Here is a 57,333-nt window from a genome sequence, read left to right on the forward strand (position 1 = left end):
GAAGCTGCGCTGGCTGGCCCGTACGGAGCCCGAGAACGCGGCGCGCACCGCCGTGCTGCTCCAGGCCCACGACTGGCTGGTGTGGCAGCTCCTGGGCCGTCCGGTGCGCCGGACCACCGACCGGGGCGGTGCGTCCGGAACCGGCTACTGGGCGGCGGCGACCGGGGGGTACCGGCCCGATCTGGTGGAGCTGGCACTCGGGCACCAGACCATGCTGCCGGAGGTGCTCGGCCCGGCCGACGCGGCCGGTGCCACGCCGGAGGGGCTGCTGATCTCCGCGGGCACCGGGGAGACGATGGCGGCGGCGTTCGGGCTCGGGATCGGGCTGGGTGACGCGGTGGTGTCGCTGGGCGCGTCCGGCTCGGTCATGGCCGTCCACCCCGAGCCGCTCTACGACCCGCACGGCATGGTCACCGCGCTGGCGGACGCCACCGGGATGCATCTGCCCGTCGTCACCACACTGAACGCGGTACGGGCCCTGCGCGGGACCGCGGAACTGCTCGGGCTGCCCGATCTGGAGAGCCTGTCCGACCTCGCGATGAAGTCGACGCCGGGTTCGCACGGGCTGGTGCTGCTCCCTTATCTGGAGGGCGAGCGGACACCGAATCTGCCGCACACCGCCGGGACCCTGTCGGGGCTGCGGCGGGAGTCGATGAAGGCGGAGCACCTGGCGCGGGCCGCGTTCGAAGGCATGCTGTGCGGGCTCGCGGACGCGCTGGACGTGATGCGCGGCCGGGGCGTGGAGGTCCGGCGGGTGTTCCTGCTGGGCCAGGCCGCGGAGCTGCCCGCCGTGCAGGCGGCGGCGCCCTCGCTGTTCGGGGCGCAGGTGGTGGTGCCGCAGCCCGCGGACTACGCGGCGATCGGTGCCGCCCGGCAGGCGGCGTGGGCGCTCGGGGTGTCCCAGGGCACCCTCGACCCGCGGACGCCGCCCGTCTGGCAGAGCGCGGCGGCGCAGGTGCTGGAGCCGGGCGACGACCTGGCGGTGGGGCAGGCGATACGCCAGCAGTTCGTGTCGGTGCGCGAGCAGACCCACCCGGGGGCGTTCCGGATTTGACTGCTCCCCTCCCTGAAAGGAGAGGGGATTCCTGGCTCAGGCTGCCTCCCGGAGCGGCGCTCCGGGAGGTCTTGTGCCCTCGACGCCAGCCGGGTCCAGACCTGCCCGGAGGAGCATCACGCGGGCGGAGTTCTTGTCCCTGGGGGAGACGGTTCCGCACTCGGTGCAGGTGTAGGTGCGTTCGGACAGACGATCCCGCCCGCCAGGTGCAGCCGCCCGTCCCTGAGGCGGAAGCCGCGCCGCGTGTAGTTCAGCGATGGGTCACTCCCGCGCCGCTTCTTGTGGCGGGGCATCCCGGCCCGCCGCTTCAGTGGCAGCCGGTTCTTGATGTCCTTGAGCGCTTTGGTGCGGGAGGCGGCGAAGTCGCGGATGGTCTGCTGCTGCGGTACCGAGGCGCCCTCGGCCAGCCACGGCGTCACCGCGCGGGCCCGCGTCAGCATCCCATCCAGCCGGGCCGGACCACACACCTCCCCCGCCGCATGAGCCTTCCTCGAGCGGACCACACACTCGTTCCACAGCCACCGGCATCGCCCCCACTCTCCCTCCAGCCCCACCCGGGCAGTAGCCGACACCCGCAACCGGTAGGTATACCGGGCACGCTCCACCGCCTCCTCGCCCACCACCCGCACCCCCCTCGCCTCGGTTCCGGTCAGCCGACTCCCGGCCAACTGACCGTACGTACGAGCCACGCACATCCGCACACCCCTTCCACCACGATCACCCCCACCAGCGAACGGGGGGACGCGTGTTCGCGCTTTCTCCCGGCTCCGCCGGGCGGCTGTCAGGGCGCTCCGCACCCCGACGGGGTCGGGTACGGCGACGCTCCGCATCGCCGGGCATGGGATGCGACTCTCCCCCCGCAAGCGGGCGGCGCCCCACCCTGGCGTGAACGCCGGGGCCTCCTCGCACGAGACCCGGTGACCGGGACGGCTGTCGGGGAGGGCGGGTGGCCCGGTGGCGCGGATTAAATCGGTTGGGGTAACGCGGGTGGAGTGTCCGACGATAGGGGCCAGGGGCAACCATTGGCTCCCGCCGACCACCCGAGAGACTCAGTGTGCTGATACGACTGCTTCGGACTCATCTCCGGCCGTACAAAAGACCCATCGTCCTTCTGGTGCTGCTGCAGTTCCTGCAGACCTGCGCCACGCTCTACCTTCCCACCCTCAACGCCGGCATCATCGACGACGGTGTCGTCAAGGGGGACACCGGTTACATCCTGTCCTACGGCGCCCTGATGATCGGCATCTCGCTGGCGCAGGTCGTGTGCAACGTGTTCGCCGTGTACTACGGCGCCCGGACCGCGGCGGCGCTGGGACGGGACGTGCGGGGGGCCGTCTTCGACCGGGTGCAGTCGTTCTCCGCGCGTGAGGTCGGCCACTTCGGCGCCCCCTCGCTCATCACCCGTACGACGAACGACGTCCAGCAGATCCAGATGCTGGCGCTGATGACGTTCACGCTGATGGTGTCGGCGCCCATCATGTGTCTGGGCGGCATCGTGATGGCACTCGGTCTGGACGTGCCGCTGTCCGGGGTGCTGGTCGCGGTGGTACCGGTGCTGGGCGTCTCGGTGACGCTGATCGTGCGGCGGCTGCGTCCGCTGTTCAGGGCCATGCAGGAGCGGCTCGACACGGTGAACCGGGTGCTGCGCGAGCAGATCACCGGGAACCGGGTGATCCGGGCGTTCGTCCGGGACGCGTACGAGCAGCGGCGGTTCGGGAAGGCCAACGCCGAGCTGACCGAGGTGTCGCTCGGCACCGGCAATCTGCTGGCACTGATGTTCCCCGTGGTGATGACGGTGGTGAACCTGTCGTCGATCGCGGTGGTGTGGTTCGGCGCGCACCGGATCGACAGCGGGGGCATGCAGATCGGTGACCTGACCGCGTTCCTCGCCTATCTGATGCAGATCGTCATGTCCGTGATGATGGCCACCTTCATGTTCATGATGGTCCCGCGGGCCGAGGTGTGCGCCGAGCGCATCCAGGAGGTACTGGACACCTCCTCCAGCGTCGTGCCGCCCGTCGCGCCCGTCACCGAGCTGCCCCGGCACGGCCATCTGGAGATCCGGGGTGGCGGCTTCCGCTTCCCGGGTGCCGAGGAGCCGGTGCTGAAGTCGGTCGACCTGGTGGCCCGTCCGGGGGAGGTCACCGCCGTCATCGGTTCGACCGGCAGCGGCAAGTCGACGCTGCTCGGGCTGGTCCCCCGGTTGTTCGACGCGACCGACGGCGAGGTCCTCGTGGACGGCGTGCCCGTCGCGGACCTCGATCCGGCACTGCTCGCGAGGACGGTCGGAATGGTGCCGCAGAAGCCGTACCTGTTCGCGGGGACGGTGGCGACGAACCTGCGGTACGGCCATCCGGACGCCACGGACGCCGAGTTGTGGAACGCGCTGGAGGTGGCGCAGGCCAGGGAGTTCGTCGAGCGGCTGGAGGGCGGGCTCGACGCGCCGATCGCGCAGGGCGGCACCAATGTGTCCGGCGGCCAGCGCCAGCGGCTCGCGATCGCGCGGACGCTGGTGCAGCGCCCCGAGATCTATCTCTTCGACGACTCCTTCTCCGCGCTCGACTACGCGACCGACGCGGCGCTGCGCGGGGCGCTGGCCGAGGAGACCGCCGGGGCGACGGTGGTGATCGTCGCCCAGCGGGTGGCGACCATCCGTGACGCCGACCGGATCGTGGTCCTGGACGAGGGCCGGGTCGCCGGCACCGGCCGGCATCACGAACTGATGGCAGACAACGAGACCTACCGGGAGATCGTGCTCTCCCAGCTGACGGAAGCGGAGGCCGCCTGATGGCCGGGCCGATGGCGCGGGCCGGGGCCGGGACGGGCCCCGACCACCAGTCGCTGAACTTCAAGGCGTCCAGCAAGCGGCTCGTCGCGCGGTTCGGGCCGGAACGCCTGACCATCTACGGGCTGCTGGCCTGTGTGGTGCTGAGCGTGGGGCTCAGTGTGATCGGGCCGAAGATCCTCGGCCGGGCGACCGACCTGGTCTTCGCGGGCATCGTCGGACGGGACATGCCGGCCGGTGCCACCAAGGAGCAGGTGCTGGAGTCGATGCGGGAGCGCGGTGAGGGCGCTGTCGCGGACATGCTCCGCAGCACCGACTTCACGCCGGGCGAGGGCATCGACTTCACGGCCGTGGGCAACGTCCTGCTGTTCGCGCTGGCGGTGTTCGTGGTCGCCGGTCTGCTGATGGCGGTGGCGACGCGGCTGGTGAACGGGGCCGTGAACCGCACCATGTACCGGATGCGCGAGGACGTGCAGACGAAGCTGTCGCGGCTGCCCCTGTCGTACTTCGACAAGCGGCAGCGCGGTGAGGTGCTGAGCCGGGCGACCAACGACATCGACAACCTCGGGCAGACGCTCCAGCAGACGATGGGCCAGCTGATCAACTCACTGCTGACCGTCATCGGCGTGCTGGCGATGATGTTCTACGTGTCCTGGATCCTGGCCCTGGTCGCGCTGGTGACCGTGCCGCTGTCGTTCGTGGTCGCCACCCGCGTGGGCAAGCGGTCGCAGCCGCACTTCGTGCAGCAGTGGCGTACGACGGGCAAACTCAACGCGCACATCGAGGAGATGTACACCGGGCACACCCTGGTGAAGGTGTTCGGGCGGCAGGAGGAGTCGGCGCGGCGGTTCGCCGAGGAGAACGAGGCGCTGTACGAGGCCGGTTTCAAGGCGCAGTTCAACAGCGGTGTCATGCAGCCGCTGATGCTCTTCGTGTCGAACCTCAACTATGTGCTGGTGGCGGTCGTCGGCGGGCTGCGGGTCGCGTCGGGTTCGCTGTCCATCGGTGACGTGCAGGCGTTCATCCAGTACTCGCGGCAGTTCTCGATGCCGCTGACGCAGGTCGCCTCGATGGCGAACCTGGTGCAGTCGGGTGTCGCGTCGGCGGAGCGGGTCTTCGAACTGCTCGACGCCGACGAGCAGTCGGCCGACGTCTCGCCGGCCGAGAAGCCGGCCGAGCTGCGCGGGCGGGTGTCGCTGGAGCGGGTGTCCTTCCGGTACGAACCGGAGAAGCCGCTGATCGAGGACCTGTCGCTCACGGTGGAGCCGGGGCACACGGTCGCGATCGTCGGCCCGACCGGTGCGGGCAAGACGACGCTGGTGAACCTGCTGATGCGGTTCTACGAGGTGTCCGGCGGGCGCATCACGCTCGACGGCGTCGACATAGCGCGCATGTCCCGGGACGAACTGCGGGACGGGATCGGCATGGTGCTCCAGGACACCTGGCTGTTCGGCGGCACCATCGCGGAGAACATCGCGTACGGCGCCTCGCGGAAGGTCACCCGGGAGGAGATCGAGGAGGCGGCGCGGGCGGCCCACGCCGACCGGTTCGTCCGCACCCTGCCGGACGGGTACGACACGGTGATCGACGACGAGGGCGACGGGGTGAGCGCCGGGGAGAAGCAGCTCATCACCATCGCGCGGGCGTTCCTGTCCGACCCGGTGATCCTGGTGCTGGACGAGGCGACGAGTTCCGTGGACACCCGTACCGAGGTGCTGATCCAGAAGGGGATGGCCGAACTGGCGCACGGGCGTACGTCGTTCGTCATCGCGCACCGGCTCTCCACGATCCGGGACGCGGACACGATCCTCGTCATGGAGAACGGCTCGATCGTCGAACAGGGCTCCCACGAGAAGCTGCTGGCGGCGGGCGGGGCCTATGCCCGCCTGTACCGGGCGCAGTTCGCGCAGGCGGCGGTGGAGGTCGACTAGGGCGTGCCGCGGGCCTGTCCCGGGCCTGTCCCGGGCCTGTCCCGGGCCTGTTCAAGGGGGTCGCCCGCGGGTTTTCGCGGGTGGCCCCCTTCCTGTTCAGTCCAGGTAGCCCCGCAGCTGGTCGGCGAAGGCGTGGTCGCGGAGTTTGCCGAGGGTCTTGGACTCGATCTGGCGTATGCGCTCGCGGGTGACGCCGAAGATGCGGCCTATCTCCTCCAGGGTGCGGGGGCGGCCGTCGGCCAGGCCGTAGCGGAGCTGGACGACCTTGCGCTCCCGCTCCCCCAGCGTCGACAGGACCGCCTCCAGGTGCTCCCTCAGCAGCAGGAACGCGGCCGACTCGACGGGGCTCGCGGCGTCGCCGTCCTCGATGAGGTCACCGAGGGCGACGTCGTCCTCCTCGCCCACCGGGGTGTGCAGGGAGATGGGCTCCTGGGCGAGCCGTAACACCTCGCCGACCCGCTCGGGGGTCAGGTCGAGATGGGCGGCGACCTCGTCCGTGGTCGGTTCGCAGCCGCGTTCCTGGAGCATGCGGCGCTGGACGCGGACGACACGGTTGATGAGTTCGACGACGTGCACGGGGACGCGGATGGTACGGGCCTGGTCGGCCAGCGCGCGGGACATGGCCTGGCGGATCCACCAGGTGGCGTAGGTGGAGAACTTGTAGCCGCGCGCGTAGTCGAACTTCTCCACGGCCCGGATCAGGCCGAGGTTGCCCTCCTGCACCAGGTCCAGCATGGTCAGCCCGCGGCCCACGTACCGTTTGGCGACGGAGACGACGAGCCGCAGGTTGGCCTCGATCAGCCGCCGCTTGGCCATCCGGCCCATGACGACGAGCCGGTCCAGGTCCAGAGCGAGCCTGCTGTCCAGGTCGCGGGCCAGCCGCAGCTTCTCCTCGGCGAACAGGCCGGCCTCGACGCGGCAGGCGAGTTCGACCTCCTCGGCAGCGGTGAGCAGGGGGATGCGGCCGATCTCCCGCAGGTACTGCCGGAACAGGTCCGAGGAGGGGCTGCCGAACTCGGCACGCACCGGCGGCGGGGCCGCCTCCACCGCGTCCACCGCGTCCACGGGGCCCACGGGGTCCGCAGGGTCCGCGGGGTCCGCAGGGTCCGCGGGGTCCGCGGAACTCACGGGATTCCCCGGATCGAGTGCCGCGGACGGGGGTCCGGGCTCCGTCCGGGAAGGGTGTGCGGCCCGGCTCTGCGTGGGCACCACCACCAGGACGTCCGCGTCGGGCCGCGCACCGGCCGTACGCGCGGCGGACTGGGCGAGGGTCTGGGTCTGGGTGTGCACCGGGGCGACCTCCAGGATGATCGCTGCCGAGGGGGCGGCAGCGGTACTTCGAGGGCGGAGCCGGTGGCCTCGCCGCTGTCCGTCCCGTACGCGATGAGCATGGCCGCGGGGTCCGGGACCCGTCGGGGACGGAGCGGCCGCGCTCCGAGGACTCAGGCACCGCACCCAGTGTGGGGTACGACACATCGTCCCCACGAGGGGCGTGCGACGACTTTCTGCTTCCGCGCGGTGACCCGGCGGTCACGGCCTGCCTACAGGGCCGCCGCGCCGTGTCCGCGCAGGGCCTGGTCGTACTGCTGGAGGACCCACAGCTCGTTCTGCACGGAGGCCAGTTCGGCCGGGTCGCCCTGGGAGGCGACACGCGTCAGCCGCCCGGTGATCTCGCGGATGCGGCGCTCGACGGCACGGCGGCGGACGGTGACCAGCTGGGCGCCCGCGTAGTTCTCGTCGACCTCCTTGACGCCCCGGTGCAGCATGATCGCCTCGACGGCGAGCTCGGTGACCATGGCGCGGACGGTGTCGTCGGGGGCGGCCTCGCGGACGCGGATCAGATAGTCCTGGGAGTCGGGGACGCCGGACTCGGCGCCGCCCGCGTCCAGGATGGCCTGGCGCACCGCCACGTACACCGGGGCGGTGAACTCGTCGAGTCCGTACGCGTCGAAGGCCGGGGAGACCAGCTCGGGGCGCTGGAGGGCGAGCTTGAGCAGTTCGCGTTCGGTGGCGAAGACGGGGTTGCGCAGGTTGAGGGCGGGGCCGCGCGAGGATGCCCGGTCGGGGGCGGAGCCGTACTGCTGCGGGCCACCGCCGCCGCCTTGGCCGTGCTGCTGCCGGTCGGGGGCGGGACCCTTGCCGCCGCGGTCGCGGGCCCAGCGGGCGAGCTGCGCCACCCGCTTGACCACGAACTGGGTGTCGAGGATGCCGAGCATGCCGGCGAGCTGGACGGCGACCTCGTGCTGGGCACCGCTGTTCTTGATGCGGGCGACGATCGGGGCGGCCTCGTCGAGGGCGGCGGCGCGGCCGGCCGGCGTGTCCAGGTCGTAGCGGCCCACGATGTGGCGGAGCGCGAACTCGAAGAGCGGGGTGCGGGGCTCGGTGAGATCGGCGACCGCGTCGTCGCCCTTGGCGAGGCGCAGGTCGCAGGGGTCCATGCCGTCGGGCGCGATGGCGATGTAGGTCTCGGCGGCGAACTTCTGGTCGTCCTCGAAGGCCCGCAGGGCGGCCTTCTGGCCGGCCGCGTCCCCGTCGAAGGTGAAGATCACGCGGGCCGAGCCGTTGTCCATCAGCAGCCGGCGCAGGATCTTGATGTGGTCGTTGCCGAAGGCGGTGCCGCAGGTCGCGATGGCGGTGGTGACGCCGGCGAGGTGGCAGGCCATGACGTCGGTGTAGCCCTCGACGACGACCGCGCGGGACGACTTCGCGATGTCCTTCTTCGCCAGGTCGATGCCGTAGAGGACGTGGGACTTCTTGTAGATCGCCGTCTCGGGGGTGTTGAGGTACTTCGGCCCGTTGTCCGACTCGTACAGCTTGCGGGCGCCGAAGCCGACGACCTCGCCGCCGATGTCGCGGATGGGCCACATCAGACGGCCGCGGAAGCGGTCGATGGGGCCGCGGCGGCCCTCCTGGGAGAGGCCGGAGAGGACCAGTTCCTTGTCGGTGAAGCCCTTGCCTCGCAGGAAGCGGGTGAGGTGGTCCCAGCCCTGAGGGCTGTAGCCGACGGAGAAGTGCTGGGCGGCGGCCTGGTCGAAGCCGCGCTCCGCGAGGAAGGCGCGGCCGGCGTCCGCCTCGGCGGAGTTCGCGAGCTGCTCCATGTACCAGTCGGCGGCGATCCCGTGGGCCTCGACCAGGCGGATGCGCTCGCCGCGCTGGTGGGCGGGGTTGTACCCGCCCTCCTCGTAGCGCAGGGTGATGCCGGCCTGGGCGGCCAGGCGCTCGACCGCCTCGGAGAAGGAGAGGTGGTCGATCTTCATCACGAACGTGAGGGTGTCGCCGCCCTCCTGGCAGCCGAAGCAGTGGAAGAACCCCTTGCTCGGACTCACCTGGAAGGAGGGCGACTTCTCGTCGTGGAACGGGCACAGGCCCTTGAGGTTGCCGCCGCCCGCGTTGCGCAGTTGGAGGTACTCGGACACCACGGCGTCGATCGGGACCGCGTCCCGTACCGCCTTCACGTCCTCGTCGTTGATCCGTCCAGCCACGCCTGAAGTCTACGGCGGCCCGCCGACAGCCGGACCCGAGGCATCCGCCCCGGAGGTGCCAGATGTCCACCCCGGAGGTACCAGGCATCCGCCCCGAGGGCCGGGCGGATACCCCGGGAGCCAGGCGTCCGCCCCTTGGGAACCAGGTGGATGCCCGGGGGTACCAGGCATCCGCCCCAAGGTTCCAGGCGTCCACCTCGGGGCCCTGGGGGCCGTGCGGATGCCCCGGGTCCGTACCGGATGCCCCGGGAGCCAGGCGTCCGCCCCTTGGGAACCAGGTGGATGCCCGGGGGTACCAGGCATCCGCCCCAAGGTTCCAGGCGTCCACCCCGGGGCCCTGGGGGCCGTGCGGATGCCGGGTGTCAGGGCGCGTGGTGGCGGCGGGCCGTCAGGGCGCGTGGTGGCCGGCGGGCCGTCAGGGGGCGAGGCTCTCCAGCGGCACGCGCGGGTCCGCCAAGGAGTCCGGGTCCACCGGGGCCCTGGAGGTGATCAGCCGCTGGATCGGGTCGGTGACGTCCCACACATTGACGTTCATCCCGGCCAGCACCCTGCCCTCCTTCGTCCAGAAGGCGATGAACTCCCGCTTGCCCGCGTCGCCCCGGACCACGACCTGGTCGTAGGAGCCGGCCGGCGCCCAGCCGGAGTACTCCATGCCCAGGTCGTACTGGTCGCTGAAGAAGTACGGGACCCGGTCGTAGACGATCTCCTGGCCGAGCATCGCGCGGGCCGCGGCCGGGCCGCCGTTGAGGGCGTTGGCCCAGTGCTCGACGCGCAGCCGGGTGCCGAAGAGGGCGTGCGGGAAGGAGGCGACGTCACCGGCGGCGTAAATGTCCGGGTCGGAGGTGCGCAGCCGCTCGTCGACCCGGATGCCGCCGCCGTCCGTGGGGTCGGCGAGGTCCAGGCCCGCCGCCTGGGCGAGGCCGGTGCGCGGGGTGGCGCCGATCGCCGCGAGGACCGCGTGCGCCGGGTGCTCCTCCCCGTCGTCGGTGCGGGCGGCGAGGACGACGCCGTCCTGCCCGGTGATCCCGGTGAGGGTGGCGCCGAAGTGGAAGCGGACGCCGTGCTCGCCGTGCAGGTCGGCGAAGAGCTGGCCGAGCTCGGGGCCGAGGACCGAGTGCAGCGGGGTCCGCCCGCGGTGCACGACGGTGACCTCCGCGCCGTACTCGCGGGCCGCCGCGGCGACCTCCAGGCCGATCCAGCCGGCGCCGGCGATCACCAGGTGTCCGTTGTCCCGGCCGAGGGAGGACAGGACGCCCCTGAGGCGTTCGGCGTGCGCGAGGCGGCGCAGGTGGTGGACGCCGACGAGGTCCGTGCCCGGGATGTCCAGGCGGCGGGGCTCGGCGCCGTTCGCCAGCAGCAGTTTGTCGTAGCGGACGGTGGTGCCGTCCTCGCCGAAGCGGACGGTCTTCGCGGCGCGGTCGACGGCGTCGACGGTCTGGCCGAGGTGCAGCTCGATGTCGTGGCGCGCGTACCAGGCGGGCTCGTACACGAAGACGCTGTCGCGTTCCGCCTTGCCGAGCAGGAAGCCCTTGGACAGCGGCGGCCGTTCGTACGGGTGGTCCCGTTCGTCGCAGATCAGCAGGACCCGGCCGGTGAATCCCTCCGTTCGCAGCGTCTCGGCCGCCTTCGCGCCCGCCAGGCCGCCTCCGACGATGACGAATGTCTGATCCGCGTCGACCACGTGATGCCTCCTCTTGTGGGTGCCGCCACTTGCGAGCGTCCCGCACACAGGGTGATGCGGGAAGAGGGGGTGGCCCGATCAGGCCACGGAGGGTCACCTTCGAGCGAGCACACGTCTCCGGTGTCCCACCCGTTCCCTCCACGTCCCTCTCTCCTTCATGCCTGCCCCGTGAGACGGGCGTGAAGCGAACGGGCCGAGACGTCGGTGAGGGACGCGATCCGGTCGACGACCACCCGCTTGCGGGCGCGGTCGTCCGGGGCCTGCGCGAACAGGGAGCGGAACTGCGGGTCCAGGCCGTCGGGGGCGCGGGCGGTGAGCGCCTCGGCCAGTTCGAGGACGATGATCCGCTGGTCGGCGCGGAGCCGCTCCTGCTCGGCGCGCTGCATGACGTACCGGTCGGCGACCGCCTTGAGGACGGCACACTCCATCCGGGTCTCCCGGGGGACGACGAGTTCGGCCCCGTAGCGGGTGAGACGGCCACTGCCGGACTTCTGCCGGGTGGCGCCCTCGGCGGCCAGGCAGAAGCGGCCGATGAGCTGGCTGGTGGCGTCCTTGAGGCGGGCCTGGGAGAGGGCCGTGCCGTCGTAGCCGTGCGGCCACCACTCCTGGTCGAGGAGGCGGTCGAGCGCCTCGGCGAGCTCCGCCGGGTCGGTGTCCGCGTCGGCGTAACGGCCGGCCGCGACGGCGAAGACCTCCTGCCGTTCGGGCTCGGCGTGCAGGACGTTGGGGTCGATGTGGCCGGCGTGCAGACCGTCCTCCACGTCGTGCACCGAGTAGGCGACGTCGTCCGCCCAGTCCATGACCTGCGCCTCGAAGCAGATACGGCCCTCGGGGGCACCCTCGCGGACCCAGTCGAAGACGGGGCGGTCGTCCTCGTAGACGCCGAACTTCGGGGAGGCCGGGTCGGTGGGGTGGGCGCCCCGGGGCCAGGGGTACTTCGTGGCGGCGTCGAGGGTGGCGCGGGTGAGGTTGAGGCCGACGCTGACGACGTCGCCGGTCTCCGGGTCGGTGAGGAACCGCTTGGGTTCGATACGGGTGAGCAGGCGCAGCGACTGGGCGTTGCCCTCGAAACCGCCGCAGTCCTCGGCGAACTCGTTCAGCGCCTGTTCGCCGTTGTGGCCGAAGGGCGGGTGGCCCAGGTCGTGCGAGAGGCAGGCGGCCTCCACCAGGTCCGGGTCGCAGCCGAGGGCGGCACCGAGCTCCCGGCCCACCTGCGCGCATTCGAGGGAATGGGTGAGGCGGGTCCGAGGGCTGGCGTCCCAGACCGCGTCGGCCTCGCCGGGGGTGACGACCTGCGTCTTGCCGGCCAGACGGCGCAGGGCCGAGGAATGCAGCACGCGCGCGCGGTCGCGCTGGAAGGCCGTACGGCCGGGACGCTTGTCCGGCTCGGCGGCCCAGCGGGCGGCCGACGCCGGGTCGTAGCCGGGAGGCGAAGCGGGGTGCTGCCGCGAATGTGTCCGCGTCGACGCAGGTGTCGATGCCTGTGCCGGGGACTGCGCCCGGGGCTGGGGCGCGGGGTCGGTGGGGGCGGAAGTACTGGTGCCTGCCATACCTCGACACTACGGGTACGGGGTGACAGCCGGGCGGGGCCCGGACGCCGGGACGCACGACGAGGGCGGACCGGGCCGGGCCCCGGGTGCCCGTTCAGACGAGGGCCGGGCTCGTGACCGTGCGTGCCGGGGCGGGGGCCGTGGGCGCCGGGGCGGGGTCCGTGCGTGCCGCCTGGCCGTAGCGGTGCAGGAGGAGGCGGGCCATGGCGGGGTGGGTGCCGAGGGGGGCCGCGGTGATCCAGGGGGAGGCTGCCGCGCACTCCGTGGCGAAGCGGCCGGGGGCGGTGAAACAGGAGGCGACGGCCACCCGGTGGCGGCCCCGGCCGGCGAGGACGCGCAGGGCCTCGGGGACGGTGGGGGCGGCCGCGGAGGCGTAGGCGGGAACGACGGGGACGCCGAGGCGCTGGGCGAGCAGCTCCGCGGTGCGGGCCGTGTCGGCCCGCGACTCGGGGTCGCGCGACCCGGCGGCGGCCAGTACGACCGCGCTCGCGCGGCGGGTCGCCCCGTCGGCCGGGGTGTGCCAGCCGGCCTCCGTGAGGCGTGCGTGCAGGGCGTCGACGAGCAGCGGGTGCGGGCCGAGCGGGGCAGCCACACGCGTGTGCAGCGGTGACGCGGCGGCCGTCTCCGGGATGTCCCGCTTCACGTGGTGGCCGCGGCCGAACAGCAGCGGCACGAGCACGGCGCGGCCGGTCCCCCGCGCGTGCAGGCCGGCGAGGGTGTCGGTCAGGAGCGGTTCGTTCAGTTCGATGTGCCCGAGGTGCACCGGCAGGCCGGGGCGGAGCGCGCGGACGCGGTCCAGGAGCGCCCGTACGGTGCTCAGCGCACGCGGATCGCGGCTGCCGTGGGCCACCACGACGAGGGCCGGGGGCGGGAGGAGCGAGGGCCGGAGGAGCGGGGGCGGGAGCGGGGGCGGGAGCGGGCGACGCCGGCCGCTCCCGCTGAACGCCCCGTGGCCGGGCGGCCGACTGCTGGTCGAGGTCGTGAGGTGCGCCGTCATGCCCCCGATCGTCGCCGGGGGAGGTTGCCTCCCCGTTGCGCGGGGGGTGACGGGTTTTTTTCCGGCGGTTCACGGCACGACCCCGCGCGGTGTGAGCCCGTCCGGGCCACGGGTTCGCCCCGCCACGTACCCATTCCCCATGCCCCTGTTGGTACCCATGCCCGTGCTGTTGATCACAGGGCGTGGCTGAACCGGAGGGCGCGCGGGGGCGTCTTCGACGTCGAGGACCGACCGGGGAGGGCGCCCGTCCCATGCTTCACCTGTTGCGCCGCGTGAGAACGGGCGGGGCCCGATGGCTCCGCCGGCCGCACCTGCCGCGTACCCGGGCCGGCCGGCGACGGCTGGTGCGGGCGGGGATGGCGGCGTGCGTCCTGGCGCTGCTGCCGGCGGCATGGCTGCGCCTGGCCGCGGACGGCCGGTTGCACACCACCGCCGACGTGCCCCGCACCGAGGTCGCCGTGGTCTTCGGCGCGGGCCTGTGGGACGGGGAGCCGTCGCCGTATCTCGCACACCGGCTGGACGCGGCGGCCGAGCTGTACCGGGCGGGCCGGATCGAGGTGGTCCTGGTCACCGGCGACAACAGCCGTGAGGAGTACGACGAGCCGGACGCGATGCGCGCCTATCTGACCCGGCACGGCGTGCCCGACACGCGGATCGTCAGCGACTACGCGGGCTTCGACACCTGGGACTCGTGCGTGCGCGCGAAGAAGATCTTCGGTGTGGACCGGGCCGTACTGATCAGCCAGGGCTTCCACATCCGGCGCGCGGTCACCCTGTGCCGGGCGGCCGGCGTCTCCTCGTACGGCGTCGGCGTCGACGACCGCCACGACCTGACCTGGTACTACGGCGGCACCCGGGAGATCCTCGCCGCGGGCAAGGCGGCCCTGGACGCGGCCTTCCGCCCGGATCCCCACTTCCTCGGCCCGAGGGAGCCGGGGGTGCGACGGGCGCTCGACGACATCCGCGCCCCGGCGGCCGCACGGTGACCGTGTCATGCGGATGCGCGGATCGCACGGAGACCGTGTCCCGGCGGCCGCACGGTGACCGTCCGACGGCGGAGGCCGGTCGCTTGGCCGGCCTGCCCGACGACGGCCCGCCGTGCCGTCCCGACCGTCACCGTCCCGCTTCGCCACCGGTGGCCTTTCGCAGCAAAGGTTGAGCGTTCTCACCGAAGGCCGGTCGGTGGGGTGTTTTCTCCACGCATGTCGGGCACGCTGCTCAGAGCGGGAATCGATGAAGGGGCTTCCGTCCGGCTCGTGTGAGCGGACGGCAGCCCCGATCGGCGCGTGACGGGATCAGTCGGGGAGCCGCTCGATGATCCAGGTGCCCAGTTCCTCGGTGATGGCCGTGTGCGCGGTGGTGGTGGACGAACAGCGGAATTCGTCCAGCTCGCTCTCGTCCGGGTCCAGCCCGTCGACGCCCGCGTACAGGTCGTTCTGCTTGTCGATGTCGCGGATCGCGACTGCGCTGACCGAGGGGACGAAGCACACGTCCTCGTGCCGCAGGTCCGCCTTGCCGCCGAGCTTCTTCACCGTGTCGGCGAGGATTTTGTAGGTGTGCAGGGTTCCGCCCGGCGCGCCGTCCAGTTCCGGGAAGTCGTTGGTCGTGATGGTCTTCTCGGCCTTGGGGAGGCGGCGGTTGAGGTAGGCGGCCGTCACGTCGTCGCCTTGGGCCTGGGTGTAGAAGGTGGTGCCCGGGTAGATCCGGTCGATCCGCAGTGCGACCTCGCCGGCCTTCACCTGCGGCAGGCCGACCCCGTCGCCGCGACCGTTGGCCACGGCGATCTTCATCGGGATCTGCGGCCACCAGCCGACCCGGCGCAGGGCGTCCAGGAACTCCTCACGCAGCGGGGAGACACTGGTCTTGCCGGTGTCCTCGTCGTAGTGCTGCCACAGCATCTGGCGCGCGGCCGGGCTGTTCATCTGCCTTGCGAAGTCGTTCGGGAAGGGGATGAAGTGGGAGAACGCCTGCACGCCGACCGGGATGGAGGCGCCGCGGTGCGGGCTGTCGTAGGAGAAGTACAGCGCGGTCTGGTGGTCCATGCGCTGCGTCTCCAGGCGGGCGAGCGCGTAGCGGGTGACGATTCCGCCCATGCTGAAGCCGCCGACGACCAGGCGGGCGTCGCCCTGCCGCTCGGCGATGGCTTGCATGATGGCGGCCTCGGCCGCCCGCGCGTTGTCCAGGATCGACGCGCTGCGCTCCTCGAAGCCGAGCAGGATCACGTCCCTGCCGCGCCGGCGCAGCTCACTGATGAACCGACAGCCGCTTTCCAGCCCGTGGTAGAGCACGTCGAGCTTGCTCCGGCCGAGGTTGAAGCCGTCGGCCATGATCACGGGTCGGACGAGACCGCCGCTGTTGCCCTCACCGGGAAACACCCAGGCGAAGCCGTTCGGAAGGGTCCACTCCTCGTGCTGCGGTACCTGAATCGTCCCGGCGGGTTCAGTGGCCAGCGGACCCGCGAGAGTGAACGAACCGACATTGGGCTCGGTTGTCTCGGACATGGCCGTGCTCCTTGCGTGAGGTGAGGTGGGTGAGACGACGCCATCATGGCGGACAATTCGGGCTCTTCACTCATCTGAGCTGCGGAGTTCACCACATCTGATGGAGCCCGGACAGGAAGTGTTTGACGTGCCCGGCATACGCCCTTGGCCTTTTCTCATCGCTTGTCCGTTCCACACCAAGGACACATCGAGAAGAACACGACACCGCTGAGGAGAACCGCTCGCGGCGATCACCTCGCCCGGACGCCCGAACCGGCCGCCCCGCCGGCTCACGGGACACCAGGCCACAAGTTTCGGGACACCCGGCGTCGCGCCCCGGCACGCCTTTACGTGAGCACCGAGACGGACACTTGCTCAGTGATGGCGCGCGACCTTCGGCGAGAAAGCCCGACCTTGGCTGCGACAGGACGACCGGCTCCGGCAGCTGCTCCAGGCCTGCGCCCGCTGCCCGCCCTGCCGCCCCGCCACCCTGTTGCCCTGCCGCCCGAACGGGTTACATAAGCAGGTTAAACGAGGGGGTAAGGTCCGCTAGGGTCGAGGTGCGGAGGGAGATCACCATGGCCACCGAGGAAGAGCTGTTCGCGTCGGTCGACGCGCTGTTGGAGGAGGAGCCGCAGCTCCCGTCCCCGGCGGAGCGCGCCCGGCTGCGCGAGGCCGCCGGCATCACCCAGGCCCGCCTCGCGTCCGCGTTGAAAACGTCGACGCAGTCCGTCAAGAACTGGGAGAACGGCCGCTCCGAGCCCAAGCCGCCGCGCCTGGAGGCGTACCAGCGGCTCCTGAACGGCTGGGCGGCGAAGTATCCCGCGCCCGGCGCACCCGGTGCCTCCACCGGTGTGCCCGCCCCGGTCGTCGCGCCGCAGCCGCAGGTGCCGGGAACGTTCACCGGCCCGGCCGCCCCCAAGGCCACTGAGTCGGAGACCTCCGCGCCGGTGGAGACGCCCGCCGTCCGGGTCGCCCCGGAGCGCCCCGCCCGGTCGGCCGCGCGCCCGGTGGTGCCGTCGCGTCGTCCGGCGGCGAATCCGGCGGCGAGGAAGACCGCGAAGCCCGCCGCCGTCGACCCTCGCTTCCCGCACGGCCCGCTCGCGGTGCTGGACGGCGACGGCTCCGCGTACGGCGTGGACGGCATCGTGCTCGACTGCCCGGCGACCACGGTGGTGGAGCTGGTGGAGTGGACACTGCGTGAGTCCGGCCTCGGGGCTCCGAAGCTGAACCGCTACGGCAAGGACTCCGACCCGCTGATCGTGCTCACCGTCTCCGCCGCCGTGAAGCTCGGGCTGCCGGAGCACCTGGAGGGCCACGAGCAGCGCCGCTCCCTGCGCCTGCCCGAGGACCACCCGGTGGTCAGGCAGGTGACGAAGGCCAAGTGGCGGCTCACGCAGCGCGGGTTCGGCCCGTGGGCGCGGATCTACCGCAAGGCGCAGGGCAACCAGCGGCAGTGCGTGCAGCTGGCGCTCCTGTCCTGGGACGCCCTCGACGAGCGGTCCTGGCCCGGCGTCACGGAGATGGATCCGGCCGACGTCGCCCGCGTCCTCGGGGTGTACGCCCAGCGGGTCATCACCCCGCGCGGGTCGACGGCCGTGTCCGGCCTGGAGCTGATGACGGCGCTGCGCCCGCCGACAAAGGCCGTGCAGGATGCGGGGACCGGGAACTGGGTGCCCGGCCCCAATCCCGGTTCGCTGGGCACGGAGCCGATGGATCCGGCACCGCCGGAGGCGACCCCCGAGCACCCCGTGGTCGTGAACTCCGGGTGGACCGGCGGGTTCCTGGACGAGGAGGCGTACCAGTGGGTGCGGTCGGTGGACACGCTCACCGATGAGGAGTGCACGCTGCCGTACGCGGTCGGCCTGGACCTGAACACCGCGTTCCTCGCCGCCGCCGCTCGCCTGGTCGTCGGCCTGTCCGCCCCGGACCACTTCCACGCCCCGACGTTCAACCCGAAGATCCCCGGCTCCTGGCTGGTCGACCTGAGCCACATCGAGCCGGACCCGCGCCTGCCGTCGCCCTTCACGCCGACCGGCGAGCGTCCGGCCGGTCCGGCCTGGTACCAGACGCACACCGTCGCCTACGCCCAGGAACTCGGCCATGACGTCCACCCGATCGAGGCATACCTGCGCCGGGAGACCGGCGCGTACCTGGACCCGTGGCACGACCGGCTCAGGACCGCGTACGTCGACACCCTCGCCGACCTCGGCGTCACCAAGGACCTGGACGACCGCGCGTTCCTCACGGCGATGGAGCGGCACAAGGACGTCGACCCGGCACTGACGGCCGTCCTCGCCGCCGTCAAGGCCACGGTCAAGGGCGGCGTCGGCAAGCTCCGCGAGCGCCCGCAGGGCCGCCACTACAAGGAGGGCGAGCGGTGGCCGGCCCTCCAGCGGCCGACCTGGCGCCCGGACATCCGGGCCGCCGTCATCTCCAAGGCGCGGGTCAACATGCACCGCAAGCTGCGCAACATGGCGGCGATGACGGGCCTGTACCCGCTCGCCGTGCTGTCCGACTGCGTCGTCTACCCCTCGCCGGGCGAGAGCCCGCTCGACTTCCTGCCCTACGCGGCGTCCGGCAAGCCGCAGCCGGGCGGCTTCCGCCTCGGTCCCTCGCCGGGCCTGGCGAAGCTGGAGGGCGTCCAGTCGATGCTGTGGGCGGTCGGCCTGATGGAACAGGGTCTCAACCCCGCCCGCCACATCAAGGGCGGCGACGCCGTCCTCGACGAAGGGGAGTGACCGGTGGGGGAGATCGAGGACGCCATCGAGCGGGCCGACCGGGAGAGCTTCACCCGCCAGCCGCCGAAGACGCTCAAGAGCCAGATCCGTTACCTGCTCAAGCAGTTGGGCAGCGCGAAGGCCGTCGCCCAGGAGATCGGTGTCACCGCCGACTCCGTGAACCGCTACCGGCGCGGTGCCCGCAAGCACGCCCGCGCCGACGTCGCCGAGAAGATCGACGACGCGGTGCGGGCCCGCTGGCAGCCGCAGGTGCGCAAACGCCGGCAGAAGCGGGCCGCCGCCACGGGCGGGATCACGGTGGAGACCCGCGCCCGCTTCGGATACACCGCGCCGGTCGGTACGACCGACGACGGACGCTTCCGGCGCCTCACCGTGCACCTCCCCCCGGCGTACGCACAGCGCCTGTTCGACGCCCGCGCCACGGGGGCCGGCGACCAGGAGATGCGCGGGATCATCGCCGAAGGGTTCAAGGACGTCTACTTCCAGGACGGCGGCGGCCGCGCCCCGGGCCTGTCGGACGTGGCCCTCAACGACATCGACTACCTGGACCTGGACTACTGAGGAGACGGCGAGGGCACGACCGCCGGCTCCCTGGCTGTGCCGAAGCAGGCTAGCTGTCACATAGGCAGGCTTGTTGTCACCCCCGCTGCCCGAGGCTGCCCAGTCCTTTCAGCGGCAGCCGATTTGCAGATCTGGACCAGTAGAGCGATCCCATGGCCTTCAGTAGTGGCTCTCGGCCGCAAGGTCTACGGCTTGGGTGCGCTCTCGATCAGCCATTTAATCGCCAGGAGCAGGCGCACAATGAAGGCGGCGAGACGCGGTGCCGGATGGGGTGCAGGGGTACCCGGACTTCTGAGGATGCATGACCGGCCGGTCCGGGAGACCTCCGGGGCTGCGGAGGGCCGGCACAGGCGGGCCCGGGGCGTGCGGCGTGGCGGCTGGCGAAAGGGGTGTCCGGAATGAGCACGGAGATGGTTTTCGGGGCTGTTCACGGTCGAGCAGAGCGGGTGGGGGACGTCTCCTCCGCTCCGGGCGGGCTGCTGGACGTGCTGGGTGTCGCGGCCGTCGTCCTCGACGCGGACGGGCGGATCGTGCTGTGGAGCCCGCAGGCCAAGGACCTGTTCGGCTACACCGCCCAGGAGGCGCTGGGCCAGTACGCGGCCCAGCTGCTGCTTGAGGAGGAGCACTGGGAGCAGGCGGTCGAACTGTTCGACCGGGTCATGGCGAGCGGCGAGAGCTGGGCCGGCGGTTTCCCCACCCGGTGCAAGGACGGCCACACACAGATGGTGGAGTTCCGCAATATGCGGCTGGAGGACGGCCGGGGGAACTTCTATGCCCTGGGTATCGCCACCGACCAGGCCATCCTGCGGGAGGTGGAGCGGGGGCTGGCGCTGTCGGTGCGCCTGATCGAGCAGGCTCCGATCGGGCTGGCCGTTTTGGACACCGACCTGCGGTTTGTGACCGTCAATCCGGAGTTGGAGCGGATCAACGGTGTGCCTGCCGCCAACCACATCGGCCGGCGCCCTTACGAGGTTCTGCCGCATCTGGACATTGACGTCGATTCCACGACCCGCCAGGTGCTGGAGACCGGAGTCCCGCTGCTGGACCGGCCCGTCGTCGGCCGCACCGCGGCCGACCCCGACCACGAGCATGCCTGGTCGGTCTCCCGCTACCGGCTGGAGGACTCCGGCGGCCGGGTGCTGGGGGTGGCCACCTCGGTCGTGGACGTCACCGAGCAGCGCCGGGCGGAAAGCGAGACGGCCCGGGCCCGGCGGCGCCTCACACTCATCGCCGACGCCTCCCTGCGCATCGGCACCACACTCGACCTCGAGCAGACCGCCCGCGAGCTGGCTGAGGTGTGCGTGCCCGACCTCGCCGACGTGGCCACGGTGGACGTGCTCGACAGCGTCCTGCAGGGCCACGAGACGGAGACCCATGAAGGGCCCGCGCTGTTCCGCTCCCTCGCTGTGGCTTCCGTCGGCCCCTCCGAGGCCGCCCGCGCCGCCGACCCGCCCGGTGAACTCGCCGTCTACGACACCGACCGCCTGGCCGCCCAGTGCGTGAACCGCCGCCGCCCGGTCCGGGTGCCCCGCGTGGACAGCCACGACCTGCCGCGCATCGCCCGCTGCCCCCAGGCGGTCGAGCTGCTGGCCCGCGCCGGGCTCCACTCCTACCTGGCCGTGCCGCTGACCGCCCGCGGAGAGATCCTCGGGGCCCTTGGCCTCAAGCGCACCCGCAACCCCGAACCGTTCAACCACGACGACGAAGTCCTGGCCGGCGAGCTGGCCGCCCGCGCCGCCCTGTCCATCGACAACGCCCGCTGGTACCGCAGCCAGCGGCACGCGGCCCTCGCCCTCCAGCGCCACCTGCTGCCCCAGCACCCGCCGCACCCGGTGGGCCTGGAGGTCGCCAGCCGGTACCAGCCCGCCGCAGCCGCCGTCGAGGTCGGCGGCGACTGGTTCGACGCCATCCCCCTGGCCGGCGACAAGACCGCCCTCGTGGTCGGCGACGTCATGGGCAGCGGCATCAACGCCGCCGCCACCATGGGCCAGCTGCGCACCGCCACCCGCGCCTTCGCCGACCTCGACCTCGCCCCCGCAGAGGTCCTCACCCGCCTCGACCACACCACCACCCGCCTGGAGGAGACCATCGCCACCTGCGCCTACGCCGTCTACGACCCGCATCGCGCGCAGTGCCGCATCTCCCTCGCCGGCCACCTGCCCCCCGCCCTGGTCAGCCCCGGCCGCGCCCCCCAACTGCTCGACCTGCCCGCCGGCGCGCCCCTCGGGGTCGGCGGCATCCCGTTCCAGACCGCCACCTTCGACCTGGTCCCCGGCGACCAGCTGATCCTTTACACCGATGGCCTGGTCGAGACTCGCGACCAGGCCATCGACCAGCGCCTGAACACCCTCCTCGGCCTGCTCGATGACCCGGAACGGCCCCTGGAGGAGACCTGCGACCGGCTCCTGCACTCCCTGCGCCACCCCGACGACCACGACGACGTCGCCCTGCTCATCGCCCGGGCCCTGCCCACCCCCCACAGCCAAGCCTCCCGGCCCTGACACGCCGCTGTTTTCGGCCGCCGCAGGCACCCACGCGTGATTCCATGGCCCCATGGAATCGCCCTCCTCATCCAGGGACTCCCGCTCTTCGGTACTGGTGCCAGAGACAGAAAGGCTGCCGAATGAGCATTTGTGACAAGTCGAATGCCTCATCGGTGACAACCAGGCTGCCTCGACCGGTCCTGTCCGCCAGCTCATCCAGCTTCGCCGGTGACAACCCCTGAGCTTCGGCTCACTGGCCACCGGCCGCGATGTCCGCGGCCTGCCTCACCGCGCTCCCCCGCCCCCGGGGAGGTGGCCGTACCGGGGGTGTAACCAGGGCCGGTGCGGTGTGTAACACGTGCGGCGCACGCTGGGCGGTATGCAGAGCACCGTGACGCCCACGCACTGCCCGTACTGCGCCCTGCAGTGCGGGATGAATCTGACGCCCGCGCCGGGCGGGACCGTCCGGGTGAGCGAGCGCCCGGACTTCCCGGTGAACCGGGGCGCGCTGTGCGGCAAGGGGCGTACGGCACCGGCGGTGCTCGACCCCGCCGTGCGGCTGACCTCGCCGCTGGTGCGGTCCCCGGAGACGGGTGCGCTGGTGTCCGCCGGCTGGGACGAGGCGCTGGACCGGATCGCCGAGGGGCTGGGCCGTACCCGCACCGGGTACGGGGCGGACGCGGTCGGGGTGTTCGGCGGCGGCGGGCTGACGAACGAGAAGGCGTACGCGCTGGGCAAGTTCGCGCGGGTGGTGCTGGGCACCTCCCAGATCGACTACAACGGCCGCTTCTGCATGTCGTCCGCCGCGGCCGCGGGCGTCAGGGCGTTCGGGCTGGACCGGGGGCTGCCGTTCCCCCTGGAGGACGTCCCGAGGACCGGCTGCGTGGTCCTCGTCGGCTCGAACCCGGCGGAGACCATGCCGCCGGCGCTGCGCTACTTCGCCGAGCTGAGGGAGAACGGCGGCACGCTGATCGTCGTCGACCCGCGCCGTACGAAGACCGCCGAGCAGGCCGACCTGCATCTGGCACCCCGCCCCGGCACCGACCTCGCGCTGGCGCTGGGCCTGCTGCACCTGGTCGTCGCCGAGGGCCGGACCGACGAGGCGTACATCCGGGAACGCACCGCCGGCTGGGAGGAGACCCGGGCCGCGGCGATGGCGCACTGGCCGGAGTACGTGGAGCGGCTCACCGGCGTGCCCGTGCCCCTGCTGCGGGAGACCGTACGGCTGTTCTGCGAGCCGGAGGCGGCCATGGTGCTCACCGCCCGCGGACCCGAGCAGCAGGCCAAGGGCACGGACACCGTGAGCGCCTGGATCAACCTGTGCCTGGCGACCGGCCGCGCGGGCCGCCCGCTGTCCGGGTACGGCTGCCTGACCGGGCAGGGCAACGGACAGGGCGGGCGTGAACACGGCCAGAAGGCCGACCAGTTGCCCGGCTACCGCAAGCTGACCGACTCGGCGGCCCGCCGGCACGTGGCGGGGGTCTGGGGCGTGGACCCCGACTCCCTGCCGGGCCCGGGGCGCAGCGCGTACGAGCTGCTGGACGCGCTGGGCACGGACATCCGCTCGCTGCTGCTGATGGGCTCCAACCCGGTGGTGTCGGCCCCCCGCGCGGCGCACGTCGAGGAGCGCATCCGGTCGCTGGACTTCCTGGCGGTGTGCGACGTCGTGCTGTCGGAGACGGCCGCGCTCGCCGACGTCGTCCTGCCGGTGACGCAGTGGGCGGAGGAGACGGGCACGACGACCAGCCTGGAGGGCAGGGTGCTGCTGCGGCGGCGCGCGCTGCCCGCGCCGGACGGCGTGCGCAGCGACCTCGAGGTGCTGCACGGGCTGGCCGCCCGGCTCGGCGGCGGGCCGAGTCCGGAGAAGAGGTTCCCGACCGATCCCGAGGAGGTCTTCGAGGAGCTGCGCCGCGCGAGCGCGGGCGGGCCGGCGGACTACTCCGGGATCAGCTATCGGCGGCTCGCGGAGGAGAACGGCGTGTTCTGGCCGTGCCCGGCGCCCGAGCCCGAGCCCGGCCCCGGACCCATGCCGGTGGCAGCGGCACCAGCACCAGAGGCAGAGGCAGAGGCAGAGGCAGACGGTGCCGTACATCCCGGTACCCCCCGGCTGTTCCTCGACCGGTTCGCCACCGAGGACGGGCGGGCCCGGTTCGTGCCCGTCGCGCACCGCGCGAACGCCGAGGAGCCCGACGACGAGTACCCCGTCCTGCTGACCACCGGCCGGGTCATGGCGCAGTACCAGTCCGGCGCGCAGACCCGGCGCGTCGACGAACTGAACGCGGCCGCGCCCGGCCCGTTCGTGGAACTGCATCCGCGGCTGGCGGAGCGGCTCGGGGCGGCCGAGGGCGATCCGCTGGCCGTGGTGTCCCGTAGGGGCCGAGCGGTGGCGCCGGCCCGGATCACCACCGCGATCCGCCCCGACACCGTGTTCATGCCGTTCCACTGGGCGGGTGAGGGCCGCGCGAACACCCTCACCAACCCCGCCCTGGACCCGACCTCGCGGATGCCGGAGTTCAAGGTGTGCGCGGTGCGGGTGGAGACGGTCCGCTCCTGAGCCCCGCCCCGGCCGGGCTGTCGCTGCCGCGCTCTGTCGCTCTCACTGCCGCCCTCGCTACCGCTCCTCTGTCGCTCTCGCCGCCGCTCCTGCTCTCGCCTCACCCGTTCACCGCCGTGTGGCGCACCCATCGGGTTCTTTCCCCCGGCCGGGTCCTCAGTACGGCGGTGACCTGCCGAAACGCGCCCGGGCGGGAATCCCGCCAGGGCCGTCCGACACCCGTTCACCTCGTTTTTGACGTTCTTTCAGGGAGCGGGCCGCGCCCGGCGGCCTTTACCTCGGACCAGTGGGACACGACCGACGGCGGCACATGGGGGTGCCGCGGGTGTGGCCCCCTTCGTGAGTCCGAGGGAGCATCGATGCGAGATACCGCCCGGCGGCTGCCCGGCCCGACCCGCCTGACCGGACCCGCGCTCGCCGTGGTCGCCGCGGGACTGCTCGTGGCGGCCGCCGCACCCGCCGCGTACGCCGAGGAGTCCGCCGCACCCGCGGGTCCCCCCTACGACGCGACGGCCGGGAGGCCGGCCGGGAGCCTGGAGCTGCACCCGGCCATGGTCATGGCCGGCGCGCAGGTGACGGTGAACACCGCGGCGTGCGGGAACGACGACACGGTCGCGGGCGACGCCACCGCCGTGGGCGCCGGCCGTTTCACGCTGGCGCCGGGCTCGGACGAGCCGGACTCCACCGGCCGGTTCCGGGTGCCGCCGGGCGCGCAGCCGGGCACGTACGAGATCGTCGCGACGTGCGACGCGGGCGGGCAGCGGGCGACCGGCGACCTGGTGGTCAGGCTGACGCCCGCGGCGCAGCAGGTGTATCCCCGGGGCAGTGTGAAGACGGGGGTCGGTGGCGCTCTGGGCCCCGATCCCGTGCAGACCGCGGCCGGCGTGACGGCTCTCGCCGTCGCCGCCGCGGGCGGTACCTGGCTCCTGCATCGCCGGGCGAGAGGCGACAGGATCTGACGGGCGTCCTCCGCCGCCCGTCCGCCGTACCGCAAGTCCCTCCCCCCTCCGGGTCCGACGCCCCTCGCGACCCGGAGGGGGCACGGGGCCGACTCCGGGGAGGTCAGTGAGCGATGCGCCGCATACGCCGCGGGTCCGGCCGGGTCGGAAGCCCGGGCAACACGGTCATAGGGGCGGTGAGCGTACTCGCCCTGTGCTGCGGGCTGTGGCTGCTGGGCGACGGGACCGCGACGCACGCCCCGCCCCAGCCGTCCGCCGCCCAGGCGCACTCCGCGCCCGCCGAAGACGGCACCGGACATGACTCCGGACGCCCCTCGGGGCAGGCCTCCCCACTGCCGCCCTCCCCGCCCGACCGGATCCGCATCCCCGCGATCGGCGTGGACGCGCCCCTGACGGGCCTCGGACTGACCGGCACCGGCAGTCTCGACGTACCGCCGCCCGAGCGGACGAACCTGGCCGGCTGGTACGAGGCCGGCACCACTCCCGGCGAGACGGGCACCGCGGTCGTCGCGGGCCACGTCGACAACGCCGACGGCCCCGCCGTCTTCTACTCCCTGGGCGCCCTGCGCAAGGGCGGCACCGTCGAGGTGGACCGGCGCGACGGCACCACCGCCGTGTTCACCGTGCACGCCGTCGAGGTGTACGACGCCCGGGACTTCCCCGACGAGAAGGTGTACGGCGCGGCGAAGCGCCCGGAGCTGCGGATCATCACCTGCGGCGGAGACTACTCACGCACCACCGGCTACCGGGGCAACGTCGTCGTCTACGCCCACCTAACGGGCAGCCGCTGAGCTTTGGGCAGCTGAGCCCTCGAGTGACCGGCTCCTTGAGCAGCCGGGTCCTTGAGCGGCCGGGTCCTTGAGCGGCCGGGTCCTTGAGCGGCTGAACCGCCCCGCGCGGCCGGCCGGCACCGCGTCTCACGCCACCCGGTGCGGGCCGGGCTACGCCTCCCCCAGCACGTTCGCCCTCCCCCACGCGCCCAGCGGTTCCAGCGCCTCGTTGAGCGCCGTCCCCCTCGGCGTCAGCGAGTACTCGACGCGCGGCGGGTTCTCGTCGTACTCCTCACGGTGCACGATGCCGTCGGACTCCAGCTCCCGCAGATGCGAGGCGAGCACCTTCTCGGTGATCCCGGGCAGCTCCCGGCGCAGGGCGCCGAAGCGGTACGGCCGTTCGTGCAGTGCCCAGAGGATCAGCACCTTCCACTTGCCGCCGATCACGTCCATCGCCGCGTCGATCCCGCACAGATACGCTCCCGGCCGCCGTACCGTCCCCATGCCCGCCCTCGTGCCCGTCACTCTGTCCGTCACCCTGTCCGCTCCCACTGCCTGCACCCTTTCCCCGAGGTAAGCACCCACTTCGAAGTACGTACTTGAGGGGGTTCCTCCCCCGGGCGAGCCTGGGGAGCATGACCGACAACGCCCTCTCCCCCGTTCCCGTCTCCCTGACCCTGCTCGGCGCCGGTGCCATGGGCACAGCCCTCGGCCGCGCCTGGCTCTCCGCCGGCCACCCGGTGACCGTCTGGAACCGTACTCCCGCCCGCGCCGCGGTGCTCGCCGCCGAGGGTGCGGCGGTCGCCGCGACCGCTGCCGAGGCGGTGGCCGCGAACCGCCTGGTGATCGTCTGCCTGCTCGACGACGACTCCGTCGGCGAGGCACTCGAGGGCGCCGATCTCACCGGGCGGGACCTGGTGAACCTCACCACCGGTACCCCGGCCGAGGGCCGTGCCCGCACCGCCTGGGCCACGGCACGCGGTGCCCGTTTCCTGGACGCCGGGATCATGGCGGTGCCGCCGATGATCGGAGCCCCGGAGTCCGGGGCGTACGTCTTCTACAGCGGTTCGCGCCCCCTGTTCGAGGAGCACCGGGACACGCTCGCCGTCCCGGCCGGTACCCGGTACGTGGGTGAGGACCCGGGGTTCGCCGCGCTGCACGACGTGGCGCTGCTGAGCGCGATGAACGGGCTGTTCGCCGGGATCACGCACGCCTTCGCCCTGATCGGCGGGGAGGACGTCGCTCCCAAGGACCTCGCGCCGCTGCTCGCCTCCTGGCTCACCGCCATGACCCCGGCTGTGCACGAGACCGCCGAGCGGCTGAGCAGCGGCGACTACACCTCGGGGGTGGTGTCCAACCTCTCCATGCAGGCCGCGGGCAACGGCACGCTGCTGCGCACGGCCGGGGAGCAGGGCGTGAGCGCCGAGCTGCTGATGCCGTACATGGACCTGATGGCCCGCCACGTGGCCGCCGGACACGGCGACGAGGACGGCGCGGGCCTGGTCGGACTGCTCCGCCTCCCGCCGACGGAGACGGCGGCGGCAGCGGCAGCGGCAGCGGCAGCGGCGACGGCAACGCGGGAGCGGGGCACCGGCCGGGCCTGAGCCCCGGTCGCCTCAGCCCCGGTCGCCTCAGCCCCGGTCGCCTCAGCCGGTGGGAGCGGTCCCGTCGAGGAGTTCGGCCGGGAGGCCGGCGCGGGCGCCTATGACCTCGAAGCCCAGCAGTCGGCCCGCCTCGTCCACGTCGAGGATGAGCTCGGTCTCCGCCGCCAGGCCTTCGACGGTCACCTGACGGACGGCGGCGGCGTCCGGGATCCGGGCCACCAGGGAGACGTACGCGGTGTCGTCGTCCCGGTCGTATGCGAGGTGCATGGTTTCCCTCCGGAGGAGCGTGGTGGTACCGCGCGATGTCGGGCGGTGTTACGGGGCGTTCCGAGTGTTCCGGGACGGCCGTCTCACGCCAGCCACTGTTCGTACGCCATGCTCGCCACCAGGGCGAAGACGACCACCAGCAGGACGATGCGGACGAAGCCGCTGCCCTTCTTCAGGGCCGTGTGGGCGCCGAGGGTGCCGCCCGCCAGGTTGAACACGGCCATCAGGCCCGCCAGTTGCCACAGCACCGCGCCCTGCCAGGCGAACATCGCCAGCGCGCCGGCGTTGGTGCAGCAGTTGACGATCTTCGCGGTGGCGGACGCGGTGACGAGGTCGAGGTGGAGCAGGGCGGTGAGCGCCAGGACGAGGAACGTACCGGTGCCGGGGCCGATGAGACCGTCGTAGAAGCCGATGCCCAGGCCGCCGAACCCGATCGCGGCGAGGACGCGGCGCCGCGAGACCGGGCCTGGTTCCGGCGCGGTGCCGAAGCTCGGGCGGAGGATGACGAAGGCGGCGACGGCGAGCAGGACCACCATGATCACGGGTTCGAGGACCTCGGTGCTCATCCCGGCGGCGAGGAAGGCCCCGCCCGAGGAGCCGGCGAGGGCGGCCAGGCCGATGCGTACGGCGGTCCGTACGTCGACGGGCGCCTTGCGGGCGTAGGTGATCGCCGCGCCGGTGGTGCCGACGATGGCGACCGCCTTGTTGGTACCCAGGGCGTGCGCGGCGGGGGTGCCGGCGGGCAGGCCGAGCAGCAGCGCCGGCAGCAGCAGGAGTCCGCCACCGCCGACCACCGCGTCGATCCAGCCGGCCGCCAGTGCCGCGAGGCAGAGGAGAACGACCGTGGTCAGGGAGATGTCGGGCATGGGCGTGACCCTACGAAGCGGATAGTTGTGCCGTCCATCGAGATGAGCGTTTCCTGAGGTTGAGGCTCCTCACAGTGTTCGGCTCACCAGGCCCGCTCACCGGGCTTTCTCGCAGTGTCCGCTCACCGGGTCCGCTCACCGGGCCCGTTCACCGGGCCTCCTCACACGCCGCTCCGCCGCGCGTCCCGAACCCTCACGCGCATCCCCCGCTTCCGCTGAGGGCAGCGTTCCGCGCGGGAAACAGAGGGGATGCCGCCGGGTAACACCCGCCCCGCACGCTCAGGGGCATGACCTCGAACGAGCGTGTGGTGGTGATCGGCACCGGCCTGGCGGGCGTGACACTCGCCCGGCGGCTCGGCGAGTTCGGCACGCCGGTGACGCTGATCGGCGAGGAGGAGCACCGCCCGTACAACAGGGTGCTGCTCGCCGAGGTGCTGGCGGGGCGGTACGGCCCCGAGGTGATCGCCCTGCCGGCGCCGGCGGCCCCGACGGTGCTGATCCGCGGCCGGGTCACCGGCATCGACCGGGCCGGGCGGACCGTCCGGTGCGCCGGCGGCTCCCCGATCGCCTACGACAGGCTGGTCCTGGCCACCGGTTCCAACGCCGTGCTGCCTCCCCTGCGCGGCCTGTTCACCCCGGACCGCGAGCTGCCCGAGGGCATGCACCCCTTCCGGACCCTGGACGACTGCCTGGGACTGTCCAAGGCGGTCCGGCCGGGGGTCCGGGCGGTCGTCATCGGCGGCGGGCTGCTCGGGGTCTCCGCGGCCCGGGCGCTGGCCGTGCGCGGCGCGCAGGTCGTCCTCGCCCAGCAGTCCGAGCGGCTCATGGAACGCCGACTCGACCCGGCCGCCTCCCGGCTCGTCCGGCGGCATCTGGAGGACCTGGGCGTCGAGGTGCACACCGAGTGCCGGGTGCGGGACGTGCGCTCGGCCGGCGGGGCGGTGCGGTCGGTGGAGCTGGCCGACGGGTACGCCCTCGGCGCCGACCTGGTCGTCCTCGCGTGCGGGGTCCGCCCGCGTGCCGGCCTCGCGCGGGCGGCCGGTCTGGAGGTACGCGAGGGCGTGGTCGTCGACGACGAGCTGCGCACCTCGGACCCGCGCATCCACGCGATCGGCGACTGCTCCCAGCACGCGGGGCAGGTCTACGGACTGGCCGCCCCGGCGCTGGAGCAGGCCGACGCCCTGGCCGCCCTGCTCACCGGGAACCCCGCCGCCCGCTACACCGGCACCCGGTCCCTGACCCGGCTCACGCTCACCGGGCCCGGCAGCCCCTTCGACCTCGCCGCGTTCGGTGAGACCGACCCCCGCCCCGGCGACGACGTCGTGCAGCTCGCCGACGCCACCCGGGGCACCTACCGCAAGGTCGTCGTCCGCGAGGACCGGCTGGTCGGCGGGGTCCTGGTCGGCGAACTCGGCACCGTCGGCGCGCTCGCGCGCGCCTGGGAGGGAGCAGAGCCGCTCCCCTCCGACGGCGGCCCCCTGCTCCACCTGCTCACCCACGACGGAGGCTCCTGATGACCACCGCCCCGGAGACCACCCCCACGATCGTGCTCGTCGGCCACGGCATGGTCGGCCAGCGCTTCCTCGAGGCGCTCGCCGAGCGCGGCCTGACCGCCACGCACCGCGTGGTCGTGCTGTGCGAGGAGCCGCGTCCGGCGTACGACCGCGTCCGACTCACCTCGTACTTCTCGGGGAGGACCCCCGAGGACCTGTCCATGACGGACCCGCGGTTCATCGAGGACCACGGCATCGAACTGCGTGTCGGTGACCCGGCCGAGAGCGTCGACCGCGAGGCCCGCGAGGTGACCGCCCGCTCCGGGCTGGTCGTCGGCTACGACGTCCTCGTCCTGGCCACCGGCTCCTACCCCTTCGTCCCGCCGGTCCCCGGCAAGGACGCCGAGGGCTGCTTCGTCTACCGCACCATCGAGGACCTCCTCGCCATCGAGGAGTACGCGAAGAACGCGACGACCGGCGCGGTGGTCGGCGGCGGGCTCCTCGGCCTGGAGGCGGCGGGCGCGCTCGACGGGCTCGGACTCACCTCGCACATCGTGGAGTTCGCGCCCCGCCTGATGCCCGTGCAGGTCGACGAGGGCGGCGGCGCGGCGCTGCTGCGCACCGTCGAGGGCATGGGCCTGTCCGTCCACACGGGCGTGGGCACACAGGAGATCGTGACCGGCGCGGACGGTGCGGTCACCGGCATGAAGCTGTCCGACGGCTCCGAACTCGCCACCGACCTGGTGGTGTTCAGCGCCGGTGTCCGCCCCCGTGACCAACTCGCCCGGGACTGCGGCCTGACGGTCGGCGAGCGCGGCGGCATCGCGGTGGACGAGCGGTGCCGCACGGTCGCCGACCCGCGCGTCTTCGCGATCGGCGAGTGCGCGCTGGCCGCCGACGGCCGGGTGTACGGCCTGGTCGCCCCCGGCTACGAACAGGCGCGGACCGCCGCCGCGACGATCGCCATCGCCGAAGCCGACAAAGCCGACAAGGCCGACGAGGCCGACGAGGCCGACCGGTTGACGTTCACCGGCGCCGACCTGTCCACCAAGCTGAAGCTGCTCGGCGTCGACGTGGCGTCCTTCGGCGACGCGCACGGCGCCACCGACGGCTGTCTGGACGTCGTCTACTCCGACTCCCGCGCCGGCCTCTACAAGAAGCTGGTCATCGGCGGCGACGGCACGCTGCTCGGCGGCATCCTGGTCGGCGACGCGGAGGCGTACGGCACCCTGCGCGCCTTCACCGGCTCGGTCCCGCCGGTCCCGCCCGAGTCCCTCGTCCTGCCCGCCGGGGCCGGGGCCCCGGCACAGCTGGGCCCGTCCGCGCTGCCGGACGAGGCCGTCGTCTGCTCCTGCCACAACGTCACCAAGGGCGCCGTCCGCGGCGCGGTCACCGAGCACCGCTGCACCACCGTGCCCGAGGTGAAGAAGTGCACCAAGGCCGGTACCGGATGCGGCAGTTGCGTGAAGGTGCTCGGTCAGCTCGTCACCGCCGAACTGGAGGCGAGCGGCGTCGAGGTCGACAAAGGGCTGTGCGGCTGCTTCGCGCGGACCCGCGAGGAGCTGTACGAGATCGTCCACGCCCTGCGCGTCACCTCCCACCGGGACCTGCTGGACCGGTACGGCCGCGAGGACGCCCGGGGCGGCGACGGCTGCGAGGTGTGCAAGCCGACGGTCGGCTCGATCATCGCCTCCCTCGCCCCGGTGATCGGTGCGAGCGGCTACGTCCTGGACGGCGAACAGGCCGCCCTCCAGGACACCAACGACCACTTCCTCGCCAACCTCCAGAAGAACGGCTCGTATTCGGTCGTCCCCCGCATCCCCGGCGGTGAGATCGCCCCGGAGAAGCTGATCGTCATCGGCGAGATCGCCCGCGACTTCGGCCTCTACACGAAGATCACCGGCGGCCAGCGCATCGACATGTTCGGCGCGAGGGTCGAGCAACTCCCTTTGATCTGGGCCCGCCTGGTCGACGCGGGCTTCGAGTCCGGCCACGCGTACGGCAAGTCGCTGCGCACGGTGAAGTCCTGCGTCGGGCAGACCTGGTGCCGGTACGGCGTCCAGGACTCCGTACGCATGGCGATCGGCCTGGAGCTGCGCTACCGGGGCCTGCGCTCCCCGCACAAGCTGAAGTCGGCGGTCTCCGGATGCGCCCGCGAGTGCGCCGAGGCCCGGTCGAAGGACTTCGGCGTGATCGCCACCGCAAGCGGCTGGAACCTCTACGTGGGCGGCAACGGCGGCGCCACCCCGCGCCACGCCGACCTGCTCGCCCAGGACCTCTCGGACGCCGAACTGGTCCGTCTCGTCGACCGGTTCCTGATGTTCTACATCCGCACCGCCGACCGGCTGGAGCGCACCTCCACCTGGCTGGAGCGGATCCCCGGCGGCCTGGACCACGTACGGGACGTCGTCGTGCATGACGCGCTCGGCATCTGCGACGAACTGGAGGCACAGATGCGGGCCCATGTGTCCCACTACCGCGACGAGTGGGCCGAGACCATCAACGACCCCGAGAAGCTGGCCCGGTTCGTGTCCTTCGTCAACGCCCCCGACACCCCGGACCCGGTCGTCGGCTTCGTGCCCGAACGCGACCAGATGAAGCCCGACCTGCCGCTGCTGAACATCGGCATGCGACCCGCGCAGTCCACGGAAGCCGCCCTGGAAGGGAGCGCCCAGCGATGACCCTGGCCCTCGAGACCACGGATCTGAAGGTCCGAATCCAGTTGCCCGACGCCTGGTTCGGCGTCTGCGACCTGAGCGTCCTGCTCCCCGGCCGCGGAGTCGCCGCCCTGCTGCCCGACGGCCGCCAGGTCGCCGTCTTCACCGACCGCACCGGCGGGCTGTACGCCGTCGACAACCGCGATCCCTTCACCGGCGCGGCGGTCCTCTCCCGCGGCCTGACCGGCACCCACCGGGGCCGCCCGTTCGTCGCCTCCCCGCTGCTCAAGCAACGCTTCGACCTGGAGACGGGCCAGTGCCTGGACGACGAGACAGTACGGGTCACGGCCTACCGGGTGAAAGCAGCCTGACCTGACGGGACGGGCCCGGCGGGGCCCGGGGGGCTCACCGGACGCCGGGCACGTCGTACGTCACCCCCGTCAGCTCCTCCGAGGCCGCCCAGAGCCGCTCCCCCATCGCGTCGTCGAGGGTCCAGGGTGCCCGCCAGGACGGTGCGGGCGCCCCGCGCCACAGGGCGAAGGACGGGCCGATGAACGCGTCGGGGCGTATGCCGGGCCTGGTCGCGGCGTACAGCAGGGGCAACGCGCCGGCCTCGGCGGACTGGGCGACGATCCGGTTGCCGAGCCGCATCACCCGCTCGGCGATCCGGCGGCCCTCGGCCCGCGGCCCCGCGGTCTGGAGGTTGGTGGCCGCGTACCCGGGATGAGCGGCTGCCGCCACCACGTCGCTGCCGTGCGCCGCCAGCCTGCGGGCCAGTTCGTGCGTGAAGAGCAGGTTGGCCGACTTGGAGCGGGCGTAGGCGAACCAACGCCGGTAGCCGCGCTCGCTGTTGAGGTCGCGCGCATCGATGTTGGCCATCGCGTGGGTCATGCTGGACACGGTCACGATCCGCGCGCCCGGCGCCGCGAGCAGCGCGGGCAGCAGCAGTCCGGTGAGGGCGAAGTGTCCCAGGTGATTGACCCCGAACTGGGTCTCGAACCCGTCCGCGGTCGTGCCGTAGGGCAGCGCCATCACCCCGGCGTTGTTGAGCAGCAGATCGACCCGCTCGCCCGAAAGGGCGGTCGCGAACTCCCGCACGGAGGCCAGGTCCCCGAGGTCCAGTCGCCGCACCTCGGCCTCGGCGCCCGGCACCTCGCCGCGCAGCAGGTTCAGGGCGTCCCGGCCGCGCGCCTCACTCCGGCAGGCGAGCACCACCCGCGCCCCCGCGCGGGCCAGTTCCCGCGCCGCGACACGACCGAGCCCGCTGTTGGCCCCGGTGACGACGGCCAGGCGCCCGCCCTGATCGGGAATGTCGTTCACGTTCCATCCGGACATGGCCGGACTCCCTCCACCGGCGTCGCACCTGTACGGACCTCTGTGGTCACCCTACGAGAGCCGGGTACCCGCCGCGCGGCAGCCGGTCATCCCCCCGTACGACCACATCCATGGCATGTTCATTCCATACGCCTAGGTTGCCCACCGCACGCCCCCGTCACCGACCGGTGACGGGACGGTTCACGGCACCCCTGGGAGCGACAGTGGAACGTCGTACCTTCCTTCGCGCGAGCGCCATGGGCGGCGCCGGCGCGGTCCTCGGCGGCGCGCTCTGGCACAGCGCCGCGTACGCGGCGCCCGCCCAGCCCGGTACGGGCCCGTACGGCACGCTCGGCGCGGCGGACGCCAACGGGATCCGACTGCCGGCCGGGTTCACCAGCAGGGTGATCGCCCGTTCCGGCCAGCAGGTCCCGGGCACCTCGTACACCTGGCACAACGCCCCCGACGGCGGCGCCTGTTACGCGGACGGCAGCGGCTGGATCTACGTCTCCAACTCGGAGATCGACCCCTCCGGCGGCGCGGGCGCCGTCCGCTTCTCGGCGACCGGCGCCATCACGGGCGCGTACCGCATCCTGTCCGGCACCCGGCAGAACTGCGCGGGCGGGAAGACCCCGTGGAACACCTGGCTGTCCTGCGAGGAGGTGGACCGCGGCTACGTCTACGAGACCGACCCGTGGGGGACGAAGGCGGCGGTCCGCCGGGACGCGATGGGCCGCTTCAAACACGAGGCGGCGGCCGCCGACCCGGTCCGCAAGGTCGTCTACCTGACCGAGGACGTCTCGGACGGCTGCTTCTACCGCTTCCGGCCGACCACTTGGGGCGACCTGTCCTCCGGCACGCTGGAGGTGCTGGTGGCGGGCAGCGGCACGAGCGGCCCGGTGAGCTGGGCGAGGGTCCCGGACCCGTCCGGGGCCACCGCGACCCGCAACCAGGTCTCCGGCGCCAAGCGCTTCAACGGCGGCGAGGGCTGCCACTACGCGAACGACACCTGCTGGTTCACCACCAAGGGCGACAACCGTGTCTGGCAGTACGACGCCGCCGCCCAGACCATCGAACTCGCCTACGACGACTCCCTGGTGACGGGCGGCTCCGCCCCCCTGACCGGCGTCGACAACGTCACCGGCTCCTCCTCGGGCGACCTGTTCGTGGCCGAGGACGGCGGCAACCTGGAGATCTGCGTCATCACCCCCGACGACGTCGTGGCCCCCTTCCTCCGGGTGAACGGCCAGTCCGGCTCGGAGATCACCGGCCCGGCCTTCTCCCCGGACGGCACCCGCCTGTACTTCTCCAGCCAGCGCGGCACGAGCGGCAGCTCGTCGGGCGGCATCACGTACGAGGTGAAGGGCCCGTTCCGCACGTAACGGCTTCCCGGCCTCCGCTCATGCGCGGGGTGGGGAGAACACACCCCACGCATGAGCGGAGAGCTACCGTCCGGTCACGTCACGTTCGCATCACGGGTCCACAAAACCTCCACACCCTCCCCCAGCCTCTCCCCTACCGTCGGCATCTCACACCCGGCAGACCGTCCCGGACGGGGACACGCTGCCGGAAATACGCACATAACTGGGGGATCCCCGTGAACCTGTCCTGCAAGTCCACCGCCGTGACCGTCGCCGCGCTCGCACTGGCCACGCTGCCCGTCACCACCGCCGTGGCCCATGAGGGCGCGTTCAAGAACTGCGACCAGGCGTACGCCGCCGGGCACTCCAACATCCCCGCGGGCAGCGAGCACTACGGCAAGCACCTGGACCGCGACGGCGACGGCATCGGCTGCGACCAGGCGCCGGCGGACTTCGTCCCCGTCGGCGACAGGGACAAGGGCAAGGACACCGGCTCGGGCTCCGCCTCAGACACCGGCACGGAGGCCGGGACAGGGGCGGAGAACACCGACACCACCGGACAGGGCGGCACCGACCTCGCCGAGACCGGCGGCAACAGCGCCACCCCGTACCTCGCGGCCGGCGGCGCGGCCGTCGTCCTGGCCGGCGGCGGTGTGCTGTTCGCGGCCCGCCGGCGCCGCAGCACCGACTGACCCATTCCGGAACGGCGGAGTGGCGGCACCCCGCACGGGGGCGCCGCCACCCGGCCCGACTCAGCCCCCTGACTCCGCCGCTCCTCGTCGGCTGCCAGTTCTGCTTGGTGGTCTGCTTCAACGCAGCGCGGAGCGAACCTCGTTCCGCCCGCTGCGGGAACGTCGTACGGGGACTTCCGGTAATCCGGTACGAAGCTGTCGCCGTCCTCATGGCAGAGGTGACAGGAGGCGCACCACTCAGTCCGCCGACCGTGGGCCACCGCACGGATTCCGTCGATAGCCCGGCGCTCGGCCTCTTCCCTGTCCGGCATCTCCGATCTCCGTCAATCGGCCAGGGTCAAGGGCCCGACCGTTTCGATTCCCACCGTCCTGGCCACCGCGCGGCAGAATTCTTCGGGTGGGCGGTACTGATGCTCCGTGATGTAGTGGATCACCAGGTTGGGTGCGGCGTAGAGCGTGCCGTCCGCTCCCCGCACCCGGATCTCCGCCGATCCGAGCCACACCTCGGTGTCCAAGGTGGGCCCGCCGAGGACAACAGGCCGGTCGGTGCCGCAGAACGCGCAGTGGTGGATGCCTCGCATCTGGTTGTCATAGGTGGCGCTGAGGACCTTCAACGCGTCCACTACACGCTCGTCGACGATCCCTCTGGGGTAGCCACGCCACCGGGCCAACCAGCCGACGTTGAGCATCTCGCGGTCCGACTCGCTGTAGGAGTACGGCGTCAAGTCGGGGTAGCGGGCCATTCATCGCTCCTCAGCGCCGTGGACTGCGGTGCTTCCGTCTGATCACCGTGTGGACCGAGACGCTAAGAAACTACTGCCGTCCTGGGGCCGGCAGCCAGCCGCAGGCCGACTTCCACCAGGGTCCAGCCGAGGCGGGTGCGGAGGGGCCGGGGGTGCCGAGCCGGCCGGGCGGCTACGGCGAGGCGGTGGGCGTCGGCTTCGGTACGGAGTTCGGCGGCGCGGATACGGTGCAGGGCGAGGTGGGTCTCGAGGTGCATCGGGCCGTGGCCTTTCAGTCCGTGGTGAGAGGGAAGGCGTGGGTGTGGATGCGCACCTGGGCGGTGTCGGCGTCGTCCTCGTCAGCGGCCCGGTCACGGTAGGTCTCGACGAGGGCGTGCATCTTCTCGACGAGCTCCCGGGTCAGTTCGGGCGTCAGCCGCAGCGTCGCGCTGCTCATGTCCCAGGTCCGGTTCCACTCCTCCGGCCAGGTCGGGCGGTTGCCGAGCCAGGTCGACAGGTCCCGGGTCTGGGCGGTCGCGACTTCGTGGAGGTACAGGTCGGCAGCCCCGCGTACGTCAGGGTTGACGTCGGAGAGCAGCGCGTCGTCGAAGCGCAGGCCCTGATGGACCGCCTTCCACCACCGCTCCCTGCCCTTGCCGTGCTCGGGGGCGTCCTCGATGAAGCCGTGCGCGGCGAGCCGGCGCAGGTGGTAGCTGGTCGCGCCGCTCGACTCGCCCAGTTCCGCGGCGAGCTGGGACGCGGTGGCCGGACCGCCGAGGCGCAGGGCGTCCAGCAGCCGCATGCGCAGCGGGTGCGCGAGCCCGCGCAGGGAGCGGGCGTCGAGATTGCGGACCTGCGGGCCCTGCGGTTCCTGGGGCTCGTTCATGACTACAAAGGTAGCGTTGCAAAGAAACCCTTGCAAGAGTTTCTTTGCAACTTGTGCGGGCGGCATGAGAAACGGCGGCACCCCCGCACGGGTGCCGCCGTTCTCTTTGTGGTCCGGAGCCGTTGCCGATCGGTGAGGGTGGTCGGGTGACAGGCAACGGCTCCGGGGTTCATGCGCCCCGCGGGCCAGGGCTCAGCGGTGGTCGCTGCCCTTCGAGGTGACCGCCGCGCGGCCGGCCTCCAGGCGGGCGACCGGGATGCGGAACGGGGAGCAGGAGACGTAGTCCAGGCCCACCTCGTGGAAGAAGTGGACGGACTCCGGGTCGCCGCCGTGCTCGCCGCAGACGCCGAGCTTGAGGCCGGGGCGGGTGGCGCGGCCGGCCTCGACGGCGAGCTTCACGAGGGAGCCGACGCCGTCCCGGTCGATGGTCTCGAACGGGGAGACGCCGAAGATGCCCTTCTCCAGGTACGCGGTGAAGAAGCTGGCCTCCACGTCGTCCCGGCTGAAGCCCCACACCGTCTGGGTGAGGTCGTTGGTGCCGAAGGAGAAGAACTCGGCGGCTTCGGCGATCTGGCCGGCGGTCAGGGCGGCGCGCGGCAGTTCGATCATCGTGCCGATGGCGAGCTTCAGCTTCGTGCCGGTGGCCTCCTCGACCTCCGCGATGACCTGGTCGGCCTCCTCGCGGACGATCTCCAGCTCCTGGACCGTGCCGACCAGCGGGATCATGATCTCGGCGCGCGGGTCGCCCTTGGCCGCCCGGCGCTCGGCCGCCGCCTCGGCGATGGCCCGTACCTGCATGGTGAACAGGCCGGGGATGACCAGGCCGAGCCGGACGCCGCGCAGGCCCAGCATCGGGTTCTGCTCGTGCAGCCGGTGCACGGCCTGCAGGAGGCGCAGTTCGTTCTCGTGCGGCTCCTGGCGGGACTCCGCGAGGGCCACGCGGACCGACAGTTCGGTGATGTCGGGCAGGAACTCGTGCAGCGGCGGGTCGAGGAGCCGGACGGTGACCGGGAGGCCGTCCATCCCCTCGAACAGCTCGACGAAGTCCTTCCGCTGGAGCGGCAGCAGCGCCTTGAGGCACTCCTCGCGCTCGTCCTGGGTGTCGGCCAGGATCAGCCGTTCCACCAGTTCACGCCGGTCGCCGAGGAACATGTGCTCGGTGCGGCACAGGCCGATGCCCTGGGCGCCGAAGCGGCGGGCGCGCAGCGCGTCCTCGGCGTTGTCGGCGTTGGCGCGCACGCGCAGCCGGCGCTTGCGGTCGGCGAAGGCCATCATCCGGTGGACGGCCTCGACCAGCTCGTCGGCGTCGTCGGCGCCCGGGTGCATCCGGCCCTCGAAGTACTCCACGACCGGGGACGGCACGACCGGGACCTCGCCGAGGTAGACCTTGCCGGTGGAGCCGTCGATGGAGATCAGGTCGCCTTCCTCGACGACGTGCCCGCCGGGGACGGTCATCCGGCGGCGCTTGGTGTCGACCTCGAGCTCCTCGGCGCCGCACACACAGGTCTTGCCCATGCCGCGGGCGACGACGGCGGCGTGCGAGGTCTTGCCGCCGCGGGAGGTGAGGATGCCCTCGGCGGCGATCATGCCGTCCAGGTCGTCGGGGTTGGTCTCGCGGCGGACCAGGATGACCTTCTCGCCGGAGCGGGACCACTTGACGGCCGTGTACGAGTCGAAGACCGCCTTGCCGACCGCCGCGCCCGGGGAGGCCGCGATGCCGCGCCCGACCTTCGCGACCTTCGCGTCCTCGTCGAAGCGCGGGAACATCAGCTGGGCGAGCTGCGCGCCGGTGACGCGGATGAGCGCCTCGGCCTCGTCGATCAGCCCCTGGTCGACGAGCTGGGTGGCGATGCGGAAGGCCGCGCCCGCGGTGCGCTTGCCGACGCGGGTCTGGAGCATCCACAGCTGGCCGCGCTCGATGGTGAACTCGATGTCGCAGAGATCCCTGTAGTGGTTCTCCAGCGTCTCCATGATCTGCATCAGCTGGTCGTACGACTTCTTGTCGATCCGCTCCAGCTCGGCGAGCGGCACGGTGTTGCGGATGCCCGCGACCACGTCCTCGCCCTGGGCGTTCTGCAGGTAGTCGCCGTAGACGCCCTGGTGGCCGGAGGCGGGGTCGCGGGTGAAGGCCACACCGGTGCCGGAATCGGGGCCGAGGTTGCCGAAGACCATGGAGCAGACGTTGACGGCCGTGCCCAGGTCGTGCGGGATGCGCTCCTGGCGGCGGTAGAGCTTGGCCCGGTCGGTGTTCCAGGAGTCGAAGACGGCGTGGATGGCGAGGTCCATCTGCTCACGCGGGTCCTGCGGGAAGTCCCGGCCGGCCTCGGTCTTGACGATCTTCTTGAACTTGGTGACGAGTTTCTTGAGGTCGGCGGCCTCCAGCTCGGTGTCGACCGTGACCTTCTTGGCCGCCTTCGCCGCGTCCAGCGCGTCCTCGAACAGTTCGCCGTCGATGCCGAGGACGGTCTTGCCGAACATCTGGATGAGGCGCCGGTAGGAGTCCCAGGCGAAGCGGTCGTCGCCGGCCTGCTTGGCCAGTCCCTGCACGGACTTGTCGGAGAGGCCGATGTTCAGGACGGTGTCCATCATGCCCGGCATGGAGAACTTGGCTCCGGAGCGGACCGACACGAGGAGAGGGTCGTCGCTCTGGCCCAGCTTCTTGCCCATCGTCGCTTCGAGGGCGTCGAGGTGCGCACTCACCTCGTCACGCAGTGCCGCCGGCTCCGTACCGCTCTCCAGGTAGACCTTGCAGGCTTCCGTGGTGATGGTGAAGCCCGGAGGGACGGGGAGGCCCAGATTGGTCATCTCGGCGAGGTTCGCACCTTTTCCGCCGAGAAGGTCCTTGAGATCCTTGTTGCCCTCGGTGAAGTCGTAGACGAACTTCACGTCCTCAACGCGGTGACCCTGCTGGCCTACGTGGGGATCTTTGTTTTCCGACACGGGTCTCGACTCCTCGAGGACGCGGTGGCTGCCCTGACGAGCAGGAACATACCCAGATCAAAGGCATCTGGGTACGTCCGCACATACGTCACGCGCCTGCGACCACTCCGCCGCCACGGGATCGAAAGTCAAGGCTTGGCAAGCCGTCGCAACCGCATGTGTTCATTTCTTGAACGCACTGATCCCGGATTGGGTCATCTGGCCGCTCGCATGAGCATTGATCGGCACGTTTGATTTCGCTCGATGAACGATCGAGGGATGGCACCGAGTGCCATCCTTTGAGAAGTGCAGTCGCCTGCAATTCGCTCATCTGAGCGCAACCCTTATCAGGGGTGGTGAGAATCACGCTGCCACAGTCGCCGGGATTTCACCATGCGGACGTCCTCCGTACGGCTCCCCCACGGCCGCGCGGGGCGGTTGTGCAGGCACCTCACCGGCGCTCCACGGACGGCACGCCCGGCCTTTGCCCCTTGTTTTCCGAACGTACCCCCAGCGCGCTGAACGCGCCGGTCGGCGCACCCGTACGGAACTACGGCGGATCCGGACCCCCACGCCGGGTCCGCCACCTCACCGGGTTTTGCACGGAAGGACCTCCGGGTGCCCGTCTTCACACGCCTGCGCCGACCGACCCGCACGACCGAACCGGTCCGTACGACCGAGACGACCGAACCGGTCGGGACAGCCGAAGAGAACCCCCGGGGAGAAGGGCACCCGCCCTCGCCCCCGCCCGCGGAGGAAAAGACGGAAGAAGGGCGTGGGGAAGAGGAAGAGACCCCTAAGAATCTCGCCCTCCGCACCCTCCGCACCCTCCGTGCCCGCTGCGCCCCGCGTACCCTCCGCACCCGCTGTGCCCGCCTGCGCGACGAGCACCCCCGCGCCGCGCGTGCCGCCCGCTGGACGCTGCACGGCCTCGCCGCCGCGCTGATCGTCGGCGCGCTCCTGCTGCCGAACACCGCCGGCGCCCTGCGCCCCAGCCGGTTCACCCGGATTCCGGCCGAGGCGATCATCGGCGCGGTGCTGCTGCTCGCCCTGCCGCGCCGCCCGCGGATCGTCGTGGCCGCGCTGTACGGGGCCGGTATCGCCGTACTGACCGTGCTGAACGTGCTGGACATCGGCTTCAACGAATATCTGGGCCGCGGCTTCAACGTGGTGCTCGACTGGGGGCTGCTCGACGACGCGCAGCACTACGTCGAGGACTCGATGGGCGGCGCCACAGCCACCGCCGCCGGCGTCGGCGCGGTCGTCCTCGCCCTGCTCCTGGTGGCCGTCATGGCACTCGCCGCGGTCCGGCTGGGCAACCTGCTGGCCCGGCACCGTACGCGGGCCGGCCGGGGCGCGCTGATCGCGGGCACCGTGTGGATCACCTGTAGCGCCCTCGGCCTGCAGATATCCGGGGTGCCGGTCGCCTCCGACCGGGCGGCGGCCGCGCTGAAGGTGCAGAGCAAGCGCGTGCGGGACACACTGCGCGACGAGGCGGCGTTCGAGAAGGTGGCGCGCACGGACCCGTTCGCGGGCACTCCGTCCGGCCGGCTCCTGCCCGACCTGCGCGGCAAGGACGTCCTCATCACGTTCATCGAGAGTTACGGCCGGACCGCCCTGGAGGACCCGGTGATCGCCCCCGGTGTCACCGGCACCCTGGACGCCGGCACCGAGTCACTCGCGAAGGCGGGGTTCGAGGCGCGCAGCGGCTGGCTGACGTCGTCGACGTTCGGCGGCAGCAGCTGGCTCGGCCACTCGACGGCGCTGTCCGGGCTGTGGATCGACAACCAGCAGCGCTACCGCACCGCCACCGCGAGCGACCGCCTCACGCTCACCAAGGCGTTCGGGAAGTCCGGGGCCTGGGACACCGTCGGAGTCGTTCCCGGTGTCCAGAAGGGCTGGCCCGAGGCGAAGTGGTTCGGCCTCGACAAGGTCTACAACGCCTTCCGTCTGGGCTACCAGGGACCGAAGTTCAGCTGGTCGACCATGCCCGACCAATACACGCTCGAGGCCTTCCAGCGCCTGGAGCACGGCAAGAAGCGCGACGGGGGCAAGAACCTGATGGCGGAGATCATCCTGACCTCCAGCCACCAGCCCTGGGCGCCCCTTCCCGAGATGGTCGGCTGGGACGAACTCGGCGACGGTTCCGTCTTCGGTCCCATCCAGAAGGCGGGCAAGGAACCCGGCACCCTCATGACGGACGCCACCAAGTCCCGACAGGAGTACGGCAGGTCGGTCGAGTACTCGGTGACCGCCCTCACCCAGTGGCTGGAGCGCTACGGCACCGACGACACCGTCCTCGTCTTCCTCGGCGACCACCAGCCCATCGCCCGGGTCAGCGGTCTGCGGGCGAGCCGGGACGTGCCGGTGACGATCGTCGCCAAGGACCCGAAGGTGCTGGACAAGGTCGCCGACTGGAACTGGACGGAGGGGCTCAGGCCGGACGAGGAAGCGCCCGTGTGGCGCATGGACGCCTTCCGGAACCGCTTCCTGAAGGCCTACGGATCCGTCCCGCACCCCGCCGGAGGCTGAACCGGCGCCACCCCGCGCCCCTGCTCCTGACCCTCGACCGGACCGGACCGGACCAAGCCGAGCCGGACCGAGCCGGACCAGACCGATCTGAGCCGGACCGAGCCGAGCCGGCTCAGCCGCCGGACGTGTCGAGTTCGGCGTCCGCGCCGACGTCCGCGCACGCGTACGGGTCCTTCAGCCAGCCGTCCGGCAGCGCCACCCGGTTGTTGCCGGACGTGCGGCCGCGGGGACCGTCCGCGCCGTCCGGCCAGGGCTGGTCCAGGTCCAGCTCGTCCAGCCCGGCCCGCAGGGCCTCGAGGGAGGAGGTGATCGCGAGCCGCCTGCGCATCTCGGAGCCGACCGCGAAGCCCTTCAGGTACCAGGCGACGTGCTTGCGGAAGTCGATCACTCCGCGGGCCTCGTCGCCGATCCACTCGCCGAGCAGGGTGGCGTGCCGGACCATGACGTCGGCGACCTCGCGCAACGCGGGCCGGCGGAAGTCGTCCCGGCCCTCGAAGGAGGCGACCAGGTCGGCGAACAGCCACGGCCGTCCCAGGCAGCCGCGCCCCACCACGACCCCGTCGCAGCCGGTCTCGCGCACCATCCGCAGCGCGTCGTCGGCGGACCAGATGTCGCCGTTGCCGAGCACGGGGATCTCCGGCACGTGCTCCTTGAGCCGGGCGATGGCGTCCCAGTCGGCGGTGCCGCCGTAGTGCTGGGCGGTGGTGCGGCCGTGCAGGGCGACGGCGCTCACGCCCTCCTCGACGGCGATGCGGCCGGCGTCCAGGTAGGTCAGGTGGTCGTCGTCGATGCCCTTGCGCATCTTGATCGTGACCGGCAGGTCCCCGGCGCCGGCGACCGCTTCGCGCAGGATGGAGCGCAGCAGGTTGCGCTTGTAGGGCAGGGCCGAGCCGCCGCCCTTGCGGGTCACCTTCGGTACCGGGCAGCCGAAGTTGAGGTCGATGTGGTCGGCGAGGTCCTCCTCGACGATCATGCGGACGGCCTTGCCGACGGTCACCGGGTCGACGCCGTACAGCTGGATCGAGCGCGGTGTCTCGCTCGCGTCGAACGTGATCAGCTGCATGGTCTTCTCGTTGCGTTCGACCAGCGCCCGGGTGGTGATCATCTCGCTGACGAACAGCCCCTTGCCGCCGCTGAACTCTCTGCAGAGCGTGCGGAAGGGCGCGTTGGTGATCCCGGCCATGGGGGCCAGCACGACGGGCGGCGAGACCGTGTACGGGCCGATCGTCAGATCCGAGGGGGCCGGGGCGGAGGCCGGGGCGGGGTCCGACGTCGCGGCCGGGTTCGGGGCGGAGGGGGGCGTGGACATTCCCCCATTGTCCCGCATGCCGAGGGTGCGCCCGTCTCGCACACCACAAGGGTGCGCCCGTCCCGCACATCAAAGGTGTATAAGTCATTAGTTAGCCACACTACGTAACCGCGCGTACGATGGCGTGCATGTCCGATCTCAGCCCGCGCCGACGTCTCCTCGTGCTCGCGATCTGCTGCATGAGCCTGCTCCTCGTGAGTCTGGACAACACGGTCCTGAACGTCGCCCTGCCGTCGCTCCAGAAGGACCTGGACGCGAGCACCTCGGGTCTGCAGTGGACCATCGACGCGTACACCCTCGTTCTGGCGTCGCTGCTGATGCTCGCCGGCTCCACGGCCGACCGGATCGGCCGCAGGCGGGTCTTCACCGCGGGCCTGGTCGTCTTCACCCTCGGCTCGCTGCTGTGCTCGCTCGCGCCGAACCTGGACGCACTGGTCGCCTTCCGCATGGTGCAGGCGGTGGGCGGTTCGATGCTCAACCCGGTCGCCATGTCGATCATCACCAACACCTTCACCGAACCCCGCGAGCGCGCCCGCGCGATCGGCGCGTGGGGCGCGGTCGTCGGCCTGTCGATGGCGGCGGGACCTCTGGTCGGGGGCCTGCTGGTGGACTCCGTCGGCTGGCGCTCCATCTTCTGGATCAACCTGCCGGTGGGCCTCGCCGCCCTCGTCCTCACCCTGCGCTTCGTCCCGGAGTCCCGGGCGCCGAAGGCCCGCCGCGCCGACCCGGTGGGCCAGCTGCTGGTCATCACCCTGTTCGGCTCACTGACGTACGCGATCATCGAGGCGCCGCACGCGCCGCTCTCCACCACGGCCCTCTTCGGCGCCCTCGTGCTCGCCTCCCTGATCACCCTGCTCCGCTACGAGTCCCGGCGCCACGAACCCCTCATCGACCTGCGCTTCTTCCGCTCGGCACCGTTCAGCGGGGCCACCGTGATCGCGGTGAGCGCGTTCGCCTCACTCGGCGGGTTCCTGTTCCTGTCGACGCTCTATCTGCAGAATGTGCGGGGCCTGAGTGCCCTGGAGGCGGGGCTGTGGATGCTCCCCATGGCCCTGCCGACGTTCCTGTGCGCCCCGCTCTCCGGCCGGCTGGTCGGCACCCGGGGGCCCCGGCTGCCGCTGCTGATCGCGGGCGGCGCGATGACGGCGGCCGGGCTCCTGTTCGCCCTCTTCGAGGCCGAGACGTCCGACGCCACGCTGGTCGCCGGGTACGTCCTGTTCGGTGTCGGCTTCGGCTTCGTCAACGCGCCCATCACCGACACCGCCGTCTCCGGCATGCCCCGCGCCCAGGCCGGGGTGGCCTCGGCGGTGGCCTCCACCAGCCGGCAGCTGGGCCAGGCGCTCGGCGTCGCGGTCATCGGCGCGGTGCTGGCGGCCGGGGTGGGCTCCTCGTCGTTCGCGGACGGCTTCGTGGAGGCTTCCCGGCCCGGCTGGTGGATCCTCACCGCGTGCGGGCTCGCGGTGCTGGTGGTGGGCGCGGCGACCTCGGGCCGCTGGGCCCGCGCGACCGCGCGGCGGACGGCCGAGCGGCTGGAGTCGGCGGAGATCCGCGAGGCGGCCGGCGCGGACGCGTAGCCTCTCGCGACCGGGCCTCCACCGAATCCACCTGCGCGGAGCCCCCGTGTGCGGGCGTGCGTGCTCGCGCGTCACCGGGCGCGCTCTCCCGTGCGGGCGTGGGCCGGGTCTCCACCGAATTCGCCCACGGAGAGCTCCCGTTGATGTTGTTCTTGCCGCAGACTCCTTGTCGTCCCCGATCGCCGTCCCCGATCGCCGTCCCGATCGGGGGCACCAGGTACGGCGACGACGACCGCACATACCGGAGGCCCCATGCCCCAGATCGACACGAGCAAAGTCAGCCGCTGGGACCAGCACGGCCGGGAACACGTCGTACGGGTACAGCGCACCGGTGTGCAGCGCACGATCAGCTGCGAGACCTGCGACTGGCGCCGACGCGCCCAGTTCCTGCCCTGGCTGAAGGCGCAGGAACATCTGGTGGAGGCCCACCAGGCGACGGTGGACCCCACGGAGAGATGAGCCGCCCCGGACGGCGCGGGAAGCGCTGTCCGGGGCGGCTCGAGGGAGTCGACGGTGTCAGGGCCCGTCCGGCGGATCATGCCGGACAGGGCCTACGGCGTCAGCAGCCGACCAGGCGGCTCGCGAGGTAGCCCTCGATCTGGTCGAGGGAGACCCGCTCCTGCTTCATGGTGTCGCGCTCGCGCACGGTCACCGCGTTGTCCTCGAGCGTGTCGAAGTCGACCGTGACGCAGAACGGCGTACCGATCTCGTCCTGGCGGCGGTAGCGGCGGCCGATGGCACCGGCGTCGTCGAACTCGATGTTCCAGTTCTGCCGCAGCGCCTGGGCGAGGCCCTTGGCCTTCGGCGACAGCTCCGGGTTGCGGGAGAGCGGGAGCACCGCGACCTTCACCGGGGCCAGGCGCGGGTCGAGGCGCAGCACCGTGCGCTTCTCCAGCTTGCCCTTGGCGTTGGGCGCCTCGTCCTCGACGTAGGCGTCGATCAGGAAGGCGAGCATCGCCCGGCCGAGACCGGCCGCCGGCTCGATGACGTACGGAGTCCAGCGCTCGCCGGCCTCCTGGTCGAAGTAGGAGAGGTCCTGGCCGGAGGCCTTGGAGTGGGCGCCGAGGTCGTAGTCGGTGCGGTTGGCGACGCCCTCGAGCTCGCCCCACTCACTGCCGCCGAACTGGAAGCGGTACTCGATGTCGGCGGTGCGCTTGGAGTAGTGGGAGAGCTTCTCCTTCGGGTGGTCGTACCACCGCATGTTCTCCTCGCGCATGCCGAGACCGGTGTACCAGTTCCAGCGCTGCTCCATCCAGTATTCCTGCCACTGCTCGTCCTCGCCCGGCTTGACGAAGAACTCCATCTCCATCTGCTCGAACTCGCGGGTGCGGAAGATGAAGTTGCCGGGCGTGATCTCGTTGCGGAAGGACTTGCCGATCTGGGCGATGCCGAACGGCGGCTTGCGGCGCGAGGTGGTCTGCACCTGGGCGAAGTTGGTGAAGATGCCCTGGGCGGTCTCGGGGCGCAGGTAGGCGACGGAGCCGGAGTCCTGCGTCGGGCCGAGGTGGGTGGAGAGCAGGCCCGAGAACTGCTTGGGCTCGGTGAACTGGCCCTTGTTGCCGCAGTTGGGGCAGTTGATGTCGGCGAGGCCGTTCTCCGGGGCGCGGCCCTTCTTCTCCTCGTACGCCTCTTCCAGGTGGTCCGCGCGGAACCGCTTGTGACAGGCGGTGCATTCGGTGAGCGGGTCCGAGAAGGTGGCGACGTGACCGGAGGCGACCCACACCTCGGGGGCCAGGATCACCGACGAGTCGATCCCCACGACGTCCTCACGCGACGTCACCATGTAGCGCCACCACTGGCGCTTGAGGTTCTCCTTGAGCTCGACACCCAACGGCCCGTAGTCCCAGGCGGCACGCTGGCCGCCGTAGATCTCACTGCAGGGGAATACGAAGCCTCGGCGCTTGCTCAGGCTGACGATGGTGTCGATCTTGTCGGCGGCCACGGTGCTCTCTTCATTACGACGACGGGCGACGAAGCGAGATTGCTTCCAGCGAAGCCCTCAGGCTACCGGCGGGCCCTGCCCCCCGACCAATTCGGGGCCCACGTCAGGGGCCCGGGGTCCCCTGACGTGGGCCCCTCACCACCCTTGTTGACAACGGTTTCCATATTAGTTGAAAATGGGAGTCATGAACGTACGACGACGCCTCATACCCACGGCAGCGGTGACCGCGGTCACCGCGCTCGCCCTGGGCACCCTGTCCGCCTGCTCCTCCGACAGCGCCGCGGCGGGCAACACCGACAAGTTCGACGTCGTCGCCTCCTTCTACCCGATGGCGTTCCTGGCCGAGCGGATCGGCGGCGACCATGTGAACGTCACCAGCCTGACCCAGCCCGGCCAGGAGCCGCACGACCTGGAGATCAGCGCCAAGCAGACCGCGCAGCTCGAGGAGACCGACGCGGCGCTCCACCTCAAGGGCCTGCAGCCCAACGTCGACGAGGCCATCGGCCAGTCCGGCGTGAAGACGAAGATCGACGCGGCCACCCTGACCACCCTGGAGACGCACGGCGCCGGGGACGGGCACGGCCACGAGGACGAGCACACGGACGAGGACCACGCCCACGAGGGCGAGGACGGGCACGAGGGCCACTCCCACGAGACCGAGGGCGGCAAGGACCCCCACGTCTGGCTCGACCCGGTCAAGTACGCCGAGGTCGCCGAGGGCGTCGGCAAGGCCTTCGAGAAGGCCGACCCCGACCACGCCGCCGACTACCGGAAGAACACCGAAACCCTCGTCGGCGAGCTGAACGCGCTGGACGCCACCCTCGAGGCGGGCCTGAAGAACCGCAAGGGCGACGTCTTCATCACCACCCACGCCTCCTTCGGCTACTTCGCCGAGCGCTACGGCCTGACCGAGGAGGCCATCAACGGCCTCGACCCCGAGTCCGAGCCCAGCGCGGCCCGGGTGAAGAAGCTCGCCGAGACCGCCAAGGCCGACGGTGTGACCACCATTTTCTACGAGACACTGGTGAGTGACGACACCGCGAAGACGGTCGCCAAGGACGCCGGACTGAAGACGGACGTCCTCGACCCGCTCGAGGGCATCACCGACAGCTCCCGCGGCGGGGACTACTTCGAGGTCATGGAGTCCAACCTGAAGGCCCTGCAGACGGCTCTGGGATCCGCGTGACCGGCCGACCGGCCGGCCGGCCCACCCACCACCGGAGGGCGGCAGCATGACGACGAACACCGGGCCCGCCACATCGACGCCGAAGACCGAACCCGTCATCTCCCTGCGGGGCGTCCACGCCGAGCTGGGCTCGCGCCCCGTCCTGCGCGGCATCGACCTCACCGTGCGCCGCGGCGAGGTCGTCGCCCTGCTCGGCGCGAACGGCTCCGGCAAGTCGACGACCGTGCGCGCCGTCATCGGCCAGGTACCGGCCGGCGCCGGCGAGATCGAGCTGTTCGGCACCCCGCAGCGCCGGTTCCGCGACTGGGCGCGCGTGGGGTACGTCCCGCAGCGCACCACGGCCGCGGGCGGCGTGCCCGCCACGCTGACCGAGGTGGTCGCCTCCGGCCGGCTCTCCCGCACCCGCTTCGGCGTGTTCCGCAAGGCCGACCGCGAGGCCGTACGCCGCGCGCTGGACCTCGTCGGCATGGCGGACCGGGCGAAGGACTCCGTGGACGCGCTCTCCGGCGGCCAGCACCAGCGGGTGCTGATCGCCCGCGCGCTCGCCGCCGAACCCGAGCTGCTGATCCTGGACGAGCCGATGGCGGGCGTCGACCTGGCCAGCCAGGAGGTGCTCGCGGAGATACTGCGCCGGCAGGTCGACCGGGGCACCACCGTCCTGCTCGTCCTGCACGAGCTGGGCCCGCTGGAGCCCCTGATCGACCGGGCGGTCGTCCTGCGCGACGGCTGCGTGACGCACGACGGCCCGCCCCCCAAGGCGGTCGGCCAGCACGCGCTGCCCGGCCACGACCACGTACACCCGCACGCACCGGCGGGCGCCGAACCGATCCGCACGGGACTGCTGAGCTGATTGCCGATGGACCTCCTGAACTACGCCTTCATGCAGCGGGCCCTGCTGGCGGCCGTCCTGGTCGGCATCACCGCCCCCGCGGTCGGCATCTACCTCGTCCAGCGACGCCAGGCCCTCATGGGCGACGGCATCGGGCACGTCGCGATGACCGGCGTCGGCCTCGGCTTCCTGCTCTCCTGGTCGCCGGTGTGGATGGCGACCCTGGTCTCCATCGTCGGCGCCGTCCTGATGGAACTGATCCGCTGGTACGGCAAGGCCCGCGGTGACATCGCCCTCGCGATGCTGTTCTACGGCGGTATGGCGGGCGGCGTGATGTTCATCAACCTCGCCCCGACCGGCTCCAACGCGAACCTCACCTCGTACCTGTTCGGCTCCCTGTCGACGGTCTCCGAGTCCGACGTGACGGCCATCTGCCTGCTGGCCGCGTTCGTGGTGCTGGTCACCGTCGGTCTGCGCCGCCAGCTGTTCGCGGTCAGCCAGGACGAGGAGTTCGCGCGGGTCACCGGCCTGCCGGTGCGGTTTTTGAACCTGCTCACCGCGGTCACGGCGGCGGTCACCGTCACCGTCGCGATGCGCGTGGTGGGCCTGCTGCTGGTGAGCGCGCTCATGGTCGTGCCCGTGGCCGCCGCCCAGGCGCTCAGCCGCAGCTTCGCCGCCACCTTCGCCATCGCCGTCGCGATCGGCGTGAGCGTGACCATCGGCGGCACGGTCACCTCGTACTACCAGGACGTGCCGCCCGGGGCGACGATCGTGCTGCTGACGATCGCCGCGTTCATCGCGCTGACCGTGCTGGCCACCCCGCTGGCCCGCCGCCGCGCCCGCGCACTGGCCGCCGCCCGACCCGCGCCGGACCCGGCCGAGTGCGCCGTACCGGCCGGCCGGAAACCGCGCGGCGAGCCCGACGCCTGACTCCCTCCTGCCCGGCCTGGCACAATGGCCGCGGTAGAGCAGAGGCAGACTGAGGAGGAAACCGGTGACCACCGCTGGACCGCCCGTGAAGGGCCGCGCCACCAGGCAGCGGGCCGCCGTGGCGGCTGCGCTCCAGGGCGTCGACGAGTTCCGCAGCGCGCAGGAGCTGCACGACGTGCTCAAGCACAAGGGCGACTCGGTGGGACTCACCACGGTCTACCGCACCCTGCAGTCCCTCGCCGACGCCGGCGAGGTGGACGTGCTGCGCACGGCGGACGGCGAGTCCGTCTACCGCCGCTGCTCCACCGGCGACCATCACCACCACCTGGTCTGCCGCAACTGCGGCAAGGCGGTCGAGGTCGAGGGCCCGGCCGTGGAGACCTGGGCGGAGACCATCGCCGCCGAGCACGGCTACGTCAACGTGGCCCACACCGTGGAGATCTTCGGGACCTGCGCGGAGTGCGCGGCGGCGGCGAGCGGCACCTGAGAACCCGGACACGGCGAGGGGCGCGGAGATTGATCTCCGCGCCCCTCGCCGTGTCCACGCCCGCCCTCTGCTGTTCCTGCTCGCCTACTGCTCCTGCTTGCCCTCCATGGCGAGCAGTTCCTCGTTCGGGATCGCGCCGCCGAAGCGGCGGTCGCGGGAGGCGAACTCGAGGCACGCGCGCCACAGGTCCCGGCGGTCGAAGTCCGGCCACAGGACGTCCTGGAAGACCATCTCCGCGTAGGCGCTCTGCCACAGCAGGTAGTTGGACGTGCGCTGCTCACCGCTCGGCCGCAGGAACAGGTCCACGTCCGGCATGTCCGGGTAGTACAGGTAGTTCTGCAGGGTCTTCTCGTTGACCTTCGCCGGGTCGAGGCGTCCCGCCCGCACGTCCTCGGCCAGCGCCTGCGCCGCGTCGGCGATCTCGGCGCGGCCGCCGTAGTTCATGCAGAAGTACAGGGTGAGCCGGTCGTTGTCCTCGGTCTGCTCCTGCGCGATCTGGAGTTCCTTGGCGACCGACTTCCACAGCTTGGGCATCCGCCCCACCCAGCGCACCCGCACACCCAGCTCGTCGAGCTCGGCCCGGGACTTGCGGATGAAGTCGCGGTTGAAGTTCATCAGGAAGCGCACCTCGTCCGGTGAGCGCTTCCAGTTCTCGGTGGAGAAGGCGTACAGCGAGATGGCGCCGACGCCCATCTCGATCCCGCCCTGGAGCACGTCCAGCACGCGCTCGGCGCCCACCTTGTGGCCCTCGGTGCGCGGCAGGCCCCGCTCCTTGGCCCAGCGGCCGTTGCCGTCCATCACGATCGCCACGTGCTTGGGGACCAGCTCACTGGGGAACTTCGGGGGCCGCGCGCCGGAGGGGTGCGGTACCGGCGTCTTGTACTCCCGGCGCTGACGCCCCAGAAACCCGCGTACGGCCATGTGCTTCTCGTCTCCTCTAGGTGTTCCGGGTGGTCCAAGCGCTCTGGGTGTTCGTTACTTCTCGACGTACCGCAGGGAGCGCAGTCCGCGCTCCAGGTGCCAGTGGAGGTACGCGGACACCAGCCCGCTCCCCTCCCGGACGTGCCGCGCCTCGGACGCGTCCGCCGTCTCCCAGTCTCCCGTGAGCAGCGCGCCGAGCAGTTCCAGGGCCTGCGGCGAGGGCACGACGCTGCCGGGGACCCTGCAGTCGGCGCAGACGGAACCGCCGGAGGCGACCGAGAAGAACCGGTTCGGTCCGGGCAGCCCGCACTTCGCGCAGTCGCCGAAGGTCGGGGCGTAGCCGTTGACGGCGAGGGAGCGCAGCAGGAACGCGTCGAGGACGAGGTGCGGCGCGTGCTCACCGCGGGCCAGGGTCCGCAGGGCGCCGACGAGCAGCAGGTACTGCTGGACGGCCGGCTCGCCCTCGTGGTCGGTGAACCGCTCGGCGGTCTCCAGCATGGCCGTTCCGGCGGTGTAGCGGGCGTAGTCGGTGACGATCCCGCCGCCGTACGGCGCGATGGTCTCGCTCTGCGTGCACAGCGGGAGGCCGCGCCCGATCAGTTCGCTCCCCTTGGCGAAGAACTGCACGTCCACGTGGGAGAACGGTTCGAGGCGCGCGCCGAACTTGGACTTCGTCCGGCGCACACCCCTCGCCACGGCACGTACGCGCCCGTGACCGCGCGTGAGCAGGGTGATGATCCGGTCCGCTTCACCCAGCTTCTGGGTGCGCAGCACAACGCCGTCGTCGCGGAACAGACTCATACGACCATTCTCGCGCACGCGCCGGGCTCCCGTGGCACCGCCTCGGGGGCCGGCCGGCGGGCCCCCCGCGTCAAGGCAGCTCCCCCCGGCTGCGGGCGTTGGCGTACGCCGTCGCCGCGCGCAGCCGCTCGGCGGGCGTCGCCTGGCGCACCTCGACCGGTTCGGCGTCCCACTCCCGGCCGCCGCCGTACGGTCTCAGCTGGATGTAGGGCCCCTCGTGCCCCATCACGATGCCGACCCTCTCGGTCCGGGTGTCCACGACGTACACACCCACCGGCGGCTTCATCGCGCTGCCGCGGCCATCACGGCCGCGAGCCGCCGTGCGGTCTCCACGGAGCACCGCCCCAGGTCGACCAGTGGACAGGGCGCCTCCCGCGCAAGACTCACCGGGTCCAAGCCCAGTGACGGCAGAGTAATTCCCGCCTTCACGAGTAATTCCCGCAATTCTTTCACCACACCCTCCGCCTCTTCGACGCAGAGCGCCGAGTGCCGTTCCTTCACTTTGGTCCCCTTCTCTTCGGCTTTCACGCTTCCTGTCCTTAAGGTGCCCTTCGGAACCTACACTCGGAAGAGTTTTGCGCCCTACAAGTAGCGGGCTGCGCAAAGGGGTTGGGAAAGGGGTGAGCAATGGCCAATGGTTCACGCCAAGCGGCATGGGAGTTCTTCGGCACGGAACTGAAGCGACGCCGGGAGGATTCGGGGTTCACGCAGGTGGATCTGGGGGCGCGGGTGTTCGTGTCGGGGGGCTACATCGGCCAATTCGAACAGGCTATTCGGAAACCCCAATTGGACGTGGCCCAGCGGATCGACGAGACACTCCAAACCGACGGTATTTTCGAGCGCCTGTGCAGGAAACTGATCGACGACCGCCGGTATGCGGATTATTTCGCCAAGGTGGCGGAGCTGGAGACACTGGCGACGAAGATCTGCGAGTTCGCACCGGCGCTGATTCCCGGACTGTTGCAGACCCCGGCCTATGCGCGGGCGGTCACGCTGGCCATGAATCCCTTCGCGCCGGAGGAGTCGGTCGACGAGAAGGTATCGGGACGCATCGAACGAGGCCTGATCCTCAAGGGCTCCACGCGGCCGGTGTACTGGGCGATCCTCCACGAGAACGTACTGCGCATCCCGGTGGGCGGGAGCGCAGTCATGGCGGAGCAACTGGAGCAGGTCGTGGGACTCGTGCGAGAGCGTTCGGTGCTGGTGCAGGTGTTGCCCTACGCGGCCGGCGCGTATCCCGTGATGACGGGGGATCTTCGGCTCATGGACTTCGACGACGCACCCGCAACCGCCTATACAGAAGCCGTGTATTCGGGGAACTTGCTGGACGATCCGGCCGTGGTGCAGCGAGCACAGTCGGCATACGATCTGCTCAGGGCGGATGCGCTGTCACCAGAGCTGTCCCTGGCCCTGATCCAATCGGCGGCGGAGGACTTCAGACGATGCGCGAGTACGACCTGAGCGAAGCACGCTGGCACAAGAGCAGTCACAGCGACGGCAACGGCGGCAACTGTGTCGAAGCCGCCTACGACTTCCCCGGCGCCGCTCGCTGGCGCAAGAGCACCTACAGCGGCGGAAGCGGCGGCGAGTCCTGCCTCGAGGTCGCTGACGGAGTCCCCGGCATCGTCCCCGTCCGGGACAGCAAAGTGACCGCCGGTCCCGTGCTGGTGGTCGGTGCGGCGGCCTGGACGGAGTTCATAGGTGCCGTCGGCCGCGGGTGCGCCGACCGGGGGTAACCGCTCGTAGGAACACGTCCGGTGCATGCGGTCCGGGTGTACAACCTGCGATGATGCTGCGCGGTTGTGCGGTTGCGGAGTGTTTCACGCCTTGGTGGGTATGTGGAGGGAAGCGTACGAATATGGGGCAGCCGTTCATGCTGCGGGGTGCTCCCGCAGCCACCCCAATTCCTCCCAACTCCCGCTTTTACGCTGAGCGGTTGGTCCGACCGGAGGATGACCTGGCTATGACGCCGTTGGCGTGACGTTTCGGCGGGGCGGCGCCCGTGGCGGGCTCCGGGGCGGTCTCCTGTGAGGTAGAACCGCAATTCTTTGGAGACCGACGTGACCGCCACCTCGTACGAGTACGGCCCCCACCAGGGCTACGTCGACGCCTACGCCTTCGACGGGAGCGGCTACGGCGACTTCCCGATCGCGCCGCCGCACCCGCCGGAGCGGCTGGACATCGCCATCGACCCGCAGGACCGGCGCCGGCTGGAACTCCACGCGGCCCTGACGGCCGCCGGGATCCCGCCGCTCCCCGAGGACCGTGAGGCCATCGACAGGCTCAGCGCCCTGCCCGGCAACATCAACGACACGATCCAGCGCTGGTTGCAGCACGCCCTCTGACGCGAGGCGAGGCCAGGCCAGGCGAAACGAGGCGTACGGGAGGGCGTGGCATCCGTTGCCGCCGTCACTGCGTTCCCGGTGCGACCAGTCCCGACTCATAGGTCACGATGACCAGTTGGGCCCGGTCGCGGGCCGCGAGCTTGCCCATGATCCGGCTGACATGGGTCTTCGCCGTGAGCGGGCTCAGCCCCAACGCCTCGGCGATCTCCGTGTTGTTGAGCCCGCGTGCGACCAGCGCGAGCACCTCCCGCTCACGGTCCGACAGACACTCGGGACCGCGCGGTCCCCGCGCGGTCCCGACAGCGGGAGACGAGAAGCGGCGCGTGGTCGGTGCCGGCGGCGAGGACGGACACATGGAGAGGGTGCCGGGCGGGACACAGCCGCTCAGGTGCGGTCGACCATCCAGGTGCCGTCCTCCTCGTCGTCGACCCGCACCTCCAGTTCACGGACGCTCATGCCCGCCTCCCAGAGTTTCCAGAAGCGCTTCATCTGCTCCTGGACGTGGTCCGGACGTGCGATCAGCCGGGTTCTGACGTTGACGTCGCGCAGGTCCTGCTCGATCTCGAAGGACACTTCCTCGTCGTAGACGATGAAGTCGTTGGCGGTGCCGCGCTGGATGTGCGGCGGCAGTTCCGGCAGCACCGCCACCCGCACCTCGATGCGCAGCGCCTCCTGCTCGTCGCACAGCCGCAGCAGCCGGTCGTCGAGTTCACGGGCGCTCTCCAGCAGGAACAGCCGCCGTACGGGCACCCCGTGCTCCTCGATCGCCTGCTTCTGCGCGTCGAGGTAGCGGCCGGCGGGCTCGCTGTTCCAGAACTCCCGGTCGACGGACGTACTGATGGCGCAGATCGACTGCTCCGCGACGTGGGCGAGGCTGAGCATCCAGTCGTGGTTCTCCCCGTGGCTCTCCACGCTCAGCCGGGTGAGCGCCGACATGTGCTCGATCACCCGCTGCATCTCCAGCCGGATGAAGGAGTACAGGAGCGGGGATCCGGGCGCCAGGACGTCGGCGAAGCGCTGGGCCAGTTCGGGTACGCCGTCCATGCGGACCCGGTCCAGCGGCGGGTAGGGCTGCGAGGAGGACCGGTCCAGCTGGGCGAAGCGGCTCTCGACCAGCTGCTTCATGTCCTCGGCGTGCCGGCCCAGAACGGTCCGCGTCTCCTCGGCGTGCCGGGTGAGGCCGGTCTCCAGGGCGTCGTCGTACCGCTGGAGACCGTCCCGCACGGTGTTCTCCACCTCGGTGGCGGTCCCGGTCAGGACGCGCTCCGCCCAATTCTCCCGTTCCCGCCTGTACCTGTCCTGCCTCTCCCGCGTCTGCCACTCCCGCGCCTCGCGGTCCGGGCCGAGGAGGTACTGGACGGCCATGACGGCAGCGGCGCAGAGCGCGGCCGCGGCGAGCTGCCGCCCCGTACCGGCGTCCGGGGCCAGCAGCACGGCGACGCCCCAGGCGAGGAGGCCGAGGACCAGGCCGGCCGGCAGCCACCGCCGCCATGCGAATGCGGCCGGGCCCGGCCATCTGCCCGGCTTGTCGCGGGCGTCGGTCACATCGGGCGCGTCGGTCACATCGCGTGCGTCGCGTGCGTTCGCCGAAGGGGGTAACACCGTGCCGCCCGGGTCGTCCGGCGGCCCCGTCTGTGCGGGAATCGCCGTGCCGGGTTCGGGCCGGGT

General features: G+C 71.7%; 47 protein-coding genes and 2 pseudogenes (1 of these 49 only partly in view). 26 read left to right on the plus strand and 23 right to left on the minus strand.

The window, feature by feature from the left end; all coding sequences use genetic code 11:
* Positions 1–1,054 carry the 3' portion of an FGGY family carbohydrate kinase gene (locus V4Y04_RS11205; RefSeq protein WP_332427429.1) on the plus strand. It extends 401 nt beyond the left edge of the window, so the window shows 1,054 of its 1,455 coding nt (coding positions 402–1,455); its start codon lies off the left edge, out of view; its stop codon occupies positions 1,052–1,054.
* A gap of 188 nt (positions 1,055–1,242) precedes the next feature.
* Here the strand turns inward: V4Y04_RS11205 and V4Y04_RS37740 are convergent.
* A pseudogene (locus V4Y04_RS37740) lies at positions 1,243–1,494 on the minus strand (RNA-guided endonuclease TnpB family protein); the annotation flags it as partial.
* Positions 1,495–2,108: 614 nt separating this feature from the next.
* Between V4Y04_RS37740 and V4Y04_RS11215 the strand changes: the two are divergent.
* Positions 2,109–3,842, plus strand: a complete 1,734-nt coding sequence (locus V4Y04_RS11215; protein ID WP_332427431.1) for an ABC transporter ATP-binding protein — start codon at positions 2,109–2,111, stop codon at positions 3,840–3,842.
* Positions 3,842–5,770, plus strand: a complete 1,929-nt coding sequence (locus tag V4Y04_RS11220; RefSeq protein ID WP_332427432.1) for an ABC transporter ATP-binding protein — start codon at positions 3,842–3,844, stop codon at positions 5,768–5,770. Before V4Y04_RS11215 ends, V4Y04_RS11220 begins: the two co-directional genes overlap by 1 nt.
* Before the next feature lie 96 nt (positions 5,771–5,866).
* Here V4Y04_RS11220 and V4Y04_RS11225 read toward each other — a convergent pair whose 3' ends face one another.
* The 5 genes from V4Y04_RS11225 to V4Y04_RS11245 form a co-directional block, all read right to left on the minus strand.
* Positions 5,867–7,060, minus strand: coding sequence for an RNA polymerase sigma factor (locus V4Y04_RS11225; RefSeq protein ID WP_332427434.1), 1,194 nt, complete (start codon positions 7,058–7,060; stop codon positions 5,867–5,869).
* Positions 7,061–7,311: 251 nt separating this feature from the next.
* Positions 7,312–9,252 carry a DNA primase gene (gene dnaG, locus V4Y04_RS11230; RefSeq protein WP_332427436.1) on the minus strand — a complete coding sequence of 647 codons (1,941 nt, stop codon included), beginning with the start codon at positions 9,250–9,252 and terminating at the stop codon, positions 7,312–7,314.
* A gap of 415 nt (positions 9,253–9,667) precedes the next feature.
* The gene (locus V4Y04_RS11235) at positions 9,668–10,933 is read right to left on the minus strand and encodes an NAD(P)/FAD-dependent oxidoreductase (protein WP_332427437.1); all 1,266 of its coding nucleotides are present in this window, start codon (positions 10,931–10,933) and stop codon (positions 9,668–9,670) included.
* A 155-nt stretch (positions 10,934–11,088) separates the two neighbouring features.
* A complete protein-coding gene (locus tag V4Y04_RS11240) occupies positions 11,089–12,483 on the minus strand; it encodes a deoxyguanosinetriphosphate triphosphohydrolase (RefSeq protein ID WP_332427438.1) in 1,395 nt (464 codons plus the stop codon).
* 94 nt (positions 12,484–12,577) lie between these two features.
* Positions 12,578–13,480: a sirohydrochlorin chelatase gene (locus V4Y04_RS11245; protein ID WP_332427439.1), complete on the minus strand. Its 903-nt coding sequence runs from the start codon at positions 13,478–13,480 to the stop codon at positions 12,578–12,580.
* Positions 13,481–13,731: 251 nt separating this feature from the next.
* Between V4Y04_RS11245 and V4Y04_RS11250 the strand changes: the two genes are divergently transcribed.
* The gene (locus V4Y04_RS11250; RefSeq protein WP_443079990.1) at positions 13,732–14,466 is read left to right on the plus strand and encodes a SanA/YdcF family protein; all 735 of its coding nucleotides are present in this window, start codon (positions 13,732–13,734) and stop codon (positions 14,464–14,466) included.
* Between the two features lie 309 nt (positions 14,467–14,775).
* Here V4Y04_RS11250 and V4Y04_RS11255 read toward each other — a convergent pair whose 3' ends face one another.
* A complete protein-coding gene (locus tag V4Y04_RS11255) occupies positions 14,776–15,981 on the minus strand; it encodes an esterase/lipase family protein (RefSeq protein WP_332427440.1) in 1,206 nt (401 codons plus the stop codon).
* 557 nt (positions 15,982–16,538) lie between these two features.
* On the opposite strand from V4Y04_RS11255, the gene tap reads away from it, so the two are divergent.
* From tap to V4Y04_RS11285, 6 genes are all read left to right on the plus strand, one after another.
* Positions 16,539–18,701 carry a telomere-associated protein Tap gene (tap, locus tag V4Y04_RS11260; protein WP_332427441.1) on the plus strand — a complete coding sequence of 721 codons (2,163 nt, stop codon included), beginning with the start codon at positions 16,539–16,541 and terminating at the stop codon, positions 18,699–18,701.
* Positions 18,702–18,704: 3 nt separating this feature from the next.
* The gene (tpg, locus tag V4Y04_RS11265; protein WP_332427442.1) at positions 18,705–19,262 is read left to right on the plus strand and encodes a telomere-protecting terminal protein Tpg; all 558 of its coding nucleotides are present in this window, start codon (positions 18,705–18,707) and stop codon (positions 19,260–19,262) included.
* A gap of 398 nt (positions 19,263–19,660) precedes the next feature.
* The gene (locus tag V4Y04_RS11270) at positions 19,661–21,763 is read left to right on the plus strand and encodes a SpoIIE family protein phosphatase (protein ID WP_443079991.1); all 2,103 of its coding nucleotides are present in this window, start codon (positions 19,661–19,663) and stop codon (positions 21,761–21,763) included.
* Between the two features lie 361 nt (positions 21,764–22,124).
* Positions 22,125–24,299: a molybdopterin oxidoreductase family protein gene (locus V4Y04_RS11275; protein WP_332427443.1), complete on the plus strand. Its 2,175-nt coding sequence runs from the start codon at positions 22,125–22,127 to the stop codon at positions 24,297–24,299.
* A 359-nt stretch (positions 24,300–24,658) separates the two neighbouring features.
* Positions 24,659–25,258: a hypothetical protein gene (locus V4Y04_RS11280; RefSeq protein ID WP_332427444.1), complete on the plus strand. Its 600-nt coding sequence runs from the start codon at positions 24,659–24,661 to the stop codon at positions 25,256–25,258.
* Between the two features lie 113 nt (positions 25,259–25,371).
* On the plus strand, positions 25,372–26,049 hold the full coding sequence (locus V4Y04_RS11285) for a class F sortase (RefSeq protein WP_332427445.1): 678 nt from the start codon (positions 25,372–25,374) through the stop codon (positions 26,047–26,049).
* A gap of 150 nt (positions 26,050–26,199) precedes the next feature.
* On the opposite strand, the gene V4Y04_RS11290 is transcribed toward V4Y04_RS11285, so the two are convergent.
* A complete protein-coding gene (locus V4Y04_RS11290) occupies positions 26,200–26,532 on the minus strand; it encodes a winged helix-turn-helix transcriptional regulator (RefSeq protein WP_332432789.1) in 333 nt (110 codons plus the stop codon).
* 131 nt (positions 26,533–26,663) lie between these two features.
* On the opposite strand from V4Y04_RS11290, the gene V4Y04_RS11295 reads away from it, so the two are divergent.
* Positions 26,664–27,632, plus strand: coding sequence for an NAD(P)-dependent oxidoreductase (locus tag V4Y04_RS11295; protein WP_332427446.1), 969 nt, complete (start codon positions 26,664–26,666; stop codon positions 27,630–27,632).
* Positions 27,633–27,674: 42 nt separating this feature from the next.
* On the opposite strand, the gene V4Y04_RS11300 is transcribed toward V4Y04_RS11295, so the two are convergent.
* Entirely contained in the window at positions 27,675–27,899 is a 225-nt protein-coding gene (locus tag V4Y04_RS11300; RefSeq protein WP_332427448.1) for a DUF2283 domain-containing protein, read from the minus strand.
* An 83-nt stretch (positions 27,900–27,982) separates the two neighbouring features.
* Complete coding sequence (locus tag V4Y04_RS11305; protein WP_332427449.1) at positions 27,983–28,765, minus strand: sulfite exporter TauE/SafE family protein; 783 nt, start codon at positions 28,763–28,765, stop codon at positions 27,983–27,985.
* Positions 28,766–29,052: 287 nt separating this feature from the next.
* Here V4Y04_RS11305 and V4Y04_RS11310 point away from each other — a divergent pair, with 287 nt between their 5' ends.
* From V4Y04_RS11310 to nirD, 3 genes are read left to right on the plus strand one after another with little or no spacing between them, the layout of a single operon-like run.
* Positions 29,053–30,279 carry an NAD(P)/FAD-dependent oxidoreductase gene (locus V4Y04_RS11310; protein ID WP_332427450.1) on the plus strand — a complete coding sequence of 409 codons (1,227 nt, stop codon included), beginning with the start codon at positions 29,053–29,055 and terminating at the stop codon, positions 30,277–30,279.
* Positions 30,279–32,939, plus strand: coding sequence for a nitrite reductase large subunit NirB (gene nirB, locus V4Y04_RS11315; RefSeq protein WP_332427452.1), 2,661 nt, complete (start codon positions 30,279–30,281; stop codon positions 32,937–32,939). Before V4Y04_RS11310 ends, nirB begins: the two co-directional genes overlap by 1 nt.
* Entirely contained in the window at positions 32,936–33,286 is a 351-nt protein-coding gene (nirD, locus tag V4Y04_RS11320; RefSeq protein WP_332427454.1) for a nitrite reductase small subunit NirD, read from the plus strand. Before nirB ends, nirD begins: the two co-directional genes overlap by 4 nt.
* 34 nt (positions 33,287–33,320) lie before the next feature.
* On the opposite strand, the gene V4Y04_RS11325 is transcribed toward nirD, so the two are convergent.
* Positions 33,321–34,250: an oxidoreductase gene (locus V4Y04_RS11325; protein WP_332427456.1), complete on the minus strand. Its 930-nt coding sequence runs from the start codon at positions 34,248–34,250 to the stop codon at positions 33,321–33,323.
* Positions 34,251–34,453: 203 nt separating this feature from the next.
* Here V4Y04_RS11325 and V4Y04_RS11330 point away from each other — a divergent pair, with 203 nt between their 5' ends.
* Positions 34,454–35,611, plus strand: a complete 1,158-nt coding sequence (locus tag V4Y04_RS11330; protein WP_332427458.1) for an alkaline phosphatase PhoX — start codon at positions 34,454–34,456, stop codon at positions 35,609–35,611.
* A gap of 215 nt (positions 35,612–35,826) precedes the next feature.
* A complete protein-coding gene (locus V4Y04_RS11335; protein ID WP_332427459.1) occupies positions 35,827–36,282 on the plus strand; it encodes an excalibur calcium-binding domain-containing protein in 456 nt (151 codons plus the stop codon).
* Positions 36,283–36,605: 323 nt separating this feature from the next.
* On the opposite strand, the gene V4Y04_RS11340 is transcribed toward V4Y04_RS11335, so the two are convergent.
* The 4 genes from V4Y04_RS11340 to ppdK all read right to left on the minus strand — a co-directional run bounded on the left by V4Y04_RS11340 (position 36,606) and on the right by ppdK (position 40,830).
* Positions 36,606–37,025: a DUF7919 family protein gene (locus tag V4Y04_RS11340; RefSeq protein WP_332427461.1), complete on the minus strand. Its 420-nt coding sequence runs from the start codon at positions 37,023–37,025 to the stop codon at positions 36,606–36,608.
* 62 nt (positions 37,026–37,087) lie between these two features.
* Entirely contained in the window at positions 37,088–37,282 is a 195-nt protein-coding gene (locus V4Y04_RS11345) for a hypothetical protein (RefSeq protein ID WP_332427463.1), read from the minus strand.
* A 14-nt stretch (positions 37,283–37,296) separates the two neighbouring features.
* Positions 37,297–37,890: an ArsR/SmtB family transcription factor gene (locus V4Y04_RS11350; protein ID WP_332427465.1), complete on the minus strand. Its 594-nt coding sequence runs from the start codon at positions 37,888–37,890 to the stop codon at positions 37,297–37,299.
* 192 nt (positions 37,891–38,082) lie between these two features.
* Positions 38,083–40,830 carry a pyruvate, phosphate dikinase gene (ppdK, locus tag V4Y04_RS11355; RefSeq protein ID WP_443079992.1) on the minus strand — a complete coding sequence of 916 codons (2,748 nt, stop codon included), beginning with the start codon at positions 40,828–40,830 and terminating at the stop codon, positions 38,083–38,085.
* A 597-nt stretch (positions 40,831–41,427) separates the two neighbouring features.
* Here ppdK and V4Y04_RS11360 point away from each other — a divergent pair.
* Positions 41,428–43,341 carry a CDP-alcohol phosphatidyltransferase gene (locus V4Y04_RS11360; RefSeq protein ID WP_443079993.1) on the plus strand — a complete coding sequence of 638 codons (1,914 nt, stop codon included), beginning with the start codon at positions 41,428–41,430 and terminating at the stop codon, positions 43,339–43,341.
* A gap of 112 nt (positions 43,342–43,453) precedes the next feature.
* On the opposite strand, the gene dusB is transcribed toward V4Y04_RS11360, so the two are convergent.
* A complete protein-coding gene (gene dusB / locus V4Y04_RS11365; protein ID WP_443080173.1) occupies positions 43,454–44,668 on the minus strand; it encodes a tRNA dihydrouridine synthase DusB in 1,215 nt (404 codons plus the stop codon).
* Positions 44,669–44,778: 110 nt separating this feature from the next.
* On the opposite strand from dusB, the gene V4Y04_RS11370 reads away from it, so the two are divergent.
* Both V4Y04_RS11370 and V4Y04_RS11375 read left to right on the plus strand, forming a co-directional pair.
* Positions 44,779–46,224: an MFS transporter gene (locus V4Y04_RS11370; protein ID WP_332427469.1), complete on the plus strand. Its 1,446-nt coding sequence runs from the start codon at positions 44,779–44,781 to the stop codon at positions 46,222–46,224.
* A gap of 252 nt (positions 46,225–46,476) precedes the next feature.
* Positions 46,477–46,683, plus strand: a complete 207-nt coding sequence (locus V4Y04_RS11375; RefSeq protein ID WP_332427470.1) for a hypothetical protein — start codon at positions 46,477–46,479, stop codon at positions 46,681–46,683.
* Positions 46,684–46,783: 100 nt separating this feature from the next.
* Here the strand turns inward: V4Y04_RS11375 and V4Y04_RS11380 are convergent, their stop codons facing one another.
* Positions 46,784–48,166 (minus strand): glycine--tRNA ligase, encoded by a 1,383-nt coding sequence (locus V4Y04_RS11380; protein ID WP_055592243.1) that lies wholly within the window; start codon positions 48,164–48,166, stop codon positions 46,784–46,786.
* Between the two features lie 184 nt (positions 48,167–48,350).
* Between V4Y04_RS11380 and V4Y04_RS11385 the strand changes: the two genes are divergently transcribed.
* From V4Y04_RS11385 to V4Y04_RS11400, 4 genes are all read left to right on the plus strand, one after another.
* Positions 48,351–49,352 (plus strand): metal ABC transporter solute-binding protein, Zn/Mn family, encoded by a 1,002-nt coding sequence (locus V4Y04_RS11385; protein WP_332427472.1) that lies wholly within the window; start codon positions 48,351–48,353, stop codon positions 49,350–49,352.
* A gap of 46 nt (positions 49,353–49,398) precedes the next feature.
* The gene (locus V4Y04_RS11390; protein ID WP_332427473.1) at positions 49,399–50,202 is read left to right on the plus strand and encodes a metal ABC transporter ATP-binding protein; all 804 of its coding nucleotides are present in this window, start codon (positions 49,399–49,401) and stop codon (positions 50,200–50,202) included.
* 6 nt (positions 50,203–50,208) lie between these two features.
* Complete coding sequence (locus V4Y04_RS11395; protein ID WP_332427474.1) at positions 50,209–51,111, plus strand: metal ABC transporter permease; 903 nt, start codon at positions 50,209–50,211, stop codon at positions 51,109–51,111.
* Between the two features lie 64 nt (positions 51,112–51,175).
* On the plus strand, positions 51,176–51,598 hold the full coding sequence (locus tag V4Y04_RS11400; RefSeq protein ID WP_332427475.1) for a Fur family transcriptional regulator: 423 nt from the start codon (positions 51,176–51,178) through the stop codon (positions 51,596–51,598).
* An 84-nt stretch (positions 51,599–51,682) separates the two neighbouring features.
* Here V4Y04_RS11400 and V4Y04_RS11405 read toward each other — a convergent pair whose 3' ends face one another.
* The 4 genes from V4Y04_RS11405 to V4Y04_RS11420 form a co-directional block, all read right to left on the minus strand.
* Positions 51,683–52,519 (minus strand): isoprenyl transferase, encoded by an 837-nt coding sequence (locus tag V4Y04_RS11405; RefSeq protein ID WP_332427476.1) that lies wholly within the window; start codon positions 52,517–52,519, stop codon positions 51,683–51,685.
* A 54-nt stretch (positions 52,520–52,573) separates the two neighbouring features.
* Positions 52,574–53,320 carry a DNA repair protein RecO gene (recO, locus tag V4Y04_RS11410; RefSeq protein ID WP_332427477.1) on the minus strand — a complete coding sequence of 249 codons (747 nt, stop codon included), beginning with the start codon at positions 53,318–53,320 and terminating at the stop codon, positions 52,574–52,576.
* Between the two features lie 70 nt (positions 53,321–53,390).
* On the minus strand, positions 53,391–53,606 hold the full coding sequence (locus V4Y04_RS11415) for a hypothetical protein (RefSeq protein ID WP_332427478.1): 216 nt from the start codon (positions 53,604–53,606) through the stop codon (positions 53,391–53,393).
* Positions 53,603–53,821: a hypothetical protein gene (locus V4Y04_RS11420; RefSeq protein WP_332432792.1), complete on the minus strand. Its 219-nt coding sequence runs from the start codon at positions 53,819–53,821 to the stop codon at positions 53,603–53,605. Before V4Y04_RS11420 ends, V4Y04_RS11415 begins: the two co-directional genes overlap by 4 nt.
* Positions 53,822–53,947: 126 nt before the next feature.
* Here V4Y04_RS11420 and V4Y04_RS11425 point away from each other — a divergent pair, with 126 nt between their 5' ends.
* From V4Y04_RS11425 to V4Y04_RS11435, 3 genes are all read left to right on the plus strand, one after another.
* The gene (locus V4Y04_RS11425; RefSeq protein WP_332427479.1) at positions 53,948–54,781 is read left to right on the plus strand and encodes a helix-turn-helix domain-containing protein; all 834 of its coding nucleotides are present in this window, start codon (positions 53,948–53,950) and stop codon (positions 54,779–54,781) included.
* The gene (locus tag V4Y04_RS11430) at positions 54,763–55,056 is read left to right on the plus strand and encodes a DUF397 domain-containing protein (RefSeq protein WP_332427481.1); all 294 of its coding nucleotides are present in this window, start codon (positions 54,763–54,765) and stop codon (positions 55,054–55,056) included. The genes V4Y04_RS11425 and V4Y04_RS11430 overlap by 19 nt, the downstream gene beginning before the upstream one ends.
* A gap of 324 nt (positions 55,057–55,380) precedes the next feature.
* The gene (locus V4Y04_RS11435; RefSeq protein ID WP_443079994.1) at positions 55,381–55,665 is read left to right on the plus strand and encodes a hypothetical protein; all 285 of its coding nucleotides are present in this window, start codon (positions 55,381–55,383) and stop codon (positions 55,663–55,665) included.
* Positions 55,666–55,729: 64 nt separating this feature from the next.
* On the opposite strand, the pseudogene V4Y04_RS11440 reads toward V4Y04_RS11435, so the two are convergent.
* Together V4Y04_RS11440 and V4Y04_RS11445 are read right to left on the minus strand one after the other, a co-directional pair.
* A pseudogene (locus V4Y04_RS11440) lies at positions 55,730–56,002 on the minus strand (response regulator transcription factor); the annotation flags it as partial.
* Positions 56,003–56,049: 47 nt separating this feature from the next.
* A complete protein-coding gene (locus V4Y04_RS11445) occupies positions 56,050–57,228 on the minus strand; it encodes a hypothetical protein (protein ID WP_332427483.1) in 1,179 nt (392 codons plus the stop codon).
* Between the last annotated feature and the right edge of the window lie 105 nt (positions 57,229–57,333).

Source organism: Streptomyces sp. P9-A2, from assembly GCF_036634175.1.
In the GTDB taxonomy this organism is placed as follows: Bacteria; Actinomycetota; Actinomycetes; order Streptomycetales; family Streptomycetaceae; genus Streptomyces; species Streptomyces pratens.

Coding starts and splice junctions, on each gene's coding strand:
- V4Y04_RS11220 (WP_332427432.1), top strand. CDS start 3,842: ATGGCCGGGCCGATGGCGCGGGCCGGGGCCGGGACGGGCCCCGACCAC.
- V4Y04_RS11240 (WP_332427438.1), bottom strand. CDS start 12,483: ATGGCAGGCACCAGTACTTCCGCCCCCACCGACCCCGCGCCCCAGCCC.
- V4Y04_RS11245 (WP_332427439.1), bottom strand. CDS start 13,480: ATGACGGCGCACCTCACGACCTCGACCAGCAGTCGGCCGCCCGGCCAC.
- V4Y04_RS11250 (WP_443079990.1), top strand. CDS start 13,732: ATGCTTCACCTGTTGCGCCGCGTGAGAACGGGCGGGGCCCGATGGCTC.
- V4Y04_RS11255 (WP_332427440.1), bottom strand. CDS start 15,981: ATGTCCGAGACAACCGAGCCCAATGTCGGTTCGTTCACTCTCGCGGGT.
- tap (WP_332427441.1), top strand. CDS start 16,539: ATGGCCACCGAGGAAGAGCTGTTCGCGTCGGTCGACGCGCTGTTGGAG.
- V4Y04_RS11270 (WP_443079991.1), top strand. CDS start 19,661: ATGAGCACGGAGATGGTTTTCGGGGCTGTTCACGGTCGAGCAGAGCGG.
- V4Y04_RS11275 (WP_332427443.1), top strand. CDS start 22,125: ATGCAGAGCACCGTGACGCCCACGCACTGCCCGTACTGCGCCCTGCAG.
- V4Y04_RS11280 (WP_332427444.1), top strand. CDS start 24,659: ATGCGAGATACCGCCCGGCGGCTGCCCGGCCCGACCCGCCTGACCGGA.
- V4Y04_RS11285 (WP_332427445.1), top strand. CDS start 25,372: ATGCGCCGCATACGCCGCGGGTCCGGCCGGGTCGGAAGCCCGGGCAAC.
- V4Y04_RS11290 (WP_332432789.1), bottom strand. CDS start 26,532: ATGGGGACGGTACGGCGGCCGGGAGCGTATCTGTGCGGGATCGACGCG.
- V4Y04_RS11295 (WP_332427446.1), top strand. CDS start 26,664: ATGACCGACAACGCCCTCTCCCCCGTTCCCGTCTCCCTGACCCTGCTC.
- V4Y04_RS11300 (WP_332427448.1), bottom strand. CDS start 27,899: ATGCACCTCGCATACGACCGGGACGACGACACCGCGTACGTCTCCCTG.
- V4Y04_RS11305 (WP_332427449.1), bottom strand. CDS start 28,765: ATGCCCGACATCTCCCTGACCACGGTCGTTCTCCTCTGCCTCGCGGCA.
- V4Y04_RS11310 (WP_332427450.1), top strand. CDS start 29,053: ATGACCTCGAACGAGCGTGTGGTGGTGATCGGCACCGGCCTGGCGGGC.
- nirB (WP_332427452.1), top strand. CDS start 30,279: ATGACCACCGCCCCGGAGACCACCCCCACGATCGTGCTCGTCGGCCAC.
- nirD (WP_332427454.1), top strand. CDS start 32,936: ATGACCCTGGCCCTCGAGACCACGGATCTGAAGGTCCGAATCCAGTTG.
- V4Y04_RS11325 (WP_332427456.1), bottom strand. CDS start 34,250: ATGTCCGGATGGAACGTGAACGACATTCCCGATCAGGGCGGGCGCCTG.
- V4Y04_RS11340 (WP_332427461.1), bottom strand. CDS start 37,025: ATGGCCCGCTACCCCGACTTGACGCCGTACTCCTACAGCGAGTCGGAC.
- V4Y04_RS11345 (WP_332427463.1), bottom strand. CDS start 37,282: ATGCACCTCGAGACCCACCTCGCCCTGCACCGTATCCGCGCCGCCGAA.
- V4Y04_RS11350 (WP_332427465.1), bottom strand. CDS start 37,890: ATGAACGAGCCCCAGGAACCGCAGGGCCCGCAGGTCCGCAATCTCGAC.
- dusB (WP_443080173.1), bottom strand. CDS start 44,668: ATGCGGGACAATGGGGGAATGTCCACGCCCCCCTCCGCCCCGAACCCG.
- V4Y04_RS11370 (WP_332427469.1), top strand. CDS start 44,779: ATGTCCGATCTCAGCCCGCGCCGACGTCTCCTCGTGCTCGCGATCTGC.
- V4Y04_RS11375 (WP_332427470.1), top strand. CDS start 46,477: ATGCCCCAGATCGACACGAGCAAAGTCAGCCGCTGGGACCAGCACGGC.
- V4Y04_RS11385 (WP_332427472.1), top strand. CDS start 48,351: ATGAACGTACGACGACGCCTCATACCCACGGCAGCGGTGACCGCGGTC.
- V4Y04_RS11390 (WP_332427473.1), top strand. CDS start 49,399: ATGACGACGAACACCGGGCCCGCCACATCGACGCCGAAGACCGAACCC.
- V4Y04_RS11395 (WP_332427474.1), top strand. CDS start 50,209: ATGGACCTCCTGAACTACGCCTTCATGCAGCGGGCCCTGCTGGCGGCC.
- V4Y04_RS11405 (WP_332427476.1), bottom strand. CDS start 52,519: ATGGCCGTACGCGGGTTTCTGGGGCGTCAGCGCCGGGAGTACAAGACG.
- recO (WP_332427477.1), bottom strand. CDS start 53,320: ATGAGTCTGTTCCGCGACGACGGCGTTGTGCTGCGCACCCAGAAGCTG.
- V4Y04_RS11415 (WP_332427478.1), bottom strand. CDS start 53,606: ATGAAGCCGCCGGTGGGTGTGTACGTCGTGGACACCCGGACCGAGAGG.
- V4Y04_RS11425 (WP_332427479.1), top strand. CDS start 53,948: ATGGCCAATGGTTCACGCCAAGCGGCATGGGAGTTCTTCGGCACGGAA.
- V4Y04_RS11430 (WP_332427481.1), top strand. CDS start 54,763: ATGCGCGAGTACGACCTGAGCGAAGCACGCTGGCACAAGAGCAGTCAC.